The sequence below is a fragment of the Acidovorax sp. FG27 genome (genome assembly GCF_040365715.1).
Taxonomy (GTDB): domain Bacteria; phylum Pseudomonadota; class Gammaproteobacteria; order Burkholderiales; family Burkholderiaceae_C; genus Paracidovorax.
In genome coordinates this window covers 110911-166175 of the sequence record NZ_BAABVY010000002.1, presented here as the reverse complement: position 1 = coordinate 166175, position 55265 = coordinate 110911, and the positions used below count along the sequence as shown (strand labels likewise).

General features: G+C 69.7%; 49 protein-coding genes, 1 tRNA gene and 1 pseudogene (2 of these 51 only partly in view). 25 read left to right on the top strand and 26 right to left on the bottom strand.

The window, feature by feature from the left end:
- Positions 1-478: the 3' portion of a 2-C-methyl-D-erythritol 2,4-cyclodiphosphate synthase gene (gene ispF, locus ABWV53_RS01300; RefSeq protein WP_353362126.1), read on the top strand. The gene continues 5 nt to the left of window position 1, outside the view; 478 of the gene's 483 nt are visible here — the last part of the coding sequence; its start codon lies off the left edge, out of view; it ends in the stop codon at positions 476-478.
- Between the two features lie 30 nt (positions 479-508).
- Here the strand turns inward: ispF and ABWV53_RS01295 are convergent, their stop codons facing one another.
- Together ABWV53_RS01295 and ompR are read right to left on the bottom strand one after the other, a co-directional pair.
- Positions 509-2005, bottom strand: coding sequence for a sensor histidine kinase family protein (locus tag ABWV53_RS01295; protein ID WP_353362124.1), 1497 nt, complete (start codon positions 2003-2005; stop codon positions 509-511).
- Positions 2006-2088: 83 nt separating this feature from the next.
- Entirely contained in the window at positions 2089-2820 is a 732-nt protein-coding gene (gene ompR, locus ABWV53_RS01290; RefSeq protein ID WP_353362122.1) for an osmolarity response regulator transcription factor OmpR, read from the bottom strand.
- Positions 2821-3030: 210 nt separating this feature from the next.
- Between ompR and ABWV53_RS01285 the strand changes: the two genes are divergently transcribed.
- A complete protein-coding gene (locus ABWV53_RS01285; RefSeq protein ID WP_353362120.1) occupies positions 3031-3753 on the top strand; it encodes an SIMPL domain-containing protein in 723 nt (240 codons plus the stop codon).
- A 152-nt stretch (positions 3754-3905) separates the two neighbouring features.
- On the opposite strand, the gene ABWV53_RS01280 is transcribed toward ABWV53_RS01285, so the two are convergent.
- The gene (locus ABWV53_RS01280) at positions 3906-4688 is read right to left on the bottom strand and encodes a 3-hydroxybutyrate dehydrogenase (RefSeq protein WP_353362118.1); all 783 of its coding nucleotides are present in this window, start codon (positions 4686-4688) and stop codon (positions 3906-3908) included.
- An 83-nt stretch (positions 4689-4771) separates the two neighbouring features.
- Here ABWV53_RS01280 and ABWV53_RS01275 point away from each other — a divergent pair, with 83 nt between their 5' ends.
- The 7 genes from ABWV53_RS01275 to ABWV53_RS01245 all read left to right on the top strand — a co-directional run bounded on the left by ABWV53_RS01275 (position 4772) and on the right by ABWV53_RS01245 (position 10724).
- Complete coding sequence (locus ABWV53_RS01275; protein ID WP_353362116.1) at positions 4772-5740, top strand: alpha/beta fold hydrolase; 969 nt, start codon at positions 4772-4774, stop codon at positions 5738-5740.
- Positions 5737-7989 carry a RelA/SpoT family protein gene (locus ABWV53_RS01270; RefSeq protein ID WP_353362114.1) on the top strand — a complete coding sequence of 751 codons (2253 nt, stop codon included), beginning with the start codon at positions 5737-5739 and terminating at the stop codon, positions 7987-7989. Before ABWV53_RS01275 ends, ABWV53_RS01270 begins: the two co-directional genes overlap by 4 nt.
- Positions 7990-8107: 118 nt before the next feature.
- Positions 8108-8184: transfer RNA gene (locus tag ABWV53_RS01265), tRNA-Val, on the top strand.
- A gap of 159 nt (positions 8185-8343) precedes the next feature.
- Positions 8344-8649: a hypothetical protein gene (locus ABWV53_RS01260; RefSeq protein ID WP_353362112.1), complete on the top strand. Its 306-nt coding sequence runs from the start codon at positions 8344-8346 to the stop codon at positions 8647-8649.
- Positions 8650-9096: 447 nt separating this feature from the next.
- Positions 9097-9345 (top strand): flagellar basal body-associated FliL family protein, encoded by a 249-nt coding sequence (locus tag ABWV53_RS01255; RefSeq protein WP_353362110.1) that lies wholly within the window; start codon positions 9097-9099, stop codon positions 9343-9345.
- Between the two features lie 150 nt (positions 9346-9495).
- Positions 9496-9906, top strand: a complete 411-nt coding sequence (locus tag ABWV53_RS01250; protein WP_353362108.1) for a hypothetical protein — start codon at positions 9496-9498, stop codon at positions 9904-9906.
- Between the two features lie 527 nt (positions 9907-10433).
- Positions 10434-10724: a hypothetical protein gene (locus ABWV53_RS01245; RefSeq protein WP_353362106.1), complete on the top strand. Its 291-nt coding sequence runs from the start codon at positions 10434-10436 to the stop codon at positions 10722-10724.
- A 72-nt stretch (positions 10725-10796) separates the two neighbouring features.
- Here the strand turns inward: ABWV53_RS01245 and ABWV53_RS01240 are convergent, their stop codons facing one another.
- The 4 genes from ABWV53_RS01240 to ABWV53_RS01225 all read right to left on the bottom strand — a co-directional run bounded on the left by ABWV53_RS01240 (position 10797) and on the right by ABWV53_RS01225 (position 15771).
- A complete protein-coding gene (locus tag ABWV53_RS01240; RefSeq protein WP_353362104.1) occupies positions 10797-11606 on the bottom strand; it encodes an aldolase/citrate lyase family protein in 810 nt (269 codons plus the stop codon).
- A 55-nt stretch (positions 11607-11661) separates the two neighbouring features.
- The gene (locus ABWV53_RS01235) at positions 11662-13143 is read right to left on the bottom strand and encodes an NAD-dependent succinate-semialdehyde dehydrogenase (protein ID WP_353362102.1); all 1482 of its coding nucleotides are present in this window, start codon (positions 13141-13143) and stop codon (positions 11662-11664) included.
- 72 nt (positions 13144-13215) lie between these two features.
- Complete coding sequence (locus tag ABWV53_RS01230; RefSeq protein ID WP_353362100.1) at positions 13216-14745, bottom strand: UxaA family hydrolase; 1530 nt, start codon at positions 14743-14745, stop codon at positions 13216-13218.
- 27 nt (positions 14746-14772) lie between these two features.
- Entirely contained in the window at positions 14773-15771 is a 999-nt protein-coding gene (locus ABWV53_RS01225; protein ID WP_353362098.1) for a Bug family tripartite tricarboxylate transporter substrate binding protein, read from the bottom strand.
- 117 nt (positions 15772-15888) lie between these two features.
- Between ABWV53_RS01225 and ABWV53_RS01220 the strand changes: the two genes are divergently transcribed.
- Positions 15889-16818, top strand: a complete 930-nt coding sequence (locus ABWV53_RS01220) for a LysR substrate-binding domain-containing protein (RefSeq protein WP_353362096.1) — start codon at positions 15889-15891, stop codon at positions 16816-16818.
- Between the two features lie 76 nt (positions 16819-16894).
- Here ABWV53_RS01220 and ABWV53_RS01215 read toward each other — a convergent pair whose 3' ends face one another.
- Together ABWV53_RS01215 and ABWV53_RS01210 are read right to left on the bottom strand one after the other, a co-directional pair.
- On the bottom strand, positions 16895-17968 hold the full coding sequence (locus ABWV53_RS01215) for a patatin-like phospholipase family protein (RefSeq protein ID WP_353362093.1): 1074 nt from the start codon (positions 17966-17968) through the stop codon (positions 16895-16897).
- An 89-nt stretch (positions 17969-18057) separates the two neighbouring features.
- Positions 18058-19158, bottom strand: a complete 1101-nt coding sequence (locus ABWV53_RS01210; protein ID WP_353362091.1) for a tartrate dehydrogenase — start codon at positions 19156-19158, stop codon at positions 18058-18060.
- A 142-nt stretch (positions 19159-19300) separates the two neighbouring features.
- Between ABWV53_RS01210 and ABWV53_RS01205 the strand changes: the two genes are divergently transcribed.
- From ABWV53_RS01205 to ABWV53_RS01195, 3 genes are read left to right on the top strand one after another with little or no spacing between them, the layout of a single operon-like run.
- Positions 19301-20221 carry a LysR substrate-binding domain-containing protein gene (locus ABWV53_RS01205; RefSeq protein ID WP_353362089.1) on the top strand — a complete coding sequence of 307 codons (921 nt, stop codon included), beginning with the start codon at positions 19301-19303 and terminating at the stop codon, positions 20219-20221.
- Entirely contained in the window at positions 20218-20946 is a 729-nt protein-coding gene (locus tag ABWV53_RS01200; protein ID WP_353362087.1) for a helix-turn-helix transcriptional regulator, read from the top strand. Before ABWV53_RS01205 ends, ABWV53_RS01200 begins: the two co-directional genes overlap by 4 nt.
- Before the next feature lie 46 nt (positions 20947-20992).
- A complete protein-coding gene (locus ABWV53_RS01195; protein ID WP_353362085.1) occupies positions 20993-21670 on the top strand; it encodes a glutathione S-transferase family protein in 678 nt (225 codons plus the stop codon).
- Positions 21671-21712: 42 nt separating this feature from the next.
- Here the strand turns inward: ABWV53_RS01195 and ABWV53_RS01190 are convergent, their stop codons facing one another.
- Both ABWV53_RS01190 and rpsU read right to left on the bottom strand, forming a co-directional pair.
- Positions 21713-22162 (bottom strand): GatB/YqeY domain-containing protein, encoded by a 450-nt coding sequence (locus tag ABWV53_RS01190; protein ID WP_353362083.1) that lies wholly within the window; start codon positions 22160-22162, stop codon positions 21713-21715.
- Positions 22163-22366: 204 nt separating this feature from the next.
- Positions 22367-22579, bottom strand: a complete 213-nt coding sequence (gene rpsU / locus ABWV53_RS01185; protein ID WP_007833691.1) for a 30S ribosomal protein S21 — start codon at positions 22577-22579, stop codon at positions 22367-22369.
- A gap of 308 nt (positions 22580-22887) precedes the next feature.
- On the opposite strand from rpsU, the gene ABWV53_RS01180 reads away from it, so the two are divergent.
- Positions 22888-26106 (top strand): EAL domain-containing protein, encoded by a 3219-nt coding sequence (locus tag ABWV53_RS01180; RefSeq protein ID WP_502903806.1) that lies wholly within the window; start codon positions 22888-22890, stop codon positions 26104-26106.
- On the opposite strand, the gene ABWV53_RS01175 is transcribed toward ABWV53_RS01180, so the two are convergent.
- Entirely contained in the window at positions 26064-26441 is a 378-nt protein-coding gene (locus ABWV53_RS01175; RefSeq protein ID WP_353362080.1) for an antibiotic biosynthesis monooxygenase family protein, read from the bottom strand. The two genes, ABWV53_RS01180 and ABWV53_RS01175, sit on opposite strands and share 43 nt — an antisense overlap.
- On the bottom strand, positions 26438-26818 hold the full coding sequence (locus ABWV53_RS01170; protein WP_353362078.1) for an NIPSNAP family protein: 381 nt from the start codon (positions 26816-26818) through the stop codon (positions 26438-26440). The genes ABWV53_RS01175 and ABWV53_RS01170 overlap by 4 nt, the downstream gene beginning before the upstream one ends.
- Before the next feature lie 167 nt (positions 26819-26985).
- On the opposite strand from ABWV53_RS01170, the gene ABWV53_RS01165 reads away from it, so the two are divergent.
- Positions 26986-27723 carry an ArsR/SmtB family transcription factor gene (locus ABWV53_RS01165; RefSeq protein WP_353362076.1) on the top strand — a complete coding sequence of 246 codons (738 nt, stop codon included), beginning with the start codon at positions 26986-26988 and terminating at the stop codon, positions 27721-27723.
- A 7-nt stretch (positions 27724-27730) separates the two neighbouring features.
- Here ABWV53_RS01165 and ABWV53_RS01160 read toward each other — a convergent pair whose 3' ends face one another.
- Complete coding sequence (locus tag ABWV53_RS01160) at positions 27731-29059, bottom strand: BaiN/RdsA family NAD(P)/FAD-dependent oxidoreductase (RefSeq protein WP_353362074.1); 1329 nt, start codon at positions 29057-29059, stop codon at positions 27731-27733.
- On the bottom strand, positions 29059-30183 hold the full coding sequence (locus ABWV53_RS01155; protein ID WP_353362072.1) for a sterol desaturase family protein: 1125 nt from the start codon (positions 30181-30183) through the stop codon (positions 29059-29061). The genes ABWV53_RS01160 and ABWV53_RS01155 overlap by 1 nt, the downstream gene beginning before the upstream one ends.
- A 97-nt stretch (positions 30184-30280) precedes the next feature.
- Here ABWV53_RS01155 and ABWV53_RS01150 point away from each other — a divergent pair, with 97 nt between their 5' ends.
- The gene (locus ABWV53_RS01150; RefSeq protein ID WP_353362070.1) at positions 30281-30787 is read left to right on the top strand and encodes an acyl-CoA thioesterase; all 507 of its coding nucleotides are present in this window, start codon (positions 30281-30283) and stop codon (positions 30785-30787) included.
- 61 nt (positions 30788-30848) lie between these two features.
- Here the strand turns inward: ABWV53_RS01150 and cobA are convergent, their stop codons facing one another.
- From cobA to ABWV53_RS01125, 5 genes and pseudogenes are all read right to left on the bottom strand, one after another.
- Positions 30849-31730, bottom strand: coding sequence for a uroporphyrinogen-III C-methyltransferase (gene cobA, locus ABWV53_RS01145; RefSeq protein WP_353362068.1), 882 nt, complete (start codon positions 31728-31730; stop codon positions 30849-30851).
- Between the two features lie 2 nt (positions 31731-31732).
- Positions 31733-32650, bottom strand: a complete 918-nt coding sequence (gene ybiB, locus ABWV53_RS01140) for a DNA-binding protein YbiB (RefSeq protein WP_353362066.1) — start codon at positions 32648-32650, stop codon at positions 31733-31735.
- A gap of 167 nt (positions 32651-32817) precedes the next feature.
- A complete protein-coding gene (locus ABWV53_RS01135) occupies positions 32818-35715 on the bottom strand; it encodes a nitrate reductase (RefSeq protein WP_353362064.1) in 2898 nt (965 codons plus the stop codon).
- Between the two features lie 159 nt (positions 35716-35874).
- Positions 35875-37143: pseudogene (locus tag ABWV53_RS01130) on the bottom strand (NAD(P)/FAD-dependent oxidoreductase); the annotation flags it as partial.
- 403 nt (positions 37144-37546) lie between these two features.
- Entirely contained in the window at positions 37547-37924 is a 378-nt protein-coding gene (locus tag ABWV53_RS01125) for an Hsp20/alpha crystallin family protein (RefSeq protein WP_353362062.1), read from the bottom strand.
- A 270-nt stretch (positions 37925-38194) separates the two neighbouring features.
- On the opposite strand from ABWV53_RS01125, the gene ABWV53_RS01120 reads away from it, so the two are divergent.
- Both ABWV53_RS01120 and ABWV53_RS01115 read left to right on the top strand, forming a co-directional pair.
- On the top strand, positions 38195-38902 hold the full coding sequence (locus ABWV53_RS01120; protein WP_353362060.1) for a DUF2242 domain-containing protein: 708 nt from the start codon (positions 38195-38197) through the stop codon (positions 38900-38902).
- 151 nt (positions 38903-39053) lie between these two features.
- Positions 39054-40349, top strand: coding sequence for a branched-chain amino acid ABC transporter substrate-binding protein (locus tag ABWV53_RS01115; RefSeq protein ID WP_353362058.1), 1296 nt, complete (start codon positions 39054-39056; stop codon positions 40347-40349).
- Between the two features lie 38 nt (positions 40350-40387).
- On the opposite strand, the gene ABWV53_RS01110 is transcribed toward ABWV53_RS01115, so the two are convergent.
- From ABWV53_RS01110 to ABWV53_RS01090, 5 genes are all read right to left on the bottom strand, one after another.
- Positions 40388-41536 carry a YihY/virulence factor BrkB family protein gene (locus ABWV53_RS01110; protein ID WP_353362056.1) on the bottom strand — a complete coding sequence of 383 codons (1149 nt, stop codon included), beginning with the start codon at positions 41534-41536 and terminating at the stop codon, positions 40388-40390.
- Positions 41537-41792: 256 nt separating this feature from the next.
- Positions 41793-42878 carry a lytic murein transglycosylase B gene (gene mltB / locus ABWV53_RS01105; RefSeq protein WP_353362054.1) on the bottom strand — a complete coding sequence of 362 codons (1086 nt, stop codon included), beginning with the start codon at positions 42876-42878 and terminating at the stop codon, positions 41793-41795.
- On the bottom strand, positions 42875-44932 hold the full coding sequence (locus tag ABWV53_RS01100) for a transglutaminase TgpA family protein (protein WP_353362052.1): 2058 nt from the start codon (positions 44930-44932) through the stop codon (positions 42875-42877). The genes mltB and ABWV53_RS01100 overlap by 4 nt, the downstream gene beginning before the upstream one ends.
- 106 nt (positions 44933-45038) lie before the next feature.
- Positions 45039-46073, bottom strand: a complete 1035-nt coding sequence (locus tag ABWV53_RS01095; RefSeq protein WP_353362050.1) for a DUF58 domain-containing protein — start codon at positions 46071-46073, stop codon at positions 45039-45041.
- A 42-nt stretch (positions 46074-46115) separates the two neighbouring features.
- A complete protein-coding gene (locus ABWV53_RS01090) occupies positions 46116-47036 on the bottom strand; it encodes an AAA family ATPase (RefSeq protein WP_353362048.1) in 921 nt (306 codons plus the stop codon).
- A gap of 38 nt (positions 47037-47074) precedes the next feature.
- On the opposite strand from ABWV53_RS01090, the gene ABWV53_RS01085 reads away from it, so the two are divergent.
- Positions 47075-48034, top strand: coding sequence for a histone deacetylase family protein (locus tag ABWV53_RS01085; RefSeq protein ID WP_353362046.1), 960 nt, complete (start codon positions 47075-47077; stop codon positions 48032-48034).
- A gap of 44 nt (positions 48035-48078) precedes the next feature.
- Entirely contained in the window at positions 48079-48903 is an 825-nt protein-coding gene (locus tag ABWV53_RS01080; RefSeq protein ID WP_353362043.1) for an enoyl-CoA hydratase, read from the top strand.
- A 66-nt stretch (positions 48904-48969) separates the two neighbouring features.
- Here ABWV53_RS01080 and ABWV53_RS01075 read toward each other — a convergent pair whose 3' ends face one another.
- Positions 48970-49419 (bottom strand): winged helix-turn-helix transcriptional regulator, encoded by a 450-nt coding sequence (locus ABWV53_RS01075; RefSeq protein ID WP_353362041.1) that lies wholly within the window; start codon positions 49417-49419, stop codon positions 48970-48972.
- A 193-nt stretch (positions 49420-49612) separates the two neighbouring features.
- Between ABWV53_RS01075 and ABWV53_RS01070 the strand changes: the two genes are divergently transcribed.
- The 5 genes from ABWV53_RS01070 to ABWV53_RS01050 all read left to right on the top strand — a co-directional run.
- Complete coding sequence (locus ABWV53_RS01070; protein WP_353362039.1) at positions 49613-50785, top strand: MFS transporter; 1173 nt, start codon at positions 49613-49615, stop codon at positions 50783-50785.
- Positions 50786-51036: 251 nt separating this feature from the next.
- Positions 51037-52302 carry a mechanosensitive ion channel family protein gene (locus tag ABWV53_RS01065; protein WP_353362037.1) on the top strand — a complete coding sequence of 422 codons (1266 nt, stop codon included), beginning with the start codon at positions 51037-51039 and terminating at the stop codon, positions 52300-52302.
- A gap of 163 nt (positions 52303-52465) precedes the next feature.
- On the top strand, positions 52466-53215 hold the full coding sequence (locus ABWV53_RS01060; RefSeq protein WP_353362035.1) for an electron transfer flavoprotein subunit beta/FixA family protein: 750 nt from the start codon (positions 52466-52468) through the stop codon (positions 53213-53215).
- Between the two features lie 26 nt (positions 53216-53241).
- Positions 53242-54186, top strand: coding sequence for an electron transfer flavoprotein subunit alpha/FixB family protein (locus ABWV53_RS01055; protein WP_353362033.1), 945 nt, complete (start codon positions 53242-53244; stop codon positions 54184-54186).
- A 75-nt stretch (positions 54187-54261) separates the two neighbouring features.
- Positions 54262-55265, top strand: the 5' portion of a protein-coding gene (locus tag ABWV53_RS01050; RefSeq protein ID WP_353362031.1) for an acyl-CoA dehydrogenase. Its footprint extends 787 nt past the window's final position; the window shows 1004 of its 1791 coding nt (coding positions 1-1004); its start codon is at positions 54262-54264; the stop codon falls past the right edge of the window.

Genomic DNA, 55265 nt, shown 5'->3' with positions numbered 1-55265 from the left:
TCTGCGAATTGGCGAAGGCTGGGACGTCCACGCGCTGGTGCCCGGGCGCAAGCTCATCATCGGCGGCGTGGAGATACCGCACACCCTGGGCCTGCTCGGGCATTCGGATGCCGACGTGCTGTTGCACGCCATCACCGACGCGCTGCTGGGCGCGGCGGCGCTGGGCGACATCGGCAGCCACTTTCCCGACACCGACCCGGAATTCAAGGGCGCCGATTCGGTGACGCTGCTGGTGGAGGCCGCACGCCGCGTGCGCGAGCGGGGCTGGGAGATCGGCAACATCGATAGCACCGTGATCGCCCAGGCGCCCCGGCTCGCCGCGCACATTCCGGGCATGCGCGCGTGCATCTGCGCGGCGCTGGGGCTGCGGGACGATCAGGTCAACATCAAGGCCAAGACGGCCGAGCGGCTCGGGCCCGTGGGGCAGGGCCTGGCCATCGAGGCGCGGGCAGCGACGCTGCTGGTGCGCCAGGCCTGAACCTGCGCCGCTCGGGCACGCGCGGCGAGGTCAGGTCAGCGGGCCGACGTCGGTCTCGCGCGGCGGCAGGTGCCGCTTGATCTGCGGGCGCTGCAGGCGCTGCTTGGGGTCCTTGCCGGCGGGCAGCTCGGCCCGCTGCAGCTGGATGTGCGCCACCAGCCCGCCCGAGGACGAATTGGCGAGCGCGAAGATGCCGCCCATGCGCTGCACGGTCTTGTCCACGATGGACAGGCCCAGCCCCGCGCCCGCGGCTGCCGTGCGGGCGGTGTCGCCGCGAAAGAACGGCTTGGTCAGGCTGGCCAGCTGCTCCGGCGGCACGCCGCTGCCATGGTCGCGCATCTTGACCAGCACCCACTTCTCGCGGCCCTTGGCGGCGATGTCCACGGTGGTGGTGCCCGTGTCGGCCGACTTGCCGTAGCGCCGGGCGTTCTCCAGCAGGTTGGAGATGACGCGCGCCAGCTCCACCTCGTCGGCCATCACGTTGAGGTCTTCCGGCACGTTCATGGTGATCTGCAGTTCGCGGTGGTTCTGCACCGCGTACACGCAGGACGACACGACGCCGTGCAGGTTCACCGGCACGAGGGTGACGTGCTCGGGCCGGGCATAGTCGAGGAATTTGTCGATGGTGGCGTCGAGCTGCACGATGTCGGCCACCATGTGCTCGCGGGCGACGTCGTCGGTCACGCTCATTTCCGTCTCCAGCCGCAGGCGGGCGAGCGGGGTGCGCAGGTCGTGCGAAATGCCGGCCAGCATGACGGCGCGGTCCTGCTCCAGCTTGGCGAGCTTCTGCGCCATGCGGTTGAAGCCGATGTTCACCTCGCGGATCTCGCTGGTCACGACCTCTTCGTCCAGCTGGCTGGCGGCGAAGTCGCCGTCGCGCACGCGGTTGGCGGCGTACGACAGCTGCTTGAGCGGCCGGTTGATGAGGCGTGCGATGGCGGCGGCACCGGCCAGCGACAGCGCGCCGGCCGTGATGAGCCAGATCAGCCAGGTCTTGCCGCCGGCCGCGCTCAGGCGCGAGCGGTCCATCAGCAGCCAGTTCGGGTCGCCGTTGATGGTGAAGCCCACCCAGAGGCCTGCCTCGCCGTTCACGTTGTTGGCGACGATGGTGCCGGGCCCCAGGCGCAGCGTCAGCTCCTCGGTCAGTCGCGCGCCCAGCGCGGTCGGGTCGAGCAGTTCGAAATGGTCGCCCGGTTCGCGCGGCAGGATGCGCACGCCTTCCTGGTCGGCCATGGTCTTGATGAGCGATACGCGGGCGATGGCGTCGGCATGCACCAGCGCGGCCCGGCTCAGGTTGACGAGCGAGGCGATCTGCTGGGCCGTCTGCAGGGTGCGTGGCTCGAATTCGAGCGCACGCAGCGTCTGCAGCCACGCCAGGATGCTGCCCACCAGCAGCAGGGCGAGCAAAAAGAACGTGCGCCAGAAAAGGTTCAGCCCGACACGGCCACGCGACACGCGGGGCGTGGGCGGCGTGTCGAGCGGGGCCGGGCTGGTGGCATCCGAGGATGCGTCGTAGGAAGCGCTCATGCGGTGGGGTGGGAGAGGGCGGGCGCCGCGACCGCCGCCGGCGCCGCCAGCGGAGAGGGCCGTGCGGCCGGCACCCGGTCAGGCTAGTTGGCGCCGTCCGGCACGAAGACGTAACCCACGCCCCAGACGGTCTGGATGTAGCGCGGCGCGGCGGCGTCCACTTCCACCAGCTTGCGCAGGCGGGAGACCTGCACGTCCAGGCTGCGGTCGAAGGGCTCGAACTCACGGCCGCGGGCCAGCAGCGCCAGCTTCTCGCGCGACAGCGGCTGGCGCGGGTGGCGCACCAGCGCCTTGAGCATGGCAAATTCGCCGGTGGTGAGCGGCAATTCTTCGCCGTTGCGCTGCAGTGCGCGGGTGCCCAGGTCGAACGTGAAGGGGCCGAAGGTGACGACCTCGTTCTCGCCCGAGGGGGCGCCGGGCGCTTCCTGCGGGGGGCGGCGGCGCAGCACCGCGTGGATGCGGGCCAGCAGCTCGCGGGGGTTGAAGGGCTTGCCCAGGTAGTCGTCCGCGCCCACTTCCAGGCCGACGATGCGGTCCACGTCCTCGCCCTTGGCCGTCAGCATGATGATGGGCGTGCGGTCGTTCGCGGCGCGCAGGCGGCGGCAGATGGACAGGCCGTCCTCGCCCGGCATCATCAGGTCGAGCACGATGAGATCGACGGTTTCGCGCAGCAGAATGCGGTTCAGCGCCTTGCCGTCTTCGGCCACCATGACCTCGAAGCCCTCCTGGGTCAGGTAGCGGCGCAGCAGATCGCGAATGCGCGCGTCGTCGTCCACCACGAGAACTTTGTCGGTACGGTTGGTTGTTGTGGCCATTTCTTTCCCAGGTCCTATTTGTAACAGAGCCAATTCTGACCATGTTGGAGACCAAAGTTCACGTTTTTGGCCACACCATGACCAACTGTTACAAGTCTTGCCCCGCCATGCACCGGCATCGGAATGCGTTGACAAACCGTTCGGCCAAACCCGCTTATGGTGGCGCCACCTGGCTCGCATGGAGCCGCCAACCTGAATGGAAAGCGTTCGATGAAACTGAAAAACACTCGCAAATTCATAGCGGCAGGCGCCCTGTTGGCCTGCGCTGGGACCGCTTTTGCCCAAGGAATCAACCCGGTGCCCGAGAACGTGCTGCAGCTGTCGGCGACCGGCTCGGTGGAGGTGCAGCAGGACGTGCTGGTAATGACACTGGGCACCACCAAGGAGGGCGCGGATGCGAACGCGGTGCAGACACAGTTGCGCCAGGCCATCGACACCGCCTTGACAGAAGCCAAGCGGGACGCAAAGCCCCAGCAGCTAGACGTGCGCACGGGCACCTTCGGCCTCTACCCGCGCTATGGCAAGGACGGCAAGGTCAACGGCTGGCAGGGCCGGGCGGAACTGGTGCTGCAGGGGCGCGATTTTCCGCGCATCACGTCCACCGCCGCACGCATCCAGACGCTCTCGATCTCGCAGGTCGGCTTCGATCTGTCGCGCGAGGCCCGCGCCAAGGTGGAGGGCGAGGCGCAGACCCGCGCCATCGAGGCGTTCAAGACCCGGGCCACTGAACTGGCGCGCGGCTTCGGCTTCAGCGGCTACACGCTGCGCGAGGTGGCGGTGAACAACAACGAGATGATTCCGGGCCCGCGCATGCCGATGATGGCCAAGGCGGCGTCGGTCACGCTGATGGGTGCTGAGGACAGCGGCATCCCGGCCGAGGCCGGCAAGGCGCAGGTCGTCGTCAACGTGTCGGGCTCGGTGCAGTTGCGCTGAGCCGGCGACACCACACCACGGTCACCGCTCCTGCCCCGGCCAGGTCGGCATGGGGCAGATTTTGCAAGGGTTTTTGGCCCCTGGCGCTTGATTTATAAGCGCCGGGTGCTATGAAAAGTGTAGCTATTGGCCGTTGCCGGCTCGACAGCGGCCTACTGCGCCGACCAGGCCCCATCCATGGCCCAGGCCACGCCGCGCACGTTGGCGGCGGCGGGGGTGCAGAAGAACACCGCCAGCTCGCCCAGCTCCTCGGGCGTGGTGAACTGCATCGAGGGCTCCTTCTCGCCGAGCAGCATCTTCTTGGCTTCCTCGTTGGAAATGCCGTGCTCCGCCGCCTTGGCATCGACCTGCTTTTGCACCAGCGGCGTCAGCACCCAGCCGGGGCAGATGGCGTTGCAGGTGACGCCGGAGGTGGCGTTCTCCAGCGCCGTGACCTTGGTCAGCCCGACGAGGCCGTGCTTGGCCGCCACGTAGGCCGACTTCTGCGCCGAGCCGACCAGGCCATGCACCGAGGCGATGTTGATGATGCGGCCCCAGTTGGCCGCGCGCATGGCGGGCAGCGCCAGCCGCGTGGTGTGGAAGGCGCTGGTGAGGTTGATGGCGATGATGGCGTCCCACTTCTCGGCGGGGAAGTCCTGCACGCTCGCCACGTGCTGGATGCCGGCGTTGTTGACCACGATGTCCACGCGCCCGAACTGGCTGGCGCTGTACTTCATCATGTCCTCGATGTCGGCGGCCCGGCTCATGTCGGCGCCGTGGTAGGCCACGCGGGCACCGGCCGCCTCGCCGGCGGCCAGCACCTCGGCGCGCGGCCCGTCGACGTCGCCGAAACCGTTGATGACCACGTTGGCCCCTTGGCGCGCCAGCGCCTTGGCGATGCCCAGTCCAATGCCACTGGTGGAGCCCGTGACGAGGGCGGTCTTGCCGTTCAGCATGAGAGTCGCTTTCCAATGAATTAGGATGGCCGCCAGCATATCAAGCGCCGGTGGCGCCCTCCTTTTTCGCGCAGTTTCTTGCCATGACCGAACCCACGCTGAACCATGTCCACTGCCCGGGCGTGTCCGCCGCTGCTGCGGCGGGCGTACCCATCACCCCTGGCGAAGGGCACCGCATGGCGTATTGGGAGTGGAACGGCACCGGCGACGCGGCGCACCCCCATGTGGTGCTCTGCGTGCACGGCCTGTCGCGCCAGGGGCGCGACTTCGACGTGCTGGCGCGGCGCCTGAGCCGGCACGCCCGCGTTATCTGCCCGGACGTGGCGGGCCGTGGCCAAAGCGACTGGCTGGCCGACCCCGCGGGCTACCAGGTGCCCGTGTATGCCGGCGACATGCTGGCGCTGCTGGCGCAGGTGCATGCGCGGGCGCCCATCGCGACGCTGGACTGGGTGGGCACCAGCATGGGCGGGCTGATCGGCATGGCGGTGTGCGGGCAGCCCGGGCTGCCGCTGCCCGTGCCGGTGCGGCGGCTGGTGCTCAACGACGTGGGCCCGGTCATCGAGTGGCAGGCGCTGCAGCGCATCGGCACTTACTTGGGGCGGCCGGTGAGGTTCGACTCGGAGCAGCAGGCGGCGGACGCGCTGTGGGCCATCTCGCGCAGTTTCGGTCCGCACACGCCCGCGCAGTGGCTGGCCCTCTCGCGGGCCATGCTGCGCCCGCACGAGCAGGGCGGTTTCACGCTGCATTACGACCCGGCCATCGCGCTGCCGTTCCGCGCCGTGACCGGAGAGGCCGCCCGTGCGGGCGAGGCGCTGCTCTGGCAGCTCTACGACCAGATCGCGGCCCAGGTGCTGCTGCTGCGCGGCGCCGAGTCCGACCTGCTGTCGCCCGCCACGGCCGCCGCGATGGCGCGGCGCGGCCCGCAGGCCCGGTGCATCGAATTCGCCGGCGTGGGCCATGCGCCCACGCTGGTGGCCGATGACCAGGTGCAGGCCGTCGCGCGGTTTCTGGAGATCGAGGTGGGCCCCGAGGGCGAAGGTGGACACGCATGAAGAGCAGCACCATCGGCCAGCCCGTGCCCGGCGCCGGCCACCCCGGCCCGCGCACCGACGGCGTGCCGCAACTCATCGCCGCGACCGCGCAGGCGCTGCCCGGCCAGGCGGACGCGCTGGCCCGCGCCCGCGCCTTCGCCGAGCCGCTGCTGACCGGCGAGACCCTGGAGACGGGCGAGAACACGCTCGAGCATGCCGACGCCGTGGCCGCCATCCTGAAAGGCATCGGCGGCTCGGAGGCGATGCAGGCTGCCAGCTACCTGGTGCACGCCTCATCGCACCTCAACAAGCCCGAGGAAGTGATCAGCAAGGCCTTCGGCGAGCACTTCGCGGCGCTGGCCGTGGAAACCACCAAGCTCATGCGCGTGCAGCAGCAGGCCCGCGACGCGCAGCTGGCGGGCACCCTGGTCGACGACCCGGTGGTGCAGACCGAGAACGTGCGCAAGATGCTGCTCGCCTTTTCACGCGATCTGCGCGTGGTGATGCTGCGCCTGGCGTCGCGCCTGCAGACGCTGCGCTACTACGCGGCCAGCAAGCGCCCGGTGTCGCCCGGCATCGCCCGCGAGGCGCTGCAGGTGTTCGCCCCGCTGGCCAACCGGCTCGGCATCTGGCAGATGAAGTGGGAGCTGGAAGACCTGTCGTTCCGGTTCCTCGAACCCGAGACCTACAAGCAGATCGCCCGCCTGCTGGACGAGAAGCGCGCCGAGCGCGAGCTCTACATGGAGCAGCTGCGCGGCCGCGTGGAGTCGGAGCTGCGTGCGCGCAGCATCAGCGCCAGCGTGCAGGGTCGGCCCAAGCACATCTACAGCATCGTCAAGAAGATGCGCGGCAAGGCGCTCGACTTCGACCAGGTGTTCGACATCCGGGCGCTGCGCGTGGTGGTGCCCACCGTCAAGGACTGCTATGCGGCGCTGTCCTGGGTGCACCAGCAGTTTCGCCCGCTCGAAGCGGAGTTCGACGACTACATCGCCCGCCCCAAGCCCAACGGCTACCAGTCGCTGCACACGGTGGTGCGCGACGAGACGGGCAAGCCCATCGAGATCCAGATCCGCACCCAGGCCATGCACGACCATGCCGAACACGGCGTGGCCGCGCACTGGGCCTACAAGGAGGCCGGCACCAAGGGCTATGCCGGCGTGTCGGCCAGCGGCGAGTACGACGCGAAGATCGCGGTGCTGCGCCAGCTGCTGGCGTGGGAGCGCGACCTCGTCGGCTCCGCCCGGCACAGCGGCCTTTTCGAAGACCGCATCTACGTGCTGACGCCCGAGGCCGCCGTGATCGAGCTGCCGCAGGGCGCCACGCCGGTGGACTTCGCCTACACGGTGCACACCAGCCTCGGTCACCGCTGCCGGGGCGCCCGCGTCGACGGGGTGATGGTGCCGCTCAACACGCCGCTGCAGAACGGGCAGACGGTGGAGATCACCACCGTGAAGGAAGGGCGCCCCTCGCGGGACTGGCTCAATGCCGAGCTGGGCTACCTCATCAGCCACCGCGCCAAGGCCAAGGTGCGCGCCTGGTTCAACGCCCAGGCCACGCACGAGACGGTGGCGCGGGGCCGCGAGGCCGTCGAAAAGCTGCTGCAGCGCGAGGGCCGCACCGCCATGAAGCTGGACGACCTGGCCGTGCAGCTGGGCTTCAAGACGGCCGACGCGCTCTTCGAAGTGGTGGGCAAGGACGAGTTCTCGCTGCGCACCATCGAGACCCTGCTGCGGCCGCCGGAGCCTGCCGCCCCGGCCGACGACTATTCGCCGATCAAGAAGGCGCGGGCACCCGATCCCAGCGGCAAGGGCGGCGTGCTGGTGGTCGGCATCGATTCGCTGATGACGCAGTTGGCCAAGTGCTGCAAGCCGGCGCCGCCCGACGCCATCCGCGGCTTCGTCACGCGGGGCAAGGGCGTGAGCGTGCACCGCGCCGACTGCAGCAACTTCCGCGAGATGGCGGCCCAGAACGGCGAGCGCGTGATCGAGGTGGCGTGGGGCCGACCCAAGACATCGGCGGCACCGGCGGCGCAGGCCGCCGTGTACCCGGTGGACGTATCGGTGGAAGCCTCCGACCGCCAGGGGCTGCTGCGCGACATCTCCGAAGTCTTCGCGCGCGAGAAGACCAACGTCATCGGCGTGCAGACCCAATCCGTCAAAGGCACCGCCTGGATGACCTTCACCGTCGAGGTGGCCGATTCCGGCCGGCTGGGCAAGGTGCTGTCCATCGTCGCCACGGTGCCGGGCGTGCGTTCGGCCCGGCGGCGGTGATGAGCCGCGCGCCCCTGCGAACGGACATGCGGCGCATCGCCACAAGAAAGAAAAGAATGCGGCGGGTTTTTCTGGCGGGCTGTTTTTTACTGCTAGAATCGCATTCTCGAATACAAACAGGCGCGTAGCTCAGCTGGTTAGAGCACCACCTTGACATGGTGGGGGTCGTTGGTTCGAGTCCAATCGCGCCTACCAACTAACCATTGGTACAAAGCCTCCCAGGTCCACGGCCTGGGAGGCTTTTTCTTTTGGGGCCGCTGGGCCGCCCGGTCTGGGCAGAACTTCACCCACAAATGACTTGCGGCATCTGTATGGAATACTGTAAATTTAAACAGTATTTCATGGAGATCGATTATGCAGCCATCCCCCGACGTCCCCTACCGAGTCGCCCTGTGCGACGCCCCATCCTCGCTGCCTGGCGATGCCAGGCTCGCCGCCGAGGCGCGCTATGCGCGTGAGCTCGAGCGGCTGCTGGGCGGCCCGTATGAAGTCACCGCGGCGTTCGATGTCATGTGCGGCATGGAGCATGCCGACACGGTGTCGGAAGTCGAAAAGGCGGTGGTCCTGCGATGGCAGCGCGCTGCTTCCACCGCCCGGGATCGCGCGCTGTCGCATATCGGTGAAGCGGAAGAGGCGTATTTCGAAGTGCGCCTGAACTGATGGACTATTTCGCCATCGCTGGCTGGGGTGCCTTCGCGGTATGGCTCTCGCAAAGTCGCCATGCGTCTTGCCGGCGCTGGGCATGCGTGCTCGGGCTGCTCGGGCAGCCCTATGGGTTCTACGTGGCGTGGCAGGGCGCGCAGTGGGGGTTGGGGACCGTGTGTGTTCTCTATTCGCTCGCCTGGTTGAGAGGCTTTTGGGTGCACTGGCTCGCGCCTGAGCCGGTCGGCACGCTGGGCACGGTCCAGCTCACTCCCGGACGAGGGTCCTGAGCAGTCACGGCCATGCCGCTCGCGTCGGATCGGGTCGGGTCGGATCGGGTAGGGTGGGTGGTGGTGCAGGGGGACAGCCGTGGCTTGCAGGCAGCCAGCCATCTGTCTGACGCCGGCGCCGGGTGCAAAGGGCGGAGTGTTGGGGGATCGCCATCCCACCTTCAGGAGCCACACCATGGACACCACCAAGGACAGAGAAACCGGCCGGCCCGACCTGCCATCCCATACCCGGCGTACACCCCCGGGGCAAGACCGGCGGCGGGCCGCATGGATCATCCTGGCCATCGTCGCAGCAGCGGTGGTGATCGGCATGGCCATGGGCGCTTTCCAGTCGGGTACTGGCACGCCCCAGGGCCAGGCTGCTGGCAGTGCCAGCCCATCGACCGCCGCAGTCGCGCCACCCGCTCGCCAAGGTGGCGCGTGACCGGCGGGCTGCAGGCCTTCTTTGACCGACAGGCCGCATCACGCGCCCGGCAGTTGAAGTCCTACACCCTCGGGGCGACGGGGACCACAGTTCGAGCCCGGCCGTGGCCTTAGCTTCAAGTCCTCAACTTTCACTCAAGGAGACTCTCTCATGGTCAGCAAGCAACTTCTCGCGGCACTGTGCGCATCCGGTGCCTTGATGTTCGGCCCGGCAATGGCCCAGTCGGGCGGCGGCACCGGCGCCGGTATGGGCGGCAGCGCTTCGGGCTCCGGCGGCATGGGCGGTGGCGCGGGCAGCACCGCTGGCGCGGCAGGCTCCTCGTCGTCCATGGGCGGCACCACCTCTTCGTCGGGACAGGGCGGGGCCGCAGCGGGCACGCATGGCTCCGGCACCCACGGCGGTACGGGTTCCAAGAGCGGCATGGATCACTCCAAGTCGGGCAGCAAGGCAACCGGTTCGGACAAGACCCGCGTGAACTCCGGCACCGGTGACCGTGCATCGGCAACAATGCCTTCCACCCAGACCGGCAGTGCTGCCAACGGCGGCAAGGACGGCAAATAGCCCACTTCGCCCCGCCGCTATGGCGGGGAGAGGGCACATGCGCATTGAGCGCATGTTGGATACCAGGAAGAAAAGGTGCAGCGAGATTCCTGCACCTTTTTTCCATGGTGGCCCCGAAAGTACGCCATGAAGCTCGGCCTTGCAGGAGGTTTTACAGGCGGGCCGCCGTGCGAGCCCGGGCCCGATTTGCTGTTGCTACCGGACCCTGCGTCCATGCGAAAGAGGCCACACAACCGGACTGGCCCACGCCAAAAAAGAAACCCGCCACGGGGGCGGGTCAACTTGCGAAAGTCGCAAGGGAGGGAGGTGTCGAGGGGGTATCGACACCGCAAAGTTTGCTGGGTAGGCCTGAGCGCGCAGCGTAGGACGAAGTGCCATCGTTCTGGAGGCCGATCCACCCGCAGCTCCTGCAGCGGCAAGTGCTCCCATCACCAAAAGCATGTGTCCGACATGACGCAAAACGTCCCTTCGGTAACTTCCTGTGTTATCTGCATGGCGTGTGTGCCGTGCCCATCCCGGAGGACTGCATGCGACATTCTTTAGAGCAGGTGATATCCGGCCACACTGCTGGCCCGGCCCACGGCGAGGAAGGCATGGGCGACGTGCGCGTGTTCTGGCTTGCAGCGGCCATTGCCGTCCTGGCGGTTGTCGCAGTCGTGTCCTTCAAGATGAATGGCCGGGACATGCAAGCCGCGCTGTTCGGCAATGTAGCGACCTGGAGCCAGCCGGCGCGTTCGCAGCCTTCTGCGGTCACCAGCAGCGCGGGGTCCGAGCGTTCGTTCCAACTGGAGACGAGCGCCACGCAACTGGCCCGCTGAGCGGTGCGGGATGCTGGGCTGGCGCAGCGGAGCTGACTCCAACCGTTGCCGTGGCCTGCTTCCGCCAGCCATTCAATAAGCTGCACTTCGTTGCGGCTCGGCGACAACCCCATCGGCCGCCTCGCTGAACTGTGCCCGCAGCCGCCGCGCCGCGCCCACGAACATCAACACGTCTACTCCCACCGCCACGAAGGTGCAGCCCAAGTCGAGATAGCGCCGCGCCAGCGCCGGGTCCGAGGTCAGCGTGCCGGCGGCCTTGCCGCTCGCGACGATGGTGCGCATGGCGTCCTCGATCGCGGCCTGCACTTGCGGGTGCGCGGGGTTGCCCCGGTGGCCCATGGAGGCGGCCAGGTCCGCCGGCCCGATGAAGACGCCGTGCACGCCCTCCACCGCGCAGATCGCGGGCAGGTGGCTCAGGGCGGTCACGGTCTCGGCCTGCACCAGCAGGCACACCTCGTCGTCGGCCACCGCCAGGTAATCGGCACGGCCGCTCCACTGCGACACCCGGCCCACCGCGCTGCCCACGCCGCGCACGCCGTGGGGCGGGTACTGGGTGGCGGCGGCGATGGCGCGGGCCTGCTCGGGCGTGTCCACCATCGGCACGAGCAGCGTGCGTGCGCCGATGTCCAGCACCTGCTTGATGAGGGCGGTGCTGCCTTCGGCGATGCGCACCACGGGCTGCGAGGGGTAGGGCGCCACCGCCTGCAGCGCGCCAAGCGTGCTGCGCAGGTGGTTGGGCGCATGCTCGCCGTCGATCAGCAGCCAGTCGTAGCCGGTGGTGGCGGCGGCTTCGGCCAGGTACGGGTCGGCCATGGAGAGCCAAAGGCCGATCTGGGGGCGTCGGGCGGCAAGGGCTGCCTTGAAGGGGTTGTGTGCGGGCATGTGTCTCGTGCTTTCTGAAAATGCCATTGGGAAAGAAAAAGCAGTGCCGGGCAAGTCAGTCCAGCCCACCCTGGCACACATACTTGGTGTGCAGGTAGTCCTCCAGCCCATGCGTGGAGCCCTCCCGCCCATAGCCGGACTCCTTCACTCCCCCGAAGGGCGCCGCCTCGGCTGCCAGTGCCCCTTCGTTCACCCCCACGATGCCCGTCTCCAGCAGCCCGGCCACCCGCCAGATGCGCCGCACGTCCCGGCTGTAGAAGTACGCGGCCAGGCCAAAGGGCGTGTCGTTGGCCGCGGCGATGACTTCTTCTTCGCTCTCGAACACGGTGAGCGGTGCCACGGGCCCGAAGGTTTCCTCGCAGGCGCAGGCCATGGTGGCGTCCGCGCCTGTCAGCACCGTGGGCGCGTAGTAGGTGGCGCCCAGCTCCGTCAGGCGCCTGCCGCCCGTCAGCACCTTCGCACCCCGCGCGCGGGCGTCCTGCACGTGGCGCTCGATCTTCTGCACCGCCCGCTCGTTGATCATGGGGCCGATCTGCGAATGGGGATCGCTGGCCGGGCCCACGATCAGCGCACCCACCTTCTCGGCCAGCAGCCGGGCGAAGGTATCGTGCACCTGGGCGTGCACGTAGACGCGGTTGGGGCTCACGCAGGTCTGCCCGCCGTTTCTGAACTTGGCGGCCATGAAGCCTTGCACGGCGGCCTCGACGTCGGCGTCCTCGAAGACGATGAAGGGGGCGTTGCCGCCGAGCTCGAGCGAGAGCTTCTTGAGCGTGTCGGCGCTGCGCCGCGCCAGGTGCTTGCCCACGGGGGTGGAGCCGGTGAAGGTGATCTTGCGCACGCGGGCATCATCCAGCCACACGTCGACCACCTCGGGGGTCTTTTCGCGCGAGGCGGTGACGATGTTGAGCACGCCCGCCGGCACGCCCGCTTCGTGGGCAAGCAGCACCAGGGCCAGGGAGGTGAGCGGGGTGTCCTCGGCGGGCTTGCAGACCACCGTGCAGCCGGCGGCAAGGGCCGGGGCGATCTTGCGCGCGATCATGGCGGCGGGGAAGTTCCAGGGCGTGATGGCGGCGACCACGCCCACGGGCTCCTTCAGCGCGAACATCCGCCGGCCCGGCACGGGCGCGGGGATGACTTCGCCGTTCATGCGCGTCGCCTCTTCGCCGAACCATTCGATGTAGCTGGCCGCGTAGGCGACTTCGCCCTTGCCTTCGGCGAGCGGCTTGCCCTGCTCCAGGGAGATGAGGCGGCCGAGGTCGTCGGTGTGGGCGACGACCAGGTCGTTCCAGCGCTTGATGATGGCGGCGCGCTGCTTGGCCGGCAGGGCGCGCCAGGCGGGGAAGGCGGCGTGGGCCGCCTGAAGTGCGGCCAGGGCCTCGGGCGCGCCGGAGTCGGGCACGGAGGCGATCACCTCGCCGGTCGCGGGGTTGGTGACGGGCAGCAGCGCGCCGGGGCCGGGGGTCCACTGGCCGGCGATGAAGTTGGCGTGGCGGATGAGCTCGGGGCGGGTGAGGGGCGAGGTCGGGGTCTGGGACATGGTGGTTTCAAGGTCAAATGGGCCGCCAGCGCCGGTGGATCCAGCGCATACAGCTATTGTTTCTATAGCGGATCAGCTCACGATGCCCAGATGCCAGGGCACGAACTCGTGGTCGCCCAGGCCCAGCATTTCGCTCTTGGTGGCCTCGCCGCTGGCATGCCGCAGGATCTGCGCGAAGATGCGCTCGCCCATCTCGGGCACCGTCAGCTCGCCGTCCAGGATCACGCCGCAGTTGATGTCCATGTCTTCTTCCAGCCGGCGGTACATGGGCGTGTTGCTGGCGAGCTTGATCGTCGGCGCCGGCTTGCTGCCGAACATCGAGCCGCGCCCGGTGGTGAAGCAGATCAGCTGCGCGCCGCTCGCGATCTGGCCGGTGGCGGCCACCGGGTCGTAGCCCGGCGAATCCATGAAGACGAAGCCGCTCTCGTCGATGCGCTCGGCATATTCGTACACGGCGCGCAGCGGCGTGGTGCCGCCCTTCATGGCCGAGCCCAGCGATTTCTCGAAGATGTTCGCCAGTCCCCCGGCCTGGTTGCCGTGGCCCACCACGCCGTTGAACTGCGCGTTCTGGCCGGCGGCATAGCGCTCCCACCACGCCAGGCGGTCCAGCAGCTTCTGGCCCACCTCGGGCGTGATGGCGCGGCGCGTGAGCATGAACTCCACGCCGTGGATCTCCGGCGTCTCCGACAGGATGGCCGTGCCGCCGTGGCGCACCAGCACGTCCATGGCCGCGCCCAGCGCCGGGTTGGCGGTGATCCCCGAAAACCCGTCCGACCCGCCGCATTCGAGCCCGATCTTCAGGTGGCTCGCCGGCACCGTGCTGCGGCGCGCCGCGTCGGCCGCCGGCAGCATGTCCTCGATCGCGGCGATGCCGGCGGCGATGGTCGCGCGCGTGCCCCCCACGTCCTGCATGACCATCGTGCGCATCAGCCGGCCGGGCTCCAGCCCCTGGGACTCGACCAGGCCATCCACCTGGTTGCGCTCGCAGCCCAGGCCCACGATCAGCACGCCGGCCAGGTTCGGGTGGCGCGCATAGCCCGCGATCGTGCGGCGCAGCACGTCGAAATGCTCGCTGGGGGACGACATGCCGCAGCCGCTGGTCTGCGCGAACGCCACCACCCCGTCCACGTGCGGAAAGTCCCGCAGCCGCTCGGGCGTGAAATGCGCGGCGATCTGCTTGATGACCGTGGCGGAGCAGTTCACCGACGACAGGATGCCGACGAAGTTACGCGTGCCCACGCCGCCGTCCGCCCGCACGAAGCCCTGGAAGGTCGCGCGCTCGGCCTCGGGCACATAGGTCACCGGGCGCACGTCCGCGCCGAAGGCCGGGTCGCGGTAATAGTCCACCAGTTCCAGGTTGTGGCTGTGCACGTACTCGCCGGGCTCCAGGTCGCGGGTCGCCACGCCGATCACCGTGTCGTACTTCTTGACCTGCTCGCCCCGGGCGATGCGCCGCGCCGCGATCTTGTGGCCCGGCGGCACCTGCGCGCGCGCGCGCACACCCAGCTCGGGGATCTCCTGCCCGAGCACCAGCCCGGTCTTGGCGACGAGCACATTGTCGTGGGGGTGCAGGTGCAGCAGAGGACTGTCAAGGCTGGGCATGCGGTGCTTTCATCATCGGTGGGGTGGTCAGGATTTCATCAGCTCGCGCAGCTTGAGCTTGTCGATTAGCACGGTCTCCTTCGCGTAGACCGTGCTCACGTACTTCTCGTAGTCGGGCCCGTCCAGGTAGAGCAGCGGCGCGTCGAGCTTGTCGGCCACCGCCTTGAACTCGGGGCTGGCCACGGCCTGGCGGAAGGCATCGCGCAGTTTCGCCGCCACGGCCGGGTCCAGCCCCTTGGGCGCGCCGATGCCGTTGGGGGCATCGACCACCACGTCCCAACCCAGCTCGCGCAGCGTCGGCACGTCCTTGAAGCGCGCGGTGCGCTGCTCGCCCCAGGTGGCCAGCAGCCGCAGCTTGCCGGCCTCCACGTGCGGCGCCCAGGAGCTGGAGTCCGCCAGCGCATCCACGTGGCCGCCCAGCACGCCCTGCAGCGCCTCGGCGCCGCCCTTGTAGGGCACGTGGTTCAGCTGGATGCCGGCCACGCTGGCGAATTCCTCCATGCCCACGTGCGTGGCGCCGCCCACGCCGGCGTGGGCGTAGGTCACCTTGCCCGGATGGGCCTTGGCGTATTCGACGAAGTCCTTGAGCGTCTTGAAGGGCGAGCCCGCCGGCACCGCGATGCCGAAGGTCTGGCCGGAGGTGCGCGCGATGTAGGTGAAGTCCTTGCGCGGATCGGCCTGCAGCGTGCCCAGCTGCGAGAAGCGGGTGACCGAGATCGGGATCTGCCCGATGGTGTAGCCGTCCGGCTTCGCGCCGGCCAGGGCCTTGGAGCCGATCATGCCGGAGGCGCCGGCCCGGTTCTCCACCGCGATCGGCTGGCCGAGCACGCGGCCGGCCACCGTGCACAGCGTGCGCATCGACTGGTCGGCCGTGCCGCCGGCGGGCCAGGGGCAGATGAAGGTTATGGGGCGGTCGGGATAGGTGCCTTGCGCCAGCAGGCGCGAGGGCGCGGAGGCGAGGGCGAGCGTGGCGGTGCCGAGGGCGCCCAGCACAAGCTGGCGCCGGCCGCAGCGTGGGGTCTGCATGGGTTTGTCTCCTGTTTCTTGGTCTCGGGTGCTGACAGCCGCCATTGTTCAGGCGCAGGCCATGCCGATCCAATGAAAATATGGACTCTCTTCATAACCCGGAAGGAATGAAACCCCATGGCCCAGATCGACCGCGTGCTGCGCTCCAATCTCAAGCTGCGGCACCTGCAGATGCTGGTGGCGCTCGACCAGTTCCGCCATGTCGGGCGGGCGGCGGAGTTCCTCTCCGTCACGCAGCCGGCCGTCTCCAAGACGCTCGCCGAGATCGAGCGCCTGTTCGGCCTGCCGCTCTTCGAGCGCTCGACACGCGGCACCGAGCCCACGGCGGCGGGCGCGAGCGTGGTGCGCTTCGCCCGCTCGGTGCTGGCGGGCTACGAACGCACGCGCGACGAGATCGCCGCCGAGGCCAGCGGCGCCCGTGGGCGCGTGAGCGTGGGCGCCATGGTCGCCGCCACGCCGGGGCTGCTGGCGCAGGCCGTGGAGCGGCTCAAGGCGCGCTCGCCCCACGTCACGGTGCTGATCGAGGAGGGCGACCTCACGCGCCTGCTGCCCCAGTTGCGCCTGGGCGAGCTGGACCTCTTCGTCGGCCGGCTGGAGCCCGGCTACGCCTCGCCCGACCTGGAGACCGAGGCCCTCTACGACGACCCGATGGTGGCCGTGGTGCGCCCCGGCCATGCCCTGGCCCGCAAGCGCCAGCCCCGCTGGTCCGACATCGCCGCCCAGCCCTGCGTGCTTCCGCCGCCCTGGGCCTCGCTGCGCGTGAAGCTGGAGCAGCAGTTCTTCGCGCACGGCCTGCATCCGCCGGCCGACATCGTCGAATCGGCGTCGTTCCTCTCGCAGATCACCTTCGTGCAGCAGCGCGGCGCCGTAGCTTTCATGGCGCGCGCCGTGGCCCGGCACTGCGCCGAGCAGGGCATGGTGGCAGTGCTCAAGCTGCCCGTGCCGGTGGAGTTGCCGCCGGTGGGGATCATCCGGATGCGCGGGCGCGAAGAGACGGCTGTGACGCAGGCGCTGGTGGAATGCCTGAGGGAGGCGCGGGGGCGGTGACGCATCGGCGGGCCGGGGCTTCAGCCCGAGGCCGGGCTGGCCATGGGAGCGCGTGGGCGCGTCCCGATGGGGTCAGTCAGGGCGCCGGGCAGGAGCCGTCCAGCCCCGCCATGCCCGCCAGCTTCTGCAGCCGCGTGCGCTGCTCCAGGCAGACCTGGCGCTGCGCTTCGGCGGCCTTGTGCTGTGCGATGCGGGCGGCCTCGGCGCGGGCCGCCTGCCACTGCGCGACGCGCTCGCGGATCTGCGGCATGGCGGCCAGGGCCGCTTTCTCGCCTTCCAGGATGGCGCTGGCGCGCTGCGTGAAATCGGCCGCGCCGATGTCCAGCACCTGCGGGCGGATGACCACGTCGGCACGCGCAAGCTCGGCGTGGCCCAGCTTATGGCCCATGATGGCGATCGACTGGCCCAGCGTGCCCAGCATGCCGGCGGGCGTCTGGCCACGCGCCTTGTTGGAGATGTCCACCGCCACCACGATGTCGGCGCCCAGCTGGCGTGCCGCGTCCACCGGCACCGGGCTGACGATGCCGCCGTCCACGAAGTGGTACTTGCCGATGGCGACGGGCTGGAACACCCCCGGCACGCTGCTGGAGGCGCGCACCGCCTGGCCCGTGTTGCCGCGTGCGAACACGGTGCGCTCGCCGTCTTCCAGCCGCGTGGCGACCGCCACGAATGGCTTGGCGAGCTTGTCCAGCGGCTGGTTGCGCACCTGCGCGTTGACGTAGTCCTCGAGCTTCTGCCCCAGCACCAGCCCGCCGGACGACAGCTGCAGGTCGCGGATGCTGGTTTCGTCCAGCGCCACGGCCTTTTCCTGCAGCTCGAATGCATTCATGCCGGCGGCGTAGAGCGCGCCGACCACGCTCCCGGCGCTGGTGCCCGCCACCACGGCCGGCGCGAAGGCGTTGGCCTCCAGCATCTTGATGACGCCGATGTGCGCGAACCCCTTGGCCGCGCCGCCGCCCAGGGCGACGCCGATCCTGACGGCGGCGGGCGCGTTGATGGATGCGTTCGTGGATGGGGTGGCGGCCTGCGGCGGCGCGGAAGACGCAGCGCCGCCGGGGCCGGCCGGGGGCGTGCTGCCGCAACCGGCCAGCGCGGCGGCGGCCACCGCGCTCGCGGCGGCCAGGGGGCGAAACAAAGCGGTCAGGCGCATGCCGGTGGGTCAAGCAGTGGAAGGGCCGCCCAGTTTATCGGGCCGGCCCCTGCCACTCCCCCGCCACGGTCGCACCGGGCGGCTGCCGGTCAGCCCTGGGCGATGGCGGCGGCGATGGCCTCGCCCACCTGCGTGGTGTTGGCCGTGCCGCCCAGGTCGGGGGTCTTCGGGCCGGAGCGGATGACCTCCTCGATGGCTGCGACGATGGCATCGTGCGCCTGCCGCCCCGCGCCCTGGCCCCGCGTGAGGAAGTCCAGCATCAGCGCGCCCGACCACACCATGGCGATGGGGTTGGCGATGTTCTTGCCGTAGATGTCCGGCGCCGAGCCGTGCACGGGCTCGAACAGGCTGGGGAAGCTGCGCTCCGGGTTCAGGTTGGCCGAGGGTGCCAGGCCGATAGTGCCGGTGGTGGCCGGGCCCAGGTCGGAGAGGATGTCGCCGAACAGATTGGTGGCGGCCACCACGTCGAAGCGGCCGGGCTGCAGCACGAAGCGGGCGGTGAGGATGTCGATGTGCTGCTTGTCCAGCGTGATGCCCGGATAGTCCTTGGCCACCTCGTCGGCCCGCTTGTCCCACCAGGGCATGCTGATGGCGATGCCGTTGCTCTTGGTGGCCAGCGTCACATGCTTCTTCGGGCGGCTCTGGGCCAGGTCGAACGCGTACTTCAGCAGGCGGTTGGCGCCGTGGCGCGAATAGACAGATTCCTGGATCACGATCTCGCGGTCGGTGCCTTCATACATCACGCCGCCGAGCGACGTGTATTCGCCTTCGGTGTTTTCGCGCACCACGTAGTAGTCGATATCGCCCGGCTTGCGCCCGGCCAGCGGGCAGGGCACGCCTTCGAAGAGCCGCACGGGGCGCAGATTGATGTACTGGTCGAATTCCCGGCGGAACTTGAGCAGCGAGCCCCACAGCGACACGTGGTCGGGCACGGTGGCAGGCCAGCCCACGGCGCCGAAGAAGATCGCGTCCATGCCCGAGAGCTGCGCCTTCCAGTCGTCCGGCATCATCTGGCCGTGCGCGGCGTAGTAGTCGCAGCTGGCCCATTCGAAGGTGTGCAGCTGCAGCTGGAAGCCGAAGCGGTCGGCGGCTGCCTGGATGGCGCGCAGGCCCTCGGGCATCACTTCCTTGCCGATGCCGTCGCCCGGCAACACGGCGATCTTGAAGGTGGTGGTGGGAAGACTGGACATGCGTAACTCTCTCCTGCCGAAGCGAAAGGGTGAAGGGGGTCGAAGCGCGGCAAGCGCCGCCTGCTGCAACGAGGTGCCGCGATTCTTCGGCAAACCGCCCGGCAATACAATCCGCGCACTGTGGTTCCATTGTTCACACATCGTGCATAAAAATCCCGCCACCGACGACCTGCGTGTCTTCACGGCGGTGGTGCGCCGGGCGAGCTTTGCGGAGGCCGCCACCGAGCTGGGCGCCTCGCCCGCCTACGTCAGCAAGCGCATCCGCCTGCTGGAGGAGGAACTGGCGGTGAAGCTGCTGCACCGCACCACGCGCCGCGTGGCGGTGACGGAGGAGGGCGAGCGAGTCTTCCACTGGGCCCAGCGCATCCTCGACGACTGGGACCAGCTGCTGCAGGAGGTGGCCGTGACCCGGCGCGAGCCCCGCGGCCTGCTCAAGGTGAGTTGCAGCTTCGGCTTCGGGCGGCGGGTCGTCGCGCCGGTGTTGTCGCAGCTGGTGGAGCGGCACCCCGGCCTGCAGGTGCGCCTGGAAGTGTTCGACCGGCTGGTGGACGTGGCGGGCGAAGGCTTCGACCTCGACGTGCGCGTGGGCGATGAGATCGCGCCGCACCTCATCGCCCGCCGGCTGGCCGACAACCAGCGGGTGCTGTGCGCCGCGCCGGCCTATCTGGCGCGCAAGGGCGTGCCGCGCAGCGTGGCCGATCTGGCCAGCCACGACTGCCTGGTCATCAAGGAGCGGGACCACCCTTTCGGCGTCTGGCGGCTGCGCAGCGGCGGCGCTGACGAGACGGTCAAGGTGCGCGGCCCGCTGTCGGCCAACAACGGCGAGATGGCCGTGCAGTGGGCGGTCGATGGGCGAGGCATCGTGCTGCGCTCGCTCTGGGACGTGGGGGCGGAGCTGCGTTCCGGCCGCCTGGTGCGGCTGCTGCCTGAATGGTGGCAGGAGGCCAACATCTGGGCCGTGTACCCGACCCGGCTGGAGCGGTCGGCCAAGGTGCGCGTCTGCGTCGAATTTTTGCAGGCGCATTTCGCCCGCCAGGCGTGGGATGGCGGAGGCGCCGCATGAGCCGCCCCGTCCGCTCGGCGCGGCTGCTGCGGTTGCTCGACGAGCTGCGCCGCTGCCGCCAGCCCGTCTCCGGCGCCCAGTTGGCCGAGCGCCTGGAGGTCAGCCTGCGCACGCTCTACCGCGACATCGCCGTGCTGCGCGAGCAGGGGGCCGACGTGGCGGGCGACGCGGGCGTGGGCTACCAGCTGCGCCCCGGCTTCCTGCTGCCGCCCTTGATGTTCCCGACCGAAGAGCTGGAGGCGCTCTTGCTCGGCGCCCGCTGGGTGGCCTCGCATGCCGACCCGGAGCTCGCGCGGGCGGCGGGCCAGGCCATGGAGCGCATCGCCGGCACGCTGCCGCCCTTGCTGCGGCTGGAGGTGGAGACCAGCGGGCTGTTCGCGCCCCAGTGGTCGGGCCCGGCGACCGAGCCCTGGCTCCAGGCCTTGCGCCACGCCATCCGGGCCGGCCACGCGGTGCGCATGCGCTACACCGATGCGGACGGCGCCGTGACCGACCGGACCGTGTGGCCCTTCGCCATGGCCTTCCTGGCCGACCTGCGGATGCTGGCGGGCTGGTGCGAGCTGCGCCAGGATTTCCGCCACTTCCGGGCCGACCGGGTGCTGTCGCTGGAAGACACGGGCCGCCGCTACCCGGCCATGCGGCACCAGTTGCTGCGGCGGTGGCAGCAGGAGCGCCTGCGCAAGCTCCCCGGGCCTGGGATCACCGGCACTGCTGACAGGATCTGACAGTGGCGGCGCGCAGACTGCAGGCTCTTTCACCCCTGGAGCCGCCATGAGCGCCGAACCCCTGATCTTCTACACCCACCCCATGTCGCGCGGCCGTGTCAGCCGCTGGATGCTGCAGGAAACCGGGTTGCCCTACGACGAGGTGATCCTCGACTACGGCACCACCATGAAGGCGCCCGAGTACCTGGCCATCAACCCCATGGGCAAGGTGCCCGCCTTGCGCCACGGCGGCGTCACCATCACCGAGGGCGCGGCCATCTGCCTGCACCTGGCCGACCTGGCGCCGGACCGTGCGCTGCTGCCACCGCCCGGCTCCGCGCTGCGGGGCCTGTGCTACCGCTGGCTTTTCTTCGCGGCCGGCCCGATGGAGTCATTTTTGACGGCGCGCAAATATGGCGCGCTGGCCCCCGCGATGGAGGCCGGCTACGGCCAGGAAGCCGACCTGATGCGCACGCTCGAGCAGGCCGTGGCCGGCAGGTCCTGCGTGGCCGGAGAGCAGTTCACCGTCGCCGATCTGTACCTGGCCTCCTTGCTGGGCTTTTACATGCGCATGGGCATGCTCGAGCAAAAGGCCGTGTTCGAGGACTACGCCATGCCGCACCTGCAGCGCCCGGCCGCGTTGCGCGCCCAGGCGCGGGACGACGCCCTGATGGCGGCGCACCCGCATCCCGCGGCCGCAGCCGTGGAGGCGGCGACCACGGCCACGGGCCCGGCTGCCGCATGAGGTGCGATGACGCGGGGCGAGGCCCGCGCCCCTGACGGTGCTTCAGCCCGCCAGCGCCGCCTTCACTGCGGCCGAGACCTGGCCCATGTCGGCCTTGCCCGCCAGGCGCGTCTTGACCGCGCCCATCACCTTGCCCATGTCGCCCGGCCCGGCGGCGCCCAACTCGGCCACGATGGCCTTCACGGCGGCGGTCACTTCCTCGGCCGACATGCGTTCAGGCAGATAGGCCTGCAGCACCACCAGTTCCGACTTCTCCTTGTCCGCCAGGTCCTGCCGGCCGGCGCCTTCGAAGGCGGCGATGGAGTCCTTTCGCTGCTTGATGAGCTTGTCGACGATGGCGACGATGGCCGCGTCGTCTTCCAGCGCCACGCGCTCATCCACTTCCTTTTGCTTGATCGCCGCCTGCAACAGGCGAATGGTGCCCAGGCGCTCGGAGTCCTTGGCGCGCATGGCGGTCTTCATGTCTTCGGTGATCTGTTCCTTGAGGCCCATGGTGGCTTCCTTGATATTGATGGCAGAGAAGATGGGTTTGCACGAAGCACTTCCGGCGAGGCGCAGCGCCGCAGACGGTCGTGCTACTTACTGCTAAGGCGCTGCAACCCTGCTGGACGGGCTTTTCGCAGACCCGCAAAAACGAAAAAACCCGCGCTTGGCGTCCCTAGCGCGGGTTGTCGGCTTGAACGCCGGCGGTACGGATCAGTACAGCTTCTTGGGCAGTTGCATGCTGCGAACGCGCTTGTAGTGGCGCTTCACGGCGGCCGCCTTCTTGCGCTTGCGCTCGGCGGTGGGCTTTTCGTAGAACTCGCGGGCGCGCAGGTCGGTCAGCAGGCCCAGCTTTTCGATGGTGCGCTTGAAGCGGCGCAGCGCCACGTCGAAGGGTTCGTTCTCTTTCACGCGAATGGTGGTCATCAGCTCGATATTTCCAATGTGTGCCGGCAGAGGGTTTTCAGGAGATCGGGCCTGAAAGCCATACGCGGCGAAATTCCCGTCTATAACTAGTATTGGCCGACGGGGTTTGCCAGCAAAGCCGGAGATTATAGCCCCTGTTTGCCGTGCGTCTACCAGCAAGGGTGGCGCCGAGAGCGCGTGGCCGCAGCTTCCCGAGTAATGGGCTTGGAATTTGCTTTGTTAACTTTGGTTATTTACCGCCTTGCGGCCGTTGTTTTTCTTCGCATTCCGCGAGGTGGCGATCTCCTGGCTTCCCCCGATCCATCGACATGATGCAACGCGTTTCGCGCTGGCTGGGCCGGCTCAGCGTGGGCCGCAAGCTCATGCTCATCTATCTGCTCGATCTGACCGCGGTCATCTACGTATCGGGCATCCTCATCCACGAGAAATTCCTGGCGATCGACTTCGCACGCAAGGAGATCGTCGGCACCGCGTATGCATCGGTCATCCGCGACGCGCTGATGGGCGCGTTCACGGCGGGCGACGGCGTGCCGCCCACGCTGGTGCTCGAGCGCCTGGTGCAGGCGCGCGCCCTGCATGACGCGCGCCTGAAGACCGCCGAGCCCGCCGGGCGCTTCGAGGCATTGCTGCGCCAGTCGGTCGATGCCGACACGGCGCCCGTGGCGGGCCGCGAAAGGGCCGCGGCGCGGGGCGATTTGCTGCGCGAGGGGCGTGAATTGCTGACCACCGTGGGCAACCAGTCCAACCTGATCCTCGACCCCGACCTGGACAGCTACTACGTCATGTCGCTGATCCTGCTGCGGTTTCCCGAACTGCTGCAGGTCACGCACGACACGGTGGTGTTTCTCACCACACCCTCGGTGCGCCAGGGCAGCCCGGGCGGCCATCGGTCGGCCGAATTGCTGACGCTCGCCGGCCGGCTGGACGCCGTGATGCTCGGCATCGACTCCGACTACAACCAGGCGTTCATCGCCGGCTCGGCCGAGATGCGCTCGGCCCTGACGCAGCAGCGCGAGGCGCTGAAGGCGGCGGGGGCCGACTTCCAGTCGCTGCTGCAGGCGATCGCGCAGGGTGAGACGTCGGCCGCGCTCGCCGACCTGCCCGACCGGCACCGCGCCCTGCACCTGAACCTGCAGACCGCGTGGGAGCAGGGCACCCTCCAGCTCGATCAACTGCTCTATGCGCGGGTGGACGACCTCTTCGCCCGCATGTGGCTGCACCTGGGCACGGCCGTGCTGCTGCTGGGCTGCATCCTCAGCCTGGTCACGCTGGTGGCGCGGCAGATCGCCAAGCCGCTGCAGCAGCTGGCGCGCGTCGCCGACGAGGTGCGCCGCAGCGGCGACCACAGCTTGCGCGCCCACTGGACGAGTGGCGACGAGATCGGCCGCCTGGTGACCGCCTTCAACGGCATGCTGGCCCAGCTGGACCGCGAGCGGCTGCTGCAGCAGGAGCTGGCCGCCAGCGCCCGCGCCGCCGAGGCGCAGCGCGAGCTGGTCGAGGCCTTCCCCGTCCCGATGGTCGTCACGTCGGTGCCCGAGCACGAGGTGTTGCACGCCAACGCGCCGGCCAGCCTCTGGCTGGGCGACACCCTGCGCGACCCATGGCACCGGGGGCTGGAGCCCGGCGTGCGGGCGCGCTTTTTCCAGCGGCTCGCCGACCACGGCGTGGTCGATGAGTTCGAAGTGCGCTGGAAGGGCGGCGCCGAGCCGCTCTGGGCCGTGCTGTCGGCGCGGTGCCTGCGCTTCCAGGGGCGCGACGCCATGCTCACGGCCTTCACGCCGATCAACGCGCTCAAGCTGATGGAGCAGCGGCTGGAGTTGTGGGCCAAGGTGTTCGAGGCCTCCTCCGAGGGCATCATCATCATGACGGAGGACCAGAAGATCGTCAGCGTGAACAAGGCCTTCTGCCGCAGCACGAACTACGACTTCTACGAGGTCATCGGCGAGCACCTGGCGGTGCTGCTGGACGACAAGCGCGACCCGCCGCTGGGCGTCGTGATCGCGCGCACGCTCAAGGACAAGGAGTCCTGGCAGGGCGAGGTGCGGCTGCGGCGGCGCTCGGGCGACACCTATCCGGCCTGGCTGATGGTGTCCGCCGTGCGCGAGGGCAAGAACGGCGCGGTCGCCAACCACATCGGCATCGCCATCGACATCACCGACCGCAAGCGCAGCGAGGAGCGCATCCAGTTCCTGGCGCACCACGACGTGCTCACAGAGCTGCCCAACCGCTCCCTCTGCGTGCAGCGTCTGCAGGTCGCGCTGGCGCAGGCCAGCGCCACCAGGGAGCGCGTCGCCGTGCTGTTCATCGACCTGGACCGCTTCAAGGCCATCAACGACACGCTGGGACACCACATCGGCGACGGGCTGCTGCGGTCGGTGGCCGGGCGGCTCACCCAGGCCACGCGCCAGGGCGACACGGTCAGCCGGCTGGGCGGCGACGAATTCGTCATCGTCATGCCCAGCGTGGGCAGCGCCGAGGATGTGCTGCTGGCCGTGGAGCAGCGGCTGATCCCGGCCATCCGCCAGAGCCACCCGGTGCAGGGGCACGAGCTGAACGTGTCGTGCAGCGTGGGCATCGCCGTGTACCCCGAGGACGGGACCGACATCGACGAGCTGATGCGCCGCGCCGACACGGCCATGTATGAAGCCAAGACCACCGGGCGCGACATGGCGCGGCTCTATTCGCTGGAGACCGACCAGCGCGTGCAGGCCCGCCAGGCCCTGGAGCAGCAACTGCGCCGTGCGATGGAGCGGGACGAGCTCGAGCTGCACTACCAGCCACGCGTGGATGCGCGCAGCGGCCGCATGACGGGCCTGGAGGCCCTGCTGCGCTGGAACCACCCGGTGCTGGGCCAGGTGCTGCCGGGCGAATTCATTCCCATCGCCGAAGAATCCGGCCTGATCCGTCCCATCGGCAGCTGGGTGATGGAGCAGGCGTGCGAGCAGTGGGTGCGCTGGCAGCACCCGGTCGCCGGCGCGGCGCCGCTAGGCAGCCTGCCGGTGTCGGTCAACCTGTCGGCCGCGCAACTTGCCGATCCGCAGCTCGTGCCCGACCTGCGCCTGCTGCTCGCCCGCTGCGCCATGCCCGCGCAGTGGCTGGAGCTGGAACTGACCGAGTCGCAGCTGATGGAAAACGCCGGCGCCGCCCAGCAGCAGCTGGCCGCGCTGAAGGCGCTGGGCGTGCAGCTGTCCATCGACGACTTCGGCACCGGGTACTCCAGCCTGGCCTATCTCAAGCGCTTCGACATCGACAAGCTGAAGGTGGACAAGTCGTTCATCCGCGACATGCTCACCAGCCCGGCCGACATGGCGATCACCCGCGCCGTCATCGCCCTGGGCCACACGCTGGGCCTGAAGGTGGTGGCCGAGGGCGTGGAGGACGAGGCCACCGCGCAGGCCCTGGAAACGCTGGATTGCGACGAGCTGCAGGGCTTTCACTTCAGCCGGGCATTGCCGGTGGCGGCGCTGGCCGACTGGGTGGACGGTCACGCGCGCGGGCGCTTCGCGCCGGCTTCGCCGCCATCGTGAACGGCACGCGAATCGGCGGGGGCCTGCATGCGGTCGTTGAGACCATAGTCCCGGATCACCGTCGCCACCCGAAGCCGGTAATCGGTGAAGACGCCCGATCGCCCGGCGGCCTGCGCGTCGCGGTGCGGGCCGTGACGGCGCCATCGCGCGACCGCTGACGCGTCGCGCCAGAAGGACAGCGACAGCAGCTTGCCCGGCTGGCTCATGCTCTCGAAGCGCTCGATGGAGACGAACCCGTCCATGCGTTCCAGTTCGGCGCGCAACGCAGCGGCGGAATCCAAGTAGAACGGCCGGCCCGCCGGGCTGGGCATGACCTCGAAGATGACGGCGATCATGCCGCGGCTCCCGGCGCCAGGTTCGGCGCCGACAGGGGCGGATGCGGCGCCAGCGCGGGGCACTGGAACGTGCCGTCCACCACCTCGGTGAACGTGCGCTGCTCGCGCAGGATGAAGCGCTGGCGCCGTGCCCGCTCGAAGTTGGCCCGGCCTTCGGGGTCGGCCCGCAAACGGGCGCGGTAGGCCTCGTACGCGGCCAGGCTGTCAAAGGCGATGATGCCCCACGCCTCGTCGTTGGTGCCTTCGCTGGGCAGGAAGTAGCCCAGCAGGTGTCCGCCGCAGCGCGGAATGATGTGTCCCCAGTGCTCGGCATATTCCCGGAAGGCGTCGATCTGGAAAGGATCGAGCTGGTAGCGGATGAAGCAGGTGAAGATCATGGGCAGGTCCTTGGATGAGCGGGTGACGGGACATGGCCGGTGCGGGACTCGGGCCCGCCCGGAGCTGAAGCGGCGCTGCAGCCCGGTGAGTGGACCGCGTTGGCCGGCCGCGATGCTTCGTTGCGGAGCGAAGCATCGCTGCCGGCCACTGCAGCACACTGGACGGCATGAACACGAACCAGATCGCCCACATCGCAGCCCTCGCCGGAGAGCCCGCCCGCACGGGCATGCTGCTGGCGCTGATGGACGGTCGCTCCCTGACCGCGCGCGAGCTGGCCGATGCCGCGCACATCACGCCGGCCACCGCCAGCCGGCACCTGGCCCTGATGGTGCAGGCGGGCCTGCTGGCCGTGCACAGCCAGGGACGCCACCGATACCATCGCCTGGCCTGCGCCGACGTGGCGCGGTGGTTGGAAGGGCTGATGCAACTGGCGGCGCACCAGGCCCCGGCTGCGCGCAGTCCGGTGGTAGGGCCACGCGATGCGGCGCTGCGCAGAGCCCGTACCTGCTACGACCACCTGGCAGGCAGGCTGGCCGTGACCATGGCCGGTCATCTGCTGGCCGAGGGCGCAGTCGTGTTCGAGGGGCAGGAGGGCAGCCATGTCACCGACCGGGCCGTGGTGGTGGGGGGCTTGATCGGGCTGGATGCTGCGGGCGGCGCGCCTGCGGGCAGCGCGCCTGCGGGGGCGAGCCGTCGCCCGCTGTGCCGTCCGTGCCTGGACTGGAGCGAGCGCCGCCTGCACGTGGCAGGGCGGCTCGGCGCCATGCTGTGCGCGCACTGCATGGGCGCTGGCTGGCTCGTTCGCAGCCAAGGGTCTCGCTCTCTCTCCATCACGCCACCGGGCGCCGCCGCGCTGCGGAACTGGCTCGGCCACGCGCGCTGGAGCGAGGTTGTCGGAGATTGATGCCCGCTCAGCCGGCCGGCAGTGCCTGCGCGCAGGCGTGGGCGCTGGCCCAGGCCCACTGGAAGTTGTAGCCGCCCAGCCAGCCGGTGATGTCCACCACCTCGCCGATGAAGTAGAGGCCGGGCTGGGCCTTGGCCTCCATCGTCTGCTGCGACAGCGCCCGGGTGTCAATGCCGCCCAGCGTCACTTCCGCCTTCTTGTAGCCCTCGGTGCCGGTGGGCACCAGCTCCCAGTGCGCCAGTTGGTCGGCCAGGCGTGCCAGGGCCTTGTCGGCGGCCTCGTTGATGGGGCGCTGCCAGTCCGGGCTCTGCTGGGCCCAGGTGTCGGCCAGGCGGCTGGGCACCAGCGTGGCCAGTTCGTTGGCGATGAGCTTCCTCGAACGGGCCTTGGCCGCCGCCAGCGCCCAGGGCAAATCGACGCCGGGCGCCAGGTCGATGGCGAGCGGGGTGCCCGGTTGCCAGTAGCTGGAGATCTGCAGCACCGCCGGGCCCGACAGGCCCCGGTGGGTGAACAGCAGGTCTTCCAGGAAGGCCGTGCGCTCTTTCTTTCTGCCGCTGGGCCGCCCCGAGGCAGAAACGGCCCCCTCGGGGGGCGGCGACCCGCGGAGCGGCGGAGCTTGGGGGCGGTCAGGGGTGCCGGTGGCGATCTGCACGGGCAGCGCCAGGCCCGAGAGCTGGGCGTACGGCGCCCAGGCGTGCGCGTCGAAGGTGAGCGGCACCAGGCCCGGCCGGCGCTCCACCAGCGGAATGCCGAACTGCTCGGCGAGCCGGTAGCCGAAGTCGGTCGCGCCGATCTTCGGGATCGACAGCCCGCCCGTGGCGATCACCAGGCTGCGTGTGGCGATGCGGCCCCTGCTGCTATTGATTTGATAGCTTCCTGCGCTTGATGCATCAGCGCTGGAGGCCAAAAAGGCAATATCTTTCACGCTGCATGGCTGCCACCGCTTGACTCCGCCCGCCGCGCACTCGGCCAGCAGCATCTGGATGATGTCCTCCGCCGACCGGTCGGCGAAGAGCTGGCCCTTGTGTTTCTCGTGGTGGGCGATGCCGTGCCGGTCCATCAGCGCGATGAAGTCGGCGGGCGTGTAGCGCGACAGCGCCGAGCGCGCGAACTGCGGGTTCTGCCCCACGAAGTGCCTGTGGGGCGCCCGCACGTCGAGGTCGCGGTTGGTGAAGTTGCAGCGGCCGCCGCCGGAGATGCGGATCTTCTCCGCCACCTTCTCGGCGTGGTCGATCAGCAGCACCTTCAGGCCGCGCTGGCCCGCCTGCGCCGCGCAGAAGAGGCCGGCCGCGCCAGCGCCGATGACGACGGCGTCGAATGCATGAACGCCGTCCATCAGCCCTTCCACGTGAACGGGAACTTCAGCTGCTTCACGAAGCCATTGGGCACGTAGTCGCCCAGCACCCCGTACTGCTCGGGCCAGAGCTTGGTGCTCTTCACCGCGGTGCCGAAGGCGTAGTCGATGAACGCGAAGTGGGCAGCGTAGTTGCGGTCCAGCGCCTCCTGGTCCTGGCTGTGGTGCCAGTGGTGGAAGTTGGGCGTGACCAGGATGTAGCGCAGCGGGCCCAGCCGCACGCTGACGTTGGCATGGTTGAACACCGCCTGGAAGCCGACGATGACGATGTAGGCGTCGATCACTTCCTTGGAAAAGCCCAGCACGTAGATTGGCGCCAGCACCAGCGTGCGGGTGATGAGCAGCTCCAGGATGTGCTGGCGCGAGCCGGCCATCCAGTCCATGCTTTTCACGCTGTGGTGCACGGCATGCAGGCGCCAGAGCACCGGCACCTCGTGGTAAGCGCGGTGCGTCCAGTACTGCACCAGGTCGGCCACCAGCACGATGAGAAAGAGGGCCAGCCAGAAGTTGAGGCCCTGCACCCAGCCGCGCACGCCGTCGCTGGCGGCCCAGCCGAAGAACTTGTGCACCATCAGGTTGGTGGCCAGCAGCACGAAGCCGACCACCATGTGGTTCACGATGAAATGGTGGAAGTCGGTCTGCCACTCGGGCCGGAAGATGGGCTGGTCCCGCCGCAGCGCGAACAGCTTCTCGATGAAGATGAAGATGAGGGCGCTGCCCAGCAGGTCGAGGATGAACCAGTCCAGGCCGATGTAGGGCGTGCCATCGGCGAAGTCCTGCACCGGCACCTTGTGGCCGCCCAGCATGGTGGCCGACACCACCAGCAGGAACGCCGCCGACGACAGCCAGCGCGAGCGGTTGAAGAGGATGTTGACCAGCGAGAGCCCGCCCGCCACCACCAGCGCCACGAAGAGGATGGTGCGGATCACGTCCACGTCGTAGCTCTTGCGCAGCTGCGGCGTGGTGAGGTACTGCGGAAAGTGGAAGGCGATCACGCCCAGCAGGCACAGGATGCCCAGCGACAGCGCGATCACGCCGGTGATGATGCCCTTGCCCGGGCGCAGCGCGCCGTGGCTCTGGGTGAAGTCGTTCAGTTTGCCCAGCATGTGTCTGAAGCCACCTTCGAGGAAAGAATGGGCGCGAGTGTAGCGAAGCCGCCTCAGCCATCCGCTCAAAATGTAAGCCGGCTCCTACAATCGAGCGATGACCACGAAGATCCCTGCGCACCAGCTCAGCATGACGGTGCTGATGTCTCCCGACATGGCCAATTTCTCGGGCAATGTGCACGGCGGCGCCGTGCTCAAGCTGCTGGACCAGGTGGCCTACGCCTGCGCCTCGCGCTATTCGGGCTGCTACACGGTGACGCTCAGCGTGGACCAGGTCATGTTCCTGCAGCCCATCCACGTGGGTGAGCTGGTGACCTTTTTGGCCAGCATCAACTACACGGGCACCTCGTCGATGGAGGTGGGCGTGAAGGTGGTGGCCGAAAACATCCGCACCCGGGTCGTGCGGCACGTGAACAGCTGTTTCCTCACGATGGTGGCGGTCGACGAAGCGCGCAAGCCGACGGCGGTGCCGCCGCTGTCGCCCTCCACGCCGGACGAGCGCCGGCGCTGGGCTGCAGCGCTGCTGCGCAAGGAATTGCGGCGCGAACAGGCCTCGCGTTTCGAGCAGGTGCGGCTGGCGGCCGCGGGCCAGGCGGCGGGCTGATACGCCCTGGCCGGGCGGCGCCGGTCGCCCGCCGCGTGCCGCAGCAGTCCGTTCTCGTGCGTCAGCGCACGTGCCGCATCGGCTGCGGCGCGGCCGGCAGCAGGCCTGCGTCCACTTCCGTGCCCTGCGCGGCCGCCACACCGCTCACCACGTCGCCGATCACGATCACCGAAGGGCTCGCGAGCTGCTCGCGCTCGATGGTGGCGTGCAGCTCGCCCAGCGTGGTCAGGGCGTGGCGCTGGCAGGGCAGGCTCACGTGCTGGATCACCACCACCGGCGTGCTGGCCGGCAGGCCGGTGAGCAGCTCGTCCTGGATGTGCTGCGCGCTGCTCACGCCCATGTAGATCACCAGGGTGAGCCGCGCCTCGCGGGCGGTGGTGGCCAGTTGGCGCCAGTCGGTGCCCGTGTCGCCCGGCTTGGCATGGCCGGTGACGAAGATCACGCCGTGCGCATGCTCGCGGTGCGTGAGCGGGGTGCCCAGCAGCGTCATGCCGGCCAGGCCCGCGGTGATGCCGTTGATCACCGTCACGTGGATGCCTGCGGCGCGCAGGTGCTCGACCTCCTCGCCGCCCCGGCCGAAGATGAACGGGTCGCCGCCCTTGAGCCGCACCACGTTCTCGCCCTCGTTCACGGCCATCACCATCAGCTTTTCGATGAAGGCCTGCGGCGTGCTCTTGCAGCCCCCGCGCTTGCCCACGTGCACGATGCGCGCGGTGGGCGCGGCATGCGCCACCACCTCGTCGCTGACGAGGTCGTCCACCAGCAGCACCGTGGCCGCCTGGATGGCCTTGAGCGCCTTGAGCGTGAGCAGCTCCGGATCGCCCGGGCCGGCGCCCACCAGCGTGCAGCTGCCGCGCACGGCGTGGGCGCCCCCCAGTGGGGACTTGCCGCGCGCAGCGCCTGGGGCTGCAGCGTCTCGGGGTGGGGTGGTGGTGCGGTTCATGGCTATGTCTCCGAAAGGATTTGGCGGCTGGTACGCAATATGTGTTCCACCTGCCGTGCCAGCGCGGCGGGCACCGGCAGCTCGCCCGCCAGCACGCGGCGGGTGTAGTCGGCGGTGGTCTGCACGTCGATCTCCAGCGGCAGGCCGGCGACCTCCGACGCGGTGCCGGGCTGCTGCTCGTCCAGCAACTGGTGCGTGCCGCCGACGAAGGCGTCGTAGCGCGGCGTGCGGCGCGGGTCGGCGGCGACCTCGCCCTCCAGCCCGCGCGAGAGCAGGGCGTTCATGCCCATCGTGGTGAACGTGGCGCAGAGCATGTCGAAGTACTCGGGGTGCGTGTAGCTGGCCACCACCAGCGCCGGGCCGGCGCAGGGGTTCATCAGCTTGGTGACGCTGTGGCCGGGGTTGCGCAGGCCGACCACTTCGCGGGCCGCCAGCAGGCGCGCCAGGCCCGGGTGCAGGCGCTCGGTGTGGATGTGCGCGACCGTGCCATTTGCTATCTTTTTGGGAGCATCCAGCGCAGGAATGCCGAGCGCCAGCAGCACGTCGGACGCCAGGACGCGGCGCGCCTCGGTGCGCATGCCGTGCAGCAGCACCGGCAGTCCTTCACGCGCCAGCAGCAGCGCGAGCAGCGGCGTCAGCACCGGCAGCTTGCGCGCGCCGTTGTAGCTGGGCAGCACGATGACCGGCGCGTCACCGGCCGGCAGAAGCGCCAGCCGTGCATGCACCGCGTCGAGGAAGCCACACATCTCGTCGGTGGTCTCGCCCTTGATGCGCATGGCGATGCAGAAGGCGCCGACTTCCAGGTCGGTGACCTGGCCGTCGAGCACCTGGCCGAAGAGGTCGGCGGCCTGGGCGCGGCCCAGCGGCTTGGCGCCGCGCGCGCCGCGGCCTATTTCCTTGAGATAGTGGCTGATGCCCATGACGGACTGGCTGGAGAGCAGTGAAGGGAGGTGGAAGAGGGCGACAGCGCACGACGGGGCGACGGAGCGAGGACCGGATTGTCCCGCAGGTCAGATAACCGTTCGTTATATGTCGCCCTTTGCTGGTGGTCGGTGGTTGGGGTGGTGGCTGCGTGGCGGGTGGGCGGTCAGGCCGGTTGCAGCGCGGCCACTGCGGCCTCGGGCTGCGGGGCCGGCGCTGCCGGTTCGATGGCCCGTACCATGCGCTTGAGTTCGGGCACGCAAGAGCCGCACTGCGTGCCGCAGCGCAGCGCGCCCTGCAGCTGCCCCAGCCGCTCGGCATCGCTGCCATGGCAGGCCGCCAGTTGCTGGGTGATGGCGACGTCGGTCACGTTGAGGCACACGCACACCGCCTTGCCGCGCGACTGCACCGCCACAGGCGGCACGGTGCTGGGTACCAGCAGCAGGCGGCGGTAGGCGTCGGCGGGCAGCTCTTCCTGCAGCAGCGTGCGCATCCAGCCGCCCGAGCGGGTGTCGCCCCCGAGCAGCACGGCCTCGAGCGTGGTGGTGGCGGTGTGGGCGGTGTCGGTGCCGGCCGTGGGGCACGACAGCTTCGCCGCACGGTACTGGCCGCGCCCGCGGTCCACGTAGCGCACCGCATCGGGCACGGCCAGGCCCAGCAGGCTCTCGATGCGGGCGAGCAGCTCGCCCGCCGGCGCTTCGTGCGCCGCGCCGCGCAGCAGCACGCCGGTGCGTGGCCCGGCATCGCCGCTGCCCGCGCTGGAGAAGGGCACGCAGCTGGCGAAGGGCAGCTCGCGCATCAGCGCCGCCAGTTGCTGGCGCACGGACAAAGCCTGCGCCTGCGGCAGCCACGCCATCGCCAGCAGGTTCCAGGGCAGTTCGGCCTTGGTCACCTGCACGGCCGCGTGCTTGAGTTCGGGCTGCTTGGAGCCCGGGCAGAACTGCGAGGTGGTGAGCGCGTTCACGCCGGCGAGCGGCTCGCCGGTGGCCGAGCGCCCGCTGAGCGCTTCGCTGCCCCAGTGCATCGCCATGAAGACCTGCTGCGGCGCCAGCGTGGCGTCGGGCTGCACCGGCACCACGATGGCGCCGCGCTTGGATGCCACCTGCACCAGTTCGCCCCCCTGCCAGCCGCGCTGCACCATGTCGTCCGGATGCATCTGCAGGCTGGGCTCGGCCGCATGGCCGAACAGGCGCCCCAGCGTGCCGGTGCGGCTCATGCCATGCCACTGGTCGCGCAGCCGGCCGGTGGTCAGGCTGAACGGGTAGCGCGACTCACGCGGCTCGGCCAGGGGCTGCCAGGCGTGGGCGGCGAAGCGGGCGCGGCCGTCGGCCGTGGGGAACACGCCGTCCTCGTACAGGCGTTCGCGGCCGGTGGCCGCGCCCTCGGGCAGCGGCCATTGCTGCGGGCCGCGGGCCTCCAGCAGATCCCACGACAGGCCGGTGATGTCCAGGTCGCGCCCCCGCGTGCTCTCGCGGTGCTCGTTCCAGATGGCTTGCGCGCCCGCCGCCGCATCGGCCGTGTCGTACGGGAACAGCGTGGCGGCGCCCGGGCGCAGGCGCTCCTCGAGCCGCTGCGCGAACTGCACGGCGGCCACCCAGTCGTGGCGGGCCTCGCCCGGCGCGGGCACGGCCGGGCGCACGCGAGAGATGCGGCGCTCGCTGTTGGTGACGGTGCCGACCTTCTCGCCCCAGCTGCTGGCGGGCAGCAGCAGGTGGGCGTATTCGCAGGTGGCGGTGGTGGCGAAGGCCTCCTGCACCACGACGAATTCGGCGCGTTCCAGCGCACGGCGCACGGTGGCCTGGTCGGGCATGCTCTGCGCGGGGTTGGTGCAGGCGATCCAGAGGGCGCGGATCTCGCCGTCGGCCGCGGCCTGGAACATCTCCACCGCCGTCTTGCCGGGCTTGGCGGGCACGTCGGCCACGCCCCAATGGGCGGCGATTTCGGCGCGGTGCCCGGCATTGCCCAGGTCGCGGTGGGCCGACAGCAGGTTGGCCAGGCCGCCCACCTCGCGCCCGCCCATCGCATTGGGCTGGCCGGTGAGCGAGAACGGCCCCGCGCCCGGGCGGCCGATCTGCCCGCAGGCCAGGTGCAGGTTGATGAGCGCGGCGTTCTTGGCCGTGCCGCTGCTGCTCTGGTTCAGGCCCTGGCAATAGAGGCTGAGCGTGGGCCGGCGTGCGCCCGGGGCCGCGCCGTCCACGCCCGCGAACCAGCGCGCCGCGGTGACGATGTCCTCGGCCGGCAGGCCGCAGACCTCGGCCGCACGGGCGGGCGTGCAGTCCTGCACCAGCGTGCGCAGCGCGTCGAAGCCGCTGGTGTGCCGGGCGATGTAGCCGGCGTCCACCCAGCCTTCGCGCAGCATCACGTGCAGCATGGCGTTGAACAGCATCACGTCGGTGCCGGGCAGCAGCGGCAGGAAGAGGTCGGCCGTGCCGGCCGTGTCGGTACGGCGCGGGTCGGCCACGATGACCTTCATGCCCGGGTTGGCGGCGCGCGCGTCCTCGATGCGCCGAAAGAGGATGGGGTGCGCCCAGGCGGCGTTGCTGCCGGCGATGAACAGGCACCCGGCATGGTCCACGTCGCCGTAGCAGGCGGGCGGCGCGTCGGCGCCCAGCGTGGCCTTGTAGCCGGCCACCGCGCTGCTCATGCACAGGCGCGAATTGGTGTCGATGTTGTTGGTGCCGATCAGGCCCTTGGCCAGCTTGTTGAAGACGTAGTAGTCCTCGGTCAGCAGCTGGCCCGAGACGTAGAAGCCCACCGCGTCGGGGCCGTGGCGTTCGATCACGTCGCCGAAAGCGCGGGCGGCCGTGTCCAGCGCAGCGTCCCAGCCCACGGCCTGCAGCGCGTCGCCGTGCCGGGCGCGCCACTGCGGGCGCAGCAGCCGCGTCTGCAGCGTGACGGCGGTGCTGGCCGTGAGGTGCAGGGTCGAGCCCTTGGTGCAGAGCCGGCCGAAGTTGGCCGGGTGGTCCGGGTCGCCGCGCACGCCGGTGATGGCCTGGCCGTCCGACTCGATGATGACGCCGCAGCCGACGCCGCAGTAGGGGCAGGTGGAACGAGTGGCTTGCATACGGCGTGGGGGTGTGATTGAGAGTGTTTTAAGGCTCTGGCGCTGGTCGGCAAAGGGCCTGGTGCTATGTTTTTGGTAGCTATGCGTGTGTCAGGCCCGGTGCGCTGCGACCGGGGCCGGGCTCGGCTGCGCCGCTGCCCGCAGCGCCTGGGCCACGGGCTCGCCGAACATCAGCGCATCGCGGATCTCGTCGATCGTCCGGCCTTCGCGCAGCAGGTTCCAGTACCAGCTGCCGTCGGCCGTGTCGCCGTAGAGGCAGGCGCCGACCAGCTTGTCGTCCTTGACCACGAGCTTCTTGTAGATGCCGCCGGCCGGGTCGCTCATCACGATCTCCTCGGTGCCGTCGCCGCCCTGGAAGTCGCCCGCGCTGAACAGGTCGATGCCGGTCACCTTCAGCTTGGTGGAGACCCGCGAGCCCTGGTAGCGGCCGATGCCGTGCTGCGCCAAGTGGTTGGCCAGCACCTTGCCCTGCTCGAACAGCGGCGCCACCAGCCCGTAGGCCACGCCCCGGTGCGCGGCGCACTCGCCCACGGCGTAGATGCGCGGGTCGGTCACGGTCTGGAGCGTGTCGCTGACGACGATGCCCCGGGCCACGTGCAGGCGCATCTGCTCGGCCAGCCGCGTGTTGGGGCGGATGCCGACCGCCATCACCACCAGCTGGGCGGGGATCTCGCGGCCGTCCTGAAAGCGCACGGCGCGCACGCGGCCCGACTGGCCATCGCCCGCAAAGGCGCCGCCATCACCCGCGGAGGCGCCGCCATCGCCGTCACCCAGCAGCGCCTGTGTCTGCGCATTGAGCAAAAAGCGCAGGCCGCGCTGCTCCAGCGCCTGCTGCAGCAGGCCGGCGGCGGCATGGTCGAGCTGGCGGTCCAGCAGCCAGTCGCCCACGTGCACCACGGTCACGTCCATGCCCCGCTTCATCAGGCCGTTGGCGGCCTCCAGGCCCAGCAGGCCGCCGCCGATCACGACGGCCTGCCGGTAGCGGGACGAGGCGGCGATCATGGCCTCGGTGTCGGCGATGTCGCGGTAGGCGAGCACGCCCTCCAGCTGGTGGCCGGGCACGGGCAGGATGAACGGGTTGGAGCCGGTCGCCAGGATCAGCCGGTCGTAGGCGGCCGCGACCGGCTGACCCGCCGCGTCGGTGGCATGCACCACGCGGCGCACGCGGTCCACCTCGGTCACCGTGCAGCCGCTGTGCAGGGCGATGCCGTGTTCGGCATACCAGCTCCAGTCGTTGAGCACGATCTCGCCCAGCGTCTGCTCGCCCGCCAGCACGGGCGACAGCAGGATGCGGTTGTAGTTGGGGTGGGGCTCGGCGCCGAAGACGGTGATGTCGTAGAGGTCCGGCGCGATACGGAGCAGCTCTTCGAGCGTGCGCACGCCGGCCATGCCATTGCCCACCAACACCAACCGGGGTTTCTTCGTCATCGACATCGCTTGTGCGTCCCACGTCAGGCCAAAAAAAAGGCGCCCCGCACGGGACGCCCGGCCTGGCCGGCCGGATGCCCGTGGGGACGCCTTCGTCCTGCCGGCCATCCCTCCTGCATCGGAGGGGGCTGGCGGTGTGGCCACCGAGGCCACGGCGGGTTTCAAGCAATGGGTGTGCCAGTGCCGGTGCGAACGCTCATTGCCGGGGTGAAAAGTGCCGCCAGCGCTTGCCGATAAAGCGCAAGTAGCTATCTATTTCATAGCAATCCGAGTGAAGCCGCAGCGCCCGGTGCACGCAGCGACTGCACCGCCGAGGTGCGGTGGCCGGCCCCCGGCCCACGAAAAAGGGGTGACCGCAGCCACCCCTTTGCAAGACCTTGCAACGACCCGCCGTGCACGCGCGTCAGCCGATGGCCAGCTGCGTGGCGCGGCTCACCGGCACCACCTTGGCCAGCACCAGCGTCAGCACGCCGTTTTCCAGCTTGGCGGAACTGGCTGCGGCATCGATCTCGTCGGCCAGCTCCCAGGCGCGCTGAACCTGGCGGGGTGCGCCTTCCACGCTGGCCAGGCGCACCTGGTTGCCTTCGATGGTGATGGAGAGCTGCTCGCGTGCCAGGCCGGGCACGTCGATCTGCAGGGTGACGGCGTTGTCGTCCTGGCTGACCTGCACCCCGGCGGCGGCCGGCGCGGCCAGGGTGGTGTGAAGGAAGCGCTGCAGTGCCTGATCGGCATGGCGGGCGGGGTGGAAACTGGCGCGGCGTACGACGGGTGCGAAAATCATGACTGACTCCTGATGATGAATGTTCGCGGCACTTGATCTCATTTGGTGTGTGATCGATGGATTTGTCTGCCGCTTGCATCGAACATGCGACCAGGTTTCGGCTTTTCAAGAGCCGCCCTGGTGCGGGCCGTTCGGCCGCCGCAAGCAGCCCGGTGAACCTGTGCGCGTCAGACCGCTCTGACGGAAATTGCCGCAGTCCTTACACGTGGACGCGGCGCGCCACCGCTTCCCCCGCCGGCACAATGCTGGCTCTGACAGGAACCTTTGCCCATGACCCTTTCGCACCGTCCCCGTCAACTGATTCGTCGCCCGGGGTCCCGCCCCGGTACCGCCCTCGCCGCCATCGCGTGCGCGGTGCTGGCGGGCTGCGCCAACATTCCCGACGCCATGCCCGGCCTGAACGGCGCCACCCGGTTCGACCCGGACGATTTCGACAGCGTCAGCGTGCACACCCGCCACATCAACGCGCCGCAAAAGCAGGCGTGCGAAGCCGCTCGCCGTGCCTTGCTCAGCCAGGGCTATCTGGTCAACACCGCCTCCGATGAAGTGGTGGCGGGCCGCAAGTATTTCCAGCCCTCCAACGACATCCACTACGAAGTCGAGATGCGCGTGGTCTGCGCGCCCGAAGGCCCCGACATGGGGCGCACCGCCGCCTTCGCCAGCGCGTTGCAGGACCGGTACGTCATCAAGAAGATCAACAACTCGGCGTCTCTGGGTGTGGGGGCGTTGGGCTCGCTGTCGCTGCCCGTGTCCGCATCGGACGACACCCTCGTCAAGGTCGGCAGCGAAACCGTGACCGACAAGCGCTTCTACGAACGCTTCTTCCAGCTGTTCGACCGCTATGTGCGGCCGGCGCCGCCGCCCGCGGCCACCGCCACCGGCGTCACGCCCATGGTGGCGCGCCCCGAGCCGCTGCCCGAAGAACGCCTGCCACCCGATTCGGCCCCGGCGCCGGCAGCGGCAGACGCCGCCCACTGATCCGGGCGCGCGCGCAGCCCTGTCGCTGCGCGCTCCGGGGGCCGGCGGCCCACGGCGCCGTCCGCGCAGCATCACAGGCGCGGCTACACTGCGCCGCCCCGGCCCGCGCCCTGCGCCGGCTGCCCTCGTCTCGCCGTCGGATTTCTCTGCCATGTCGTTCCCTCTGTCCCGTCGCCAGGGCCTGCGCGCCAGCGCCCTCGTCCTGGCATGCGCCGCCTTTCCCGGGTGTTCAGCCGCATCCCTCGCTGGCCCCCAGGCCGCGCCCATCCAGGTCGCGCTGATCGAAAGCCTGTCCGGCCCCTTCGCCAATACGGGCGAGGCCGTGTTCCGCAACGTGCTCTGGGCCACCGAGCGCGTGAATGCCCGCGGCGGCGTGCCGCTGCCGGGCGGGGCGCGCCCGCTGGTCGTCACCCGCTACGACAGCAAGGGCCAGAACGAAGAGGCCCTGTCGGCCCTGCGCGCGGCCATCGACGATGGTGCGCGCTTCGTCCTGCAGGGCAACTCGTCGGCCACCGCCGCCGTGCTGATCGACGCCATCGGCAAGCACAACGACCGCGACCCGGCCCGGCGCGTCGTGTTTCTCAACTACTCGGCGGTCGACCCGATCCTGACCAACGAGAAATGCAGCTTCTGGCATTTCCGCTTCGACGCCCATGCCGACATGCGCATGGCCGCGCTGATGGAAGTTATCCGCGAAGACAAGGCGCTCAAGGGCGCGTATCTGATCGGCCAGGACTACAGCTTCGGCCAGGCCGTGCTGCGCGAGGCCAAGAAGCAGCTCGCCGCCCAGCGCCCCGATGTCGCCGTGGTCGGCGAAGAACTGCACCCCGTCGGCCGCGTGAAGGACTTCGCGCCCTACGCGGTGAAGATCAAGGCCAGCGGCGCGCAGGCCGTCATCACGGGCAACTGGGGCAACGACCTCACCCTGCTGGTCAAGGCCGCCCGCGAGGTCGGCTTTGACGGCATGTTTTACACCTTCTACGGCAACGCCCTGGGCGCCCCGGCAGCGCTCGGCGACGCCGGCGTCGGCAAGGTGGTAGCCGTGGCCGACTGGCTGCCCAATGTGCCCACGCCGCAGAGCGAAGCCTTCTACCGCGCGTTCCGCGAGCGCTTTCCCCGCGCCGCCGACGACTACGTGCACATGCGCATGCAGCTCATGGTGGAAGCGCTGGCCCAGTCCATCGAGCGCGCCGGCACGGTGGACGCCCTGGCCGTGGCGCGCCAGATGGAAACCGCCCAGGTCCAGCTGGCCGGCCAGTCCGGCCGCATGCGCGTGGCGGACCACCAGTTCCAGCAGGGGCTGGTAGTGGGCGTGATGGACAAGCAGGGGGCGCCGGGCGTGCAGTTCGACGTGGAAGGGTCGGGGTATGGGTTCCGCGTCGTGCGGCGGATCGGGGCCGAGCAGGCGGAGCAGCCGCACAGCTGCCGCATGCAGCGGCCGGCTTGATCAGCGCAGCGCCTCGGTGCTGCCCTGACGGCCTGTTCTCACCGGCGCCCTGTGGCGTTGCGGTTCTGCCGTGCGTTCGGCTTGGTGTGCTTGGACCGGCGCATTTGCTTTTCCAGCCACCGCTCCAGCAGCCACTGCCCCAGCACCAGCGCCGCCCCCATCGCGACCTGGGTGGGCGGCGGGAAGTCCGAGTGCCGGACCACCGGCGCGGCGGGCAGGGCTTCGTCCACCCGCTGGCTGATGCGGGCGGGCAGGGCGGCCGGTGGCTGGGCCGTCGCAACGGCGCCGTCTTCTGCCCCCCGCTGCGCAGGATGGTCTGCGCCCGCTGGCGTGGCCTTCAAGCGATGGGACCCGTATTCCGTCGCATACACCTTGGTGAATTCCGCCCCCAGCAGAAAGATCTGCGCGGCGTAATACACCCAGATCAGGATCACGGCGATGGAGCCGGCCGCCGCGTATGTCGAACTCACGCCCGCCTTGCCCACGTAGAGGCCGATCAGCACCTTGCCCAGCTCGAACAATACGCCGGTGACGATGGCGCCCACCCAGACGTCGCTCCAGGCGATTTTGGTGGAGGGCATGAACTTGAAGATCATGGCGAACAGCACCGTCTCCACCGCGAGCGAGATGCAGATGTTCAGCACGAACAGCACCACGTCCCAGCCGGGCAGCAGCGACGAGAAGTAGGTGCCGATGGCCGCCATGGCCGCGCTGATGGTGAGCGAGGCCATCAGCATGAAAGCCAGGCCCAGGATCAGCCCGAACGACAGGAAGCGGGCGCGCAGCAGGCCCCAGAGGCCGCTGGGCTTGGCTTTTTCCGGCACGTGCCAGATGCGGTCGAGCGCGCTCTGGATCTCGGCGAACACGGTGGTGGCGCCGACGATCAGCAGGGCGATGCTGAGGCTGGTGGCCACCACGCCTTCCGTGGGTTCGCGGGCGCTGCTGATCAGGCCCTGGATGGCCTGCGCGCCGTCGGCTCCCACCAGGCCGGAGATTTGCCCCTGCAGCGAGCCGCGCACGGCCTCGTCGCCGAAGACGTAGCCCGCCACGGCGATGACGATGACCAGCAGCGGGGCGATGGAGAACGCCGTGTAGTAGGAGATGGCCGCGCCCATGCTGGGCGCGTAGTCGTCCACCCAGGCCGAGACGGATTTGCGGGCGATTTCGTAGACGGTGGAGGGCTTCATGTCGGGCAGCGCGGGAGCGAAAGGACGAGCGGAACGAACCAGCCAGCGCAGCGCAGGGCGGCCGGCGGGCCGGTGCACTCGTCGCCTGGTGGGTGGCTGCCTTGTTTCTAACCAGCGCACCACTGCGCGGCTGTAGGCGGGCAGGAAGCCGCCGCGTCGGCGCCAGAATCGCCTGACGGTTGTTGACGCTGCTTGAGGACCTCCGCACGCAACACCGCGCGGCGTCCCCTTCCCGCTCGATCCGTGCAGAACTTCCCTAACGGCCCCGCGCCGCCGCCACCTCGCGGCCCAGCGCGTCGACGGCGAGGGCGTAGTAGCTCGACCAGTTGTAGCGCGTGATGGCGTAGAAGTTCTCGGTGCCGATCACATAGGTGGGCGTGTCGCCGCCGTTTTGCAGTTCGACCAGGGCCAGCGGCCCGGCGTGTGCCGCGCCCGCGCCCAGCGGCGTGGCGCCCAGCTCGGCCATGCGCGTGGCGGTGAAGGTGGGCAGGATGTCGGGCGCGAGCAGGGCGGGCAGCTGCAGCCGGTCCGGCTCGAAGCGCACGTCGTACCAAACGGGCATGCCGGTCTGCCAGCCGTGGCCCTTGAAGTAGTGGGCGACCGAGCCGATGGCGTCGGCCGCGCTGTTCCAGAGGTCGATGCGGCCGTCGCCGTCGTAGTCGACGGCATAGCGCACCCAGCTGGACGGCATGAACTGGCCCAGGCCCATCGCGCCGGCGTAGCTGCCGCGGGGCGTGAAGGGGTCGGTGCCGGTGCGGTCCATCAGGCTCAGGAACTGCTCCAGCTCGCCCCGGAAGAAGGCCCGGCGGTCGGCGGCGCGTGGGTGCGCGTCCGGGAAGTCGAACGACAGCGTGGCCAGCGCGTCCATCACGCGGAAGCCGCCCATCTGCTGGCCGTAGATGGTTTCCACGCCGATGATGCCGACGATGACCTCGGCCGGCACGCCCCACTCCTGCTCGGCGCGGGCCAGGGTGGCGGCGTTGTCCTGCCAGAAGCGCACCCCGGCGCGGATGCGGATGGGCTCCACGAAGCGGCTGCGGTACACGCGCCAGTTCTTGGCGGTGGCGCCGCCCGGCGCGGGCAGCATCAGCTTGGGCACCTGCGGCAGCAGCCGGGCCTGGCCGATGGCCTGCCGCACCCATTCGCGGTCGAGGTTGCGGCGTGCGGCGATGTCGTCGGCGAGGGCCATCGCGTCGGCCCGGCTGGCATAGAGCACGGGGGCGGCAGCGGCTGCAGCGGCGGCCTTCTTCTGCCGGGGTTGCGGGGCATTTTGGGCTGCGGCGCCGATGGATATTGCGCAAGCAGCTATGAAAAGAAGAGCGTTCCTGGCGGCGAGGGTCATGAAGGATGCGGGACGGGGCCGGCCGCCGTGCGCGGCCAGGGCAGGGTGCGGAAGTCGCGTTGCAGGGTGGCCAGCGCGCCGGCCGGTTGCGCCGCATAGCGCACCTGCTCCATGCGCAGCAGCCAGTCGGCGATGGGCGCGGCCGGCGCGCCGAAACGGTCGCGCACCTGGCCCGCCATGGCGCGGGGCGGCAGGTGCGCGGGCAGGGCCACCCCGGCGCGGGCGAGGCGGCGGCGGGCGCGGGCCAGCAGGCGCAGCCAGGGGTCGTGCTGGCTGCGGTCCCACCAGCTCCAGGCGACGCCCGCCAGCGCCACGATGGCCACCAGGCCGGCCAGCACGCGCCCCAGGTCCTGCCAGCTGGGCGATTCGACGCCCAGGGCGCGCAGCAGGTCGAGCTGGCGGCCCTGGGTGTAGTTCAGCACCCACTGGTTCCAGCGGTTGTTCACGGCCTCCCACGCGGCGCGCAGGTTCTGGGCGAAGCCCGGCGCGATCACCGCGTCGAATGCGCTGCCGAGGGCGCCACGCGGCGCCTGCAGCCTTTGGTAAGCACCCACACGGCCGGGCGAGACGGCGCCCGTCGGGTCGACCCGCACCCAGCCGCGGCCTTCCAGCCAGACCTCGCTCCAGGCGTGGGCGTCGGCCTGGCGCACCGTCCAGTAGTTGTCGAAGCCGTTGAGCTCGCCGCCCTGGTAGCCGGTGACGATGCGGGCGGGCACGTCCAGCGCGCGCATCAGCACCACGAAGGCCGAGGCGATGTGCTCGCAGAAACCCGCCTTCGCGTCGAACCAGAATTCGTCGGCCGTGTGCTGGCCGTAGACGCCCGGCTCCAGCGTGTAGGTGTAGCCGCCGGTGCGCAGCCGCTCCATCGCCGCGTCGATGAAGGCCTGCGTGCCCCCTGCGGCCAGGGCCGGGTCGGCCCGCATCTGCGCGGCCAGCGCCAGCGTGCGCGGGTTCAGGCCGGCAGGCAGCTGCACGTAGGGCTGCATCTGGCGCGTGCGCTGCCGCGGCCCGTGGCTGAAGTCGACGTGGCTTTCGGCGCGGTAGCGCAGCACTTCGCCGACGGCTCGGTTGGCCATCCAGTTCAGCTCGGGCGTCATGAAGGCGCGGGTGCCGGGCGGCAGCTCGGGCGCGTCCTGCGCGGCGTCCAGCGTCAGCAGCCAGGGCTGGCGGGTGGGTTCCAGCGTGACCTCGTAGCGCACCGGCTCGCCGCGCACCTCCAGCTGCGCCGGAGCGGGCGAGGCCGGCATGACGCCCGCCATGCGCGGCTGCATCAGCGACGACCAGTCGCGCCCGTCGAACACCGTGAGAACCGGGCCGCGAAAGTACAAATCGCGCTGCGGCGGCGGCTGGCCGCCGGGCGTGTCGAAGCGCACGCGCATGGCCACGCCTTCGTCCAGCACCAGGCTGGCGATGTTGCCAATGCTCATCTCGCCCGACAGGCCGCTGCGCCCGCGCGCCTCGTCGGCCGGCATGCCCCATAGCGGCGCCATGCGCGGAAAGAGCAGGAAGAGCGCCAGCATGATGGGTGCGCCCAGCAGCGCCATGCGCGCCGCCATGCGCATCGACTGCGCGAGCGGCGGCCGGCCCACCGGCAGGTGCGCGTTCACCAAGGCGGTGAGCAGGCCGAGCAGGGCGATCAGCATCATCGCCGCCGTGACCAGCGACTGCGACACGAAGAAGCTGCTGAGCAGGGTGAAGAAGCCCAGGAAGAAGATCACCATCGCGTCGCGCCGGGCGCGCAGCTCCAGCGTCTTGAGCGACAGCAGCACGATGATGAGCGTCACCCCCGCTTCGCGGCCGATGATGGTGCGAAACGTGAGGAGCGTGAGCCCCACGCCCAGCGCCAGCAGCGCGCCGGTCAGCCAGCGGCTGGGCAGCGGCCGGCCATGCCAGGTCAGCCAGCCGCGCCAGGCCAGCACGCCGGCGGCCAGGGCGGTGGTCCAGCCGGGCAGGGTGGGCAGTTGCGCGGAGATCACCCAGGCGATGACGGCCAGGAGGAAGAGCGTGTCGCGGGTGTCGCGCGGCAGGCTGGCGAGGGTCTGGCGCAGGCTCATGGGCGTGCCCCGCCCGGGGTCGTGCGGCGTTTGCTACCGAATACATAGCTGTCCGCGTTGTTTCCATCGGCGCTGGAGCCGGATTTTCCATGCAGTGCGAGGGCGTTCATGACAGCGCCAGCGCCTCCAGGCAGCGGCGGCGGTGGGCGGCGCCGGTGTCGGGCGCCAGTTCCACGCCGGGCAGGCGCAGGCCGTACTCCACGCCCAGCCGGTCGGCCTGGATCACCCAGGCCGCCAGCCGCGACAGGCGCGCCTCGGGGTCGGCCAGGCTGGTGACGGCCGGGTCGAGCCACAGCTCCTGCCGCTGGGCCTGCTGCGCGTCGCGGCTCACCAGGTCGTCGGTGCCGGTGGCCAGCGACTTGGCGGCCTTCTTCCAGACCACCAGCTTGAGCGGGTCGCCCCGGCGGTAGGCGCGCACGCCGTCGAATTCGCCGATGCCCTGCGCCGGCGCGCTGCCCGCGCCGCCCGCGCGCGGCTCCCCGGCCGGCAGCGGGGGCGGGGGCACTTCGGGCTGCGGATAGACCAGCACCTGCGCGGCCGGCCGCCAGATCGTCCAGACGCGGAAGGTGCCGAGCGGAAAGCGGGTTTCCGCCGTCAGCGCGGGCACGTCGTGCAGGCCGCGCCGCGTGGGACGGAAGGCCACCTGCACGGTGGCGCGGCCGGCCGCCGGGACGTCGGTCCACACCCACTGGCGGCTGCCGTGCACCGCCACGGCGATGCCATGGCGCGGCGTGGCGCGCTCGCTGCTCAGCTGCACCTCGAAGGTGGCGCTGGTACCCAGGAACTGCGGCTCGGGCGCCGCCAGGTGCAGCGTCAGCCCGCGCAGCGTGCCGTGGCAGATGTGCATGCCGGCCACCGCGCTGCCCGCCAGCAGGAAAGTGAGCAGATAGCCCAGGTTGAGCTGGAAGTTGATCGACGCCACCAGCAGCACCAGCAGCGTCAGCGCCAGCATCCAGCCCGCCCCCGTGGGCAGGATGTAGACGTTGCGCTGCGTCAGCGTGACGGTGTCGGTGCGCGGCAGGCGGCTGTGCCACCACTGCTGCCAGCGCCGGGCGACGGGCGCGAGAGGGCCTGCGCGGCGCGGGCGTGCCGGGGCGGCACCGGGGGGCGCGTGCGGGTGGGCTTCGAGCGAAGGCGGCATGCGAAGGGGGTGGGTCGTCGAGCTGGGCGGTCACTTGCCCGGTCAGGGCAGCGGCACCGCGTCGACCATGGCGCGCACCTGCTCGACCGCGCCGCGCCCCGCGTCGCCCACCGGCACCAGCCGGTGCGCCACCGTCTGCGGCAGGATGGCCTGCACGTCGTCCGGCGCCACGTAGTCGCGCCCGGCGATCAGCGCCTGCGCCTTGGCGGCGCGCATGAGCGCGATGCCCGCGCGCGGCGACAGGCCCTGCAGGAACCAGCGGCCCGAGCGGGTGGCGGCGATCAAGTCCTGCACGTAGTTCAGCAGCGGCTCGGCGGCATGCACAGCCAGCACCTGGCGCTGCAGCTCGGCCAGCTCGTCCTGCGACAGAAGCGGCAGCAGGGTATCCACCATCTCGCGCCGGTCGCTGCCGGCCAGCAGCAGGCGCTCGGCCGCCCGGTCGGGGTAGCCGATCGAGATGCGCATCAGGAACCGGTCTAGCTGCGACTCGGGCAGCGCGAAGGTGCCCAGCTGGTCGTGCGGGTTCTGCGTGGCGATGACGAAGAAGGGGTGGGGCAGGGCGCGGGTCTCGCCTTCCACCGACACCTGCTTCTCTTCCATGGCCTCCAGCAGCGCGCTCTGGGTTTTGGGGCTGGCGCGGTTGATCTCGTCGGCGAGCAGCACCTGTGCGAACACCGGGCCGGGGTGGAAGACGAAGGATTCACGGCCGCGCTCGTACACCGACACGCCGGTCAGGTCGCTCGGCATCAGGTCGGCGGTGAACTGCACGCGGGAGAACTGCAGCCCGAAGGTGCGCGACAAGGCATGCGCCAGGGTGGTCTTGCCGACGCCCGGAACGTCTTCGATCAGCAGGTGGCCGCCGGCCAGCAGGCAGGCCACGCAGTCCTGGATCTGGGCCGATTTGCCCACGATCACCGTGTTAAGCTGGTTCAAAAGCGACTGGATCTTGGGCTGTGCGTGCATGGCACTGACGTTATCCGAAAAAGAAACGAGACGAGCCAATGACTGTGGGTAAAACGGGCTATTTCACTCACCGCGATTGCTGGAAGCACGAAATGGGCGCCGGCCACCCGGAATGCCCCGCCCGGCTGGATGCCATCGAGGACCGCCTGCTGGTCACCGGCGTGGCCGACGCGCTGGAGCGCTACGAGGCGCCGCAGGCGTCGCTCGCCGACATCGAACTGGCGCACGACCGCATGTACGTGGCCTCGCTGCGCGGGCTGACGGACCGCCTGGTCGAAGAGCAGCAGGCCGGCGGCCCGGCCCACGCGCAGATCGACACCGACACCTCCATCAACGCCCATACCTGGGCCGCATCGCTGCGCGCCGCCGGCGCCGCGCTGGCCGCCACCGACGCGGTGATGGCGGGCGACATCGAAAACGCCTTCTGCAGCGTGCGCCCACCCGGCCACCACGCCACGCGCGGGCAGGCCATGGGCTTCTGCTTCTTCAACAACGTGGCGGTGGCGGCGCGCTATGCGCTGGAGCGCTACCAACTCCGGCGCGTGGCGGTGGTCGATTTCGACGTGCACCACGGCAACGGCACCGAGGACATCCTCTCGGGCGACCCGCGCGCGCTGATGGTCAGCATCTTCCAGCACCCCTTCTTTCCGTACAGCGGCGACGTGGACCCGGCGCCCAACATGCTCAACGTGCCCGTGCCGGCCTACACCAAGGGCATGGACGTGCGCGAGATCATCGAGATGATGTGGATGCCGCGCCTGGAGGCGTTCAAGCCCGAGATGATCTTCGTGTCCGCCGGCTTCGACGCCCATCGCGAGGACGACATGGGTCAGCTGGGCCTGACCGAGCAGGACTACACCTGGATCACCCAGCGCATCAAGGACGTGGCCAGGCGCTTCAGCAAAGGCCGCATCGTCTCGTGCCTGGAGGGCGGCTACATGATGGACCCGCTGGCGCGCAGCGTCGAGGCGCACATCCGCGTGCTGGCCGATCTCTGACGGCTCCCGTGCGGCCGACCGGCCGCCCCTTTCCATCGCCCGCCATGACCACCACCACCCCCGCCCATTCACCCCTGCGCACCGACCGCGACGCCCGCGGCGTCGTCACCCTCACGCTGGCTGACCCGGCCCGCTTCAACGCGCTGGGCGAGCCCATGCTGGCCGCGCTGCAGCAGGCGCTGGACGCCATCGCCCGCGACGAGGGCGCCCGCGTTGTGGTGCTGGCCGCAGAAGGGAAGGCCTTCTGCGCCGGCCACGACCTGAAGGCCATGGCGCAGCGGCCCGAGCAGGCCTACTACCAGAAGCTGTTCGCGCAGTGCAGCCGGGTGATGCTGGCCATCCACCGCCTGCCGGTGCCGGTGATCGCCCGGGTGCAGGGCATCACCACGGCCGCCGGCTGCCAGCTGGTGGCGCAGTGCGACCTGGCCGTGGCCAGCGAGACGGCGCGCTTCGCGACCAGCGGCATCCACTACGGCCTTTTTTGCGCCACGCCCAGCGTGCCGCTGGTGCGCAACATGCCCGCCAAGCAGGCCATGGAGATGCTGCTGACGGGCGACTTCATCGACGCCCGCACCGCGCAGGCGCAGGGGCTGGTCAACCGCGTGGCGACGCCCGACGGGTTGGATGCCGAAGTCGAATCGCTGGTCGCCGCCATCCTCGACAAGCCCCGCGCCGCAGTGGCCATGGGCAAGGCCCTGGTCTACCAGCAGCGCGAACTGGGCATCGACGCCGCTTACCAGCTGGCCGGCCAGGCGATGGCGCTGAACATGATGGACGAGGCCGCGCAGGAAGGCGCCCGCGCCTTCGCGGAAAAGCGCGTTCCGGCCTGGAAGGCCGTGGGCGAAACGCCGCCTTTGGCAGCGCGCTGATTCCCAGGGCCGCCCGCAGCGGTGGGTGTGTGCCACCAGCGGCCGTGTGCTCCGCCATGCGCCGCCTCAGTCCCCGATCTTGCGCACCTCCGTGCCACCTGGCGTCAGCACGCTGCCATCCTTGGTGCTGGGTGTCATGAGGCGGACCGGGTCACCGGTGTTGCGCTCAATCAATACCGAGTGACGTTCTCCCGGCTGGAACAGGTGCTGTTCCCCCCATTGCCTCAGGGCCACGACGACGGGAAAGAGGCTGTTGCCCTGCGGCGTCAGCACGTACTCCTGATACGCCGAGCCGTCCGACGCCGGCTGCAGCGCCAGGATGCCAGCCTCCACCAGCCGGCGAAGCCGGTCGGACAGGATATTGCGTGCGAGCCCCAGGCTGCGCTGGAAATCGCCGAAGCGGCGGATGCCGTCGAATGCATCGCGCACGATGAGCAGGCACCAGCGGTCACCCACCACGGCAACGCTGCGTGCGACGGGGCAGGAGCTTTCGTTCAGGGGTTCGCTGGTGGGCATGTGGGCGGGGCGAGTGGATCGCGCGGGGCAGGGTGGAGGGGTGGGTAATCAGGTTGCATTTTAAAACTGCACCCTCTAGCATCCGTCTGGTTTTGTTTTAAAACCAGAATGGATGCCTGTCATGCCTCTTGCCGATCCGCCCCAGCCACCAGCCGCCGAGTGCTCCGATGTGCCAACTCCAGCTTGTGCCCCCATGCCGTCCGGGGTGGTCCGCCTCTTCGCGGCGGCGGGCGGGCTGGGCGTGGCCGGCGTGTACTACGCCCATCCGCTGCTCGACGCGTTGGCGCGGGATTTCGGTATCGGCCCGGCTGCGATCGGCGCCGTGGTCACCGCCACGCAGGCAGGCTGCGCGCTGGCCCTGGTGCTGCTGTTGCCCCTCGGCGACCGCGTGGACCGCCGGCGGCTCATGGCGGTCCAGTGGCTCGGTCTGGCCGGCGCCCTGGTCCTGGTGGGTGTCGCCCGGTCTTCTTCGATTCTGCTGTCGGGGATGCTGCTGGTGGGGCTGCTGGGCACGGCCATGGCGCAGGGGATCGTCGCCTACGCAGCCAGCGCGGCCGCGCAGCATGAACGCGGTCGCGTGGTCGGGGCGGCCCAGGGCGGCATCTTCATGGGTCTGCTGCTGGCCCGGGTGTTCGCAGGAGCAGTGTCCGATGTGGCGGGCTGGCGGAGCGTGTATCTGGGCGCCGCGGCGTTGCTCGCAGCGCTCGCGCTGCCGATGTGGCGGCGGCTCCCCGCCGCCGGCGCGGCGGTCGACGGATCTTCCTATCCGCGCCTCATCCGCTCGATGTTTGCCTTGCTGCGCGACGACCGCGTGCTGCAGGTGCGCGGCACGCTCGCGCTGCTGATGTTCGCGGCGTTCAACATTTTCTGGAGCGCCCTGGTGTTCCCCTTGAGCACGCCGCCCTTCGGCTTCTCCCACACCGCCATCGGCGCTTTCGGCCTGGTCGGCGCCGTCGGCGCCCTGGCGGCGGCGGGCGCGGGGCGCTGGTCGGACCGGGGCCATGGCGAGCGGGTCAGCGCCGCAGCCCTGGTGGCGCTGCTCATCGCATGGTGGCCGCTGTCGATGCTGGAGCAATCGCTCGCCGCCCTGGTGATCGGAATCGTGCTGCTCGACCTGGGCGGGCAGGCCCTGCACGTCACCAACCAGAGCCTGATCCTGCGGCACGGCGCGCAGGCGCACGGCCGGTTGATCGCCGCCTACATGCTCTTCTACGCCGCCGGTAGCGGCCTTGGGGCGATCGGCTCCACCGCCATGTATGCGCATGCCGGCTGGCAGGGGGTGTGCGTGCTGGGCGCAGCCGTCAGTCTGGTCGCGCTGCTGTTCTGGAGGGTGACGCTCTCGGGCGGGCCTTCGGGGCGGCGTTAGGGCAACGCTGAATAAGCCCCTCGCGCGCGGCGCATCTCTGCCGGAGGCGGTCTGCTGCGTTGCCGATCCTCGCAATAGCTGCGGCTCTTGCTGCGGCTATTGCTGCGGTTGGCGCCTTGCAGCCCTTCCTTCGAGCAGAGCGCGCCGCATCGCCGGGACTTGTTCAGCGCTGCCTTAAGCTTCCAGGCTCTCCGGCCGGGAACGCAGCTGCGTCCCGCCCCGCCATCACCCATGCCCCGAGACTCCCGCCCATGGAAGCCCTGCACGCGCTGATCCACGATTTCAGCCAGTCCCACACCTGGATCGAAGTGGCCTTGCTGGCGGCCTGCCTGGCGCTCGCGTACGGGGCCAGCCGCGTGCTGGGCCGCCAGCAGCCGCCCGATTCGGTGTGGTTCGGCCGCCGCACGGTCGATGGGCTGATGTTTCCGCTGCTGGCGCTGGCCCTGGTCTATGCCGCCCGCGTGGGCATGGAGACATTGCTGCAGCCCGTCTTCCTGCTACGGGTGGCGGTGCCGGTGCTCAGTTCGCTGGTGTTGATCCGGTTCTTCGCACGCATCCTCGCCAACGCGTTTCCCCGGTCGGCGGCCATGCGGCTGTTGGAGCGCATCGTCTCGTGGCTGGCCTGGGGAGTGGCGGTGCTCTGGATCGTGGGGCTGCTGCCGGCGGTGCGCGCCGAGCTGGCGGGCGTCGCCATCCACTTCGGCAAGTCCCAGGTCACGGCGCTCACGCTGATCGAGGGCTCGCTCTCCGCCACCGTGGTCATGCTGCTGGCCCTGTGGCTGTCTTCCACCCTGGAGCGGCGCCTGCTGGACCGCACGATCGTGGATCTTTCCATGCGCAAGGTGGCGGTGAACGCCACGCGCGCGATGCTGCTGCTGGTCGGCCTGCTGTTCGCGCTCTCGGCCGTGGGCGTGGACCTGACGGCGCTTTCGGTGCTGGGCGGCGCCGTCGGCGTGGGCCTGGGCTTCGGGCTGCAGAAGCTCGCGTCGAACTACGTGAGCGGCTTCGTCATCCTGCTCGAACGTTCGCTGCGCATCGGCGACAACGTGCGCGTCGATGGCTTCGAGGGGCGCATCACCGACATCAAGACCCGCTACACGCTCATCCGCGCCGGCAGCGGGCGCGAATCCATCGTGCCCAACGAAACGCTCATCACGCAGCGGGTGGAGAACCTCTCGGACGCCGACCGCAAGTTCAACGTCACCACCAACATCGTCGTGGGCTACGACAGCCAGGTGGCTCAGGTGCAGCAGATCCTGTGCGACGCCGCCGCCGCGCAGCCGCGTGTGCTCAAGGAGCCGCAGCCGGTCGCCTACCTGGTCAACTTCGCGCCCGACGGACTGGAGTTCAGCCTCAACTTCTGGGTCAGCGACCCTTCGGCCGGCACCGTGAACCTGCGCTCGGACATCAACATCGCCATCCTGGAAGGCCTGCGCGCGGCCGGCATCGACATTCCCTATCCGCAGCGTGTCGTGCAGATCAAGGGCACCGCCGCTGAGCCGCAGGCGACAGCCTGAGCAGCTGCGGCCAGGGCTATAATCCAGAAAAAGCACGATCGTTCTTTTTTATGGCCCTGACGGCGGCAATGCCGCCTGGGGCCGGGCGCCGCGCCGGCGGACCCTAGAATGGTTCGGTTTACGTAACGTCAATTCAACCAGCAGGAATGAAGGAGCCGCAGCAATGAAGATTTTGGTCCCGGTCAAGCGCGTGGTGGACTACAACGTGAAGGTCCGCGTGAAGTCGGACGGCACGGGCGTGGACATCGCCAACGTCAAGATGAGCATGAACCCCTTCGACGAAATCGCGGTGGAAGAAGCCGTGCGGCTGAAGGAAAAAGGCGTGGCCACCGAAGTCATCGCCGTGAGCTGCGGCGACGCCAAGTGCCAGGAAACGCTGCGCACCGCCATGGCCATCGGCGCGGACCGCGGCATCCTGGTGGAAACGACGGAAGAGCTGCAGCCGCTCGCCGTCGCCAAGTTGCTCAAAGCCCTGGTGGACAAGGAGCAACCCCAGCTCGTCATCCTCGGCAAGCAGGCCATTGACGACGACTCCAACCAGACCGGCCAGATGCTCGCGGCCCTGGCCGGCCTGCCGCAGGCCACCTTCGCCTCCAAGGTCGAAGCCCAGGGCGACACCGTGAACGTCACCCGCGAAGTCGACGGCGGCCTGGAAACCCTCGCGCTCACGCTGCCCGCCGTCATCACCACCGACCTGCGCCTCAACGAGCCGCGCTACGTCACGCTGCCCAACATCATGAAGGCCAAGAAAAAGCAGCTCGACACCGTCAAGCCCGAAGACCTGGGCGTGGACGTCAAGCCGCGCCTGAAGACCCTGAAGGTGGCCGAGCCCGCCAAGCGCGGCGCCGGCGTCAAGGTGCCCGACGTCGCCGCCCTGGTCGACAAGCTCAAGAACGAAGCCAAAGTGATCTGAACAGACTGAGACAAGGAATACACGACATGACCGCACTCGTCATTGCAGAACACGACAACGCCGGCATCAAGCCCGCCACCCTCAACACCGTCACCGCAGCTCTCGCCTGCGGCGGCGACGTCCACATCCTCGTGGCCGGCCAGGGCGCCGACGCCGCTGCCCAGGCCGCAGCCCAGATCGCAGGCGTTGCCAAAGTCATCCAGGCCGACGGCGACAGCCTCAAAGACGGCCTCGCCGAGAACATCGCCGCCCAGGTCCTCGCACTCCAGGGCAATGGGGCAGGCAACTACAGCCACATCCTCTTTCCCGCCACCGCCGGCGGCAAGAACGTGGCGCCCCGCGTCGCCGCCCAGCTCGACGTCGCGCAGATCAGCGACATCACCGCCGTGGTGAGCGCCGACACCTTCGAGCGCCCCATCTACGCGGGCAACGCCATCGCCACTGTGCAAAGCAGCGACCAGACCAAGGTCATCACCGTGCGCACCACCGGCTTCGACGCCGCCGCCGCCACGGGCGGCAGCGCCGCCGTGGAAAGGGTGGACGCCGCAGCCGACTCCGGCAAGAGCCAATTCGTCGGTCGCGAAGTCACCAAGAACGACCGGCCCGAACTGACGGCCGCCAAGATCATCGTCTCGGGCGGCCGGGCGCTGGGCAGCGCGGAGAAGTTCAACGAAGTCATGACGCCGCTGGCCGACAAGCTGGGCGCGGCCATCGGCGCGAGCCGCGCGGCAGTCGACGCGGGCTACGCCCCGAACGATCTGCAGGTGGGCCAGACGGGCAAGATCGTGGCGCCGCAGCTCTACATCGCGGCGGGCATCTCCGGGGCGATCCAGCACCTGGCGGGCATGAAGGATTCCAAGGTGATCGTGGCGATCAACAAGGACGCCGAGGCGCCGATCTTCAGCGTGGCCGACTATGGGCTGGAGGCGGATCTGTTCACGGCCGTGCCGGAACTCGTCAAGGCACTCTGACTTTCAGCGTTGGCTGATGAGGGCATCGTTCGCGATGCCTTTTTTTCGACAATTTTTGCCCCGGAGACAACCACCATGAGCTACGTCGCCCCCGTCAAGGACATGCTTTTCGCCATCGAGCACCTCGCCGGCATCGAGCAGGTCGCGCAACTGCCCGGCTTCAAGGAAGCGGGCCTGGACACGGCCCAGGCCGTGCTGGAGGAATGCGCCAGGTTCACCGGCGGCGTGGTGGCGCCGCTCAACGTGGTGGGCGACCGCAACCCGTCTTCGTGGAAGGACGGCGTGGTCACCACCACGCCCGGCTTCAAGCAAGCCTTCCGCCAGTACGCCGAGGGCGGCTGGCAGGGCCTGCAGCACCCGGTCGACTTCGGCGGCCAGGGCCTGCCCAAGACCATCGGCGCGGCCTGCAGCGAGATGCTCAACAGCGCCAACATGAGCTTCGCGCTGTGCCCGCTCTTGACCGACGGCGCCATCGAGGCGCTGATCACCGCAGGCAGCGACGAGCTCAAGGCCACCTACCTGGAAAAGCTGGTCACCGGCCAGTGGACCGGCACCATGAACCTGACCGAGCCCCAGGCCGGCAGCGACCTGGCGCTGGTGCGCACGCGGGCGGAGCCGCAGGGCGACGGCAGCTACAAGGTCTTCGGCACCAAGATCTACATCACCTACGGCGAGCACGACATGGCGGAGAACATCGTGCACCTGGTGCTGGCCCGCGTGGCCGGCGCGCCGGAGGGCGTCAAGGGCATCAGCCTGTTCGTGGTTCCGAAGTTCCTGGTGAACGCGGACGGCACCCTGGGCGCGCGCAACGACGCGCACTGCGTCTCCATCGAGCACAAGCTGGGCATCAAGGCTTCGCCCACGGCGGTGCTGCAGTTCGGCGACAACGGGGGCGCTGTGGGCTACCTGGTGGGCGAGGAGAACCGCGGCCTCGAATACATGTTCATCATGATGAACGCCGCCCGCTACGCCGTGGGCCTGCAGGGCATCGCGATTTCCGAGCGCTCCTACCAGCAGGCGGTGCAGTACGCCCGGGAGCGGGTGCAGAGCCGCCCGGTGGACGGCAGCCTGCCCGGCAG

Bases quoted from the DNA above. Each gene is read 5' to 3' on its own strand.
- ABWV53_RS01150 (WP_353362070.1), top strand. From the start codon at position 30,281: ATGACCACGAAGATCCCTGCGCACCAGCTCAGCATGACGGTGCTGATG.
- ABWV53_RS01175 (WP_353362080.1), bottom strand. From the start codon at position 26,441: ATGATCGCCGTCATCTTCGAGGTCATGCCCAGCCCGGCGGGCCGGCCG.
- mltB (WP_353362054.1), bottom strand. From the start codon at position 42,878: ATGACCCTCGCCGCCAGGAACGCTCTTCTTTTCATAGCTGCTTGCGCA.
- ABWV53_RS01240 (WP_353362104.1), bottom strand. From the start codon at position 11,606: ATGCCCGCACACAACCCCTTCAAGGCAGCCCTTGCCGCCCGACGCCCC.
- ABWV53_RS01070 (WP_353362039.1), top strand. From the start codon at position 49,613: ATGCCGTCCGGGGTGGTCCGCCTCTTCGCGGCGGCGGGCGGGCTGGGC.
- ompR (WP_353362122.1), bottom strand. From the start codon at position 2,820: ATGGCCACAACAACCAACCGTACCGACAAAGTTCTCGTGGTGGACGAC.
- cobA (WP_353362068.1), bottom strand. From the start codon at position 31,730: ATGAACCGCACCACCACCCCACCCCGAGACGCTGCAGCCCCAGGCGCT.
- ABWV53_RS01245 (WP_353362106.1), top strand. From the start codon at position 10,434: ATGCGACATTCTTTAGAGCAGGTGATATCCGGCCACACTGCTGGCCCG.
- ABWV53_RS01215 (WP_353362093.1), bottom strand. From the start codon at position 17,968: ATGCGCCTGACCGCTTTGTTTCGCCCCCTGGCCGCCGCGAGCGCGGTG.
- ABWV53_RS01230 (WP_353362100.1), bottom strand. From the start codon at position 14,745: ATGCCCAGCCTTGACAGTCCTCTGCTGCACCTGCACCCCCACGACAAT.
- ABWV53_RS01165 (WP_353362076.1), top strand. From the start codon at position 26,986: ATGAACACGAACCAGATCGCCCACATCGCAGCCCTCGCCGGAGAGCCC.
- ABWV53_RS01285 (WP_353362120.1), top strand. From the start codon at position 3,031: ATGAAACTGAAAAACACTCGCAAATTCATAGCGGCAGGCGCCCTGTTG.
- ABWV53_RS01275 (WP_353362116.1), top strand. From the start codon at position 4,772: ATGACCGAACCCACGCTGAACCATGTCCACTGCCCGGGCGTGTCCGCC.
- ABWV53_RS01170 (WP_353362078.1), bottom strand. From the start codon at position 26,818: ATGATCTTCACCTGCTTCATCCGCTACCAGCTCGATCCTTTCCAGATC.
- ABWV53_RS01220 (WP_353362096.1), top strand. From the start codon at position 15,889: ATGGCCCAGATCGACCGCGTGCTGCGCTCCAATCTCAAGCTGCGGCAC.
- rpsU (WP_007833691.1), bottom strand. From the start codon at position 22,579: ATGACCACCATTCGCGTGAAAGAGAACGAACCCTTCGACGTGGCGCTG.
- ABWV53_RS01225 (WP_353362098.1), bottom strand. From the start codon at position 15,771: ATGCAGACCCCACGCTGCGGCCGGCGCCAGCTTGTGCTGGGCGCCCTC.
- ABWV53_RS01160 (WP_353362074.1), bottom strand. From the start codon at position 29,059: ATGGACGGCGTTCATGCATTCGACGCCGTCGTCATCGGCGCTGGCGCG.
- ABWV53_RS01085 (WP_353362046.1), top strand. From the start codon at position 47,075: ATGACTGTGGGTAAAACGGGCTATTTCACTCACCGCGATTGCTGGAAG.
- ABWV53_RS01195 (WP_353362085.1), top strand. From the start codon at position 20,993: ATGAGCGCCGAACCCCTGATCTTCTACACCCACCCCATGTCGCGCGGC.
- ABWV53_RS01155 (WP_353362072.1), bottom strand. From the start codon at position 30,183: ATGCTGGGCAAACTGAACGACTTCACCCAGAGCCACGGCGCGCTGCGC.
- ABWV53_RS01235 (WP_353362102.1), bottom strand. From the start codon at position 13,143: ATGTCCCAGACCCCGACCTCGCCCCTCACCCGCCCCGAGCTCATCCGC.
- ABWV53_RS01080 (WP_353362043.1), top strand. From the start codon at position 48,079: ATGACCACCACCACCCCCGCCCATTCACCCCTGCGCACCGACCGCGAC.
- ABWV53_RS01125 (WP_353362062.1), bottom strand. From the start codon at position 37,924: ATGATTTTCGCACCCGTCGTACGCCGCGCCAGTTTCCACCCCGCCCGC.
- ybiB (WP_353362066.1), bottom strand. From the start codon at position 32,650: ATGGGCATCAGCCACTATCTCAAGGAAATAGGCCGCGGCGCGCGCGGC.
- ABWV53_RS01210 (WP_353362091.1), bottom strand. From the start codon at position 19,158: ATGTCCAGTCTTCCCACCACCACCTTCAAGATCGCCGTGTTGCCGGGC.
- ABWV53_RS01280 (WP_353362118.1), bottom strand. From the start codon at position 4,688: ATGCTGAACGGCAAGACCGCCCTCGTCACGGGCTCCACCAGTGGCATT.
- ABWV53_RS01270 (WP_353362114.1), top strand. From the start codon at position 5,737: ATGAAGAGCAGCACCATCGGCCAGCCCGTGCCCGGCGCCGGCCACCCC.
- ABWV53_RS01190 (WP_353362083.1), bottom strand. From the start codon at position 22,162: ATGGGCCTCAAGGAACAGATCACCGAAGACATGAAGACCGCCATGCGC.
- ABWV53_RS01250 (WP_353362108.1), top strand. From the start codon at position 9,496: ATGGTCAGCAAGCAACTTCTCGCGGCACTGTGCGCATCCGGTGCCTTG.
- ABWV53_RS01090 (WP_353362048.1), bottom strand. From the start codon at position 47,036: ATGCACGCACAGCCCAAGATCCAGTCGCTTTTGAACCAGCTTAACACG.
- ABWV53_RS01135 (WP_353362064.1), bottom strand. From the start codon at position 35,715: ATGCAAGCCACTCGTTCCACCTGCCCCTACTGCGGCGTCGGCTGCGGC.
- ABWV53_RS01075 (WP_353362041.1), bottom strand. From the start codon at position 49,419: ATGCCCACCAGCGAACCCCTGAACGAAAGCTCCTGCCCCGTCGCACGC.
- ABWV53_RS01115 (WP_353362058.1), top strand. From the start codon at position 39,054: ATGTCGTTCCCTCTGTCCCGTCGCCAGGGCCTGCGCGCCAGCGCCCTC.
- ABWV53_RS01200 (WP_353362087.1), top strand. From the start codon at position 20,218: ATGAGCCGCCCCGTCCGCTCGGCGCGGCTGCTGCGGTTGCTCGACGAG.
- ABWV53_RS01110 (WP_353362056.1), bottom strand. From the start codon at position 41,536: ATGAAGCCCTCCACCGTCTACGAAATCGCCCGCAAATCCGTCTCGGCC.
- ABWV53_RS01120 (WP_353362060.1), top strand. From the start codon at position 38,195: ATGACCCTTTCGCACCGTCCCCGTCAACTGATTCGTCGCCCGGGGTCC.
- ABWV53_RS01295 (WP_353362124.1), bottom strand. From the start codon at position 2,005: ATGAGCGCTTCCTACGACGCATCCTCGGATGCCACCAGCCCGGCCCCG.
- ABWV53_RS01095 (WP_353362050.1), bottom strand. From the start codon at position 46,073: ATGCCGCCTTCGCTCGAAGCCCACCCGCACGCGCCCCCCGGTGCCGCC.
- ABWV53_RS01260 (WP_353362112.1), top strand. From the start codon at position 8,344: ATGCAGCCATCCCCCGACGTCCCCTACCGAGTCGCCCTGTGCGACGCC.
- ABWV53_RS01255 (WP_353362110.1), top strand. From the start codon at position 9,097: ATGGACACCACCAAGGACAGAGAAACCGGCCGGCCCGACCTGCCATCC.
- ABWV53_RS01180 (WP_502903806.1), top strand. From the start codon at position 22,888: ATGATGCAACGCGTTTCGCGCTGGCTGGGCCGGCTCAGCGTGGGCCGC.
- ABWV53_RS01055 (WP_353362033.1), top strand. From the start codon at position 53,242: ATGACCGCACTCGTCATTGCAGAACACGACAACGCCGGCATCAAGCCC.
- ABWV53_RS01065 (WP_353362037.1), top strand. From the start codon at position 51,037: ATGGAAGCCCTGCACGCGCTGATCCACGATTTCAGCCAGTCCCACACC.
- ABWV53_RS01100 (WP_353362052.1), bottom strand. From the start codon at position 44,932: ATGAGCCTGCGCCAGACCCTCGCCAGCCTGCCGCGCGACACCCGCGAC.
- ABWV53_RS01060 (WP_353362035.1), top strand. From the start codon at position 52,466: ATGAAGATTTTGGTCCCGGTCAAGCGCGTGGTGGACTACAACGTGAAG.